We start from the raw sequence: 55,735 nt of genomic DNA, 5'->3' as shown, positions 1-55,735 counted from the left end.
TCTGCGTTCCGGTCGGTCCAATGACCACCGAGCAGCGCCCGGTAGGTGACATCCAACCGAGCCGCCTCCTCCTCCGACTGCTGCGTACATCCAGCATGCTCGACCTCGACGAAGCGCAGCCCCGCCGGAGCAAGCGCCTCCGGGTCCTTCGATACGTCGACCTCTACGCGCTGGTTGGCCGTGGACGGGTCGGCCTCCAACCGCCCGTCGTACATCGCCTCGGATATGAACCGGCACAGATCCGGGTGCATGCGGCGGGTGATCGGTAGGAACACTCCTTGGCCGGCCGGCACCGTCGCGTGTCCTTCCAGCAGGTGATCAAGCGCCGACTGACCGCTGCCGCCGGGATGCGTGCCCTTGATCGGCTGGGAGAGCTGCATCTGGTCCCCGACCAGAACGATGTTGCGGGCGGCCATGCCCATGGCCACCACGTTCGCCAAGCTCACCTGGCCTGCTTCGTCGACGAACAGGTAGTCGAACGCCTGGTCCAACTCCTCCCGCGCGAACAGCCAGGCCGTACCGGCGGCCAGCCGATGGCGGGAAAGCACCCCGCTGCCGCTTCCGCCGATCACGTCCTCGATCCAGCTTCCGGTGCCGAGCACCTGGTCCTCCCGCGACGACTTCTTCATGCCCTGGCAACGCAGCCCACGGACGACGGCCATCGTCTCCACCTCCTTCAGCAGGTTGTTAATCGCCTTGTGCGAATTGGACGCCACCCCGATGCGCTTCCCGGCGGCGAGGAGCGCGACGATCGCCTGGGCCGACGAATAGGTCTTGCCCGCGCCCGGAGGGCCCTGCACAAGCAGGTAGCTGTCGTCCAATGCCCGAAGGGCTTCGACCATCCCGGTGGTGGCGTCCATCCCCTCCGGCACGACGGCCTGGTTCGGCGGCCTGCCCATGAACCGCGGCCGATCCTGGCGCAGGATCGAGGTCACGGCGGGATACCTTGCGCCACCCCTGGCGACATCCTCCGCATATCGGTGGATCGCGCCACGAAGGATTTCATCGTCCACCAGAGCTTTAGGAATCAGCGCGCTTCCGGGCACTATGGGCGGCTTTCCGGGCCCCAGCTTCAACTCGACGATTCTGGCTTTCTCATCGAGCGACATGATTTCGCCGGCAGGGTCGAGGCTTCCGGAGCGCACCGGCTTGTCACCGACCCGCATCTTGAAGTCCTGTGCCGGGAAGGTAAACGCATGGACGGTAGACCGCTTGTCCATCCAGGGGCGTATTGTCGGATGCGGCTGGAGGCCGGCGATGCATTCCGCGTCCTCAAGCAAGGCGTCATGGTCCATGTCCCGGTGAGCGAACATGGCCCACCAGGTGGGCTTCGCTTCGCGCCGATGGAATTCCAGCAGGTCCGCGAGCAATTGCCGCCACGGTTCATCGTTGCCGGCCACCAAGGCCTCGGCCAGGCGCCGGGTGCGTTCCTCCGCTTCCTGCCGCTCCACCGTTTTCTCGGGGGTGACGGGCGTCACCGTGTGTCCGGTGAACCACGGCGTCCCCGGTGGCCGAAGCGATAGCAGCCAATCGCGGCATCCCCTCGTCGACCGGCAATCGACCTCGTTGTAGTCGGCTATCTCCCGGAGCAGCTGGTCGCCGCCGAGGCGCCGCCAGCGCTCGTAGATGACGATGCTGTCGCCGGCGGTCTTGACCTCTCCCTGGCGACCGCCGGGTAGGTAGAAGGCCTCCATGTTCTTGATGGAATAGCGGGGTTCCGACGTGCGGACGGATTCCGCGACGACCTTGTAGAGGTCCACCAGCCGGTTGCCGCGCAGGATGTCGTCCACCTCGTTCTCGCGGGTCCCGTGGTACATGGCGAGCCGCTTCAGGGCAGTCTCCTCGTACGAGGCGTAATGGTAGATATGGGCGCCGGGGTACAGCGCGATGCGGGCCGTCATGAAATCGACCGCCTGCTCGAACGCCAGCTTCTCGCCGTCACGGTCATGGCACCAAAACGGATGGAATCGGTCCACGCCGCCATCCATGGCGACGATCCCGAAAAGGTACTCCAGCCCGCCGTCGAACAGCGGGTCCCCCTCCATGTCGAAGAACATGTCGCCTTCGCTGGGTTGGGGGAGCCGGGCGAAGCCTCGGCCCGGTGCCGCCGTTAACAGTTCCAACAGTCGTTCGCCGGTCCGGCGGTAGTGCGCCTGGAGGCGGGCCTGCGCAGAGAGCTTGGCGACCGTGCCTGGCTGGATGCCGGGGATCCTGGTGCCGCTTGGCAGCGCTGCCAGCGCGCCGATGTCGTTGATGCCCGCTTCCCGCAGGGCCACGACCTGGCTGCGTCCCATGCCGGCCACGATCGAAAGGTGGTCGGCGGCCTCCCACTCGGCGTCGCAGTGGTCCGCCCACCGGCAGAAGGTGCAATGGCTGCACGGGTCGCCGCTCGACGCGGCGGGCAGGGCGTCCACGAACGCCTCGAAACGGCGCCGGGCGAAGGTGAAGTAATGCAGTACCGAATCCGTGCGGAAGGTTTCGATCACCCCGGTCCCCAGCACGACATGCATGCGCGGCGGGATGACGCCTTGCACGGCTGCCAGCATTCCGGCGTAGACGCATAGCTGCATCAGGTGTTTCGGCTTCGCCGAGCGGGCAAGCTTGGTATCGGCCACCTCGTAGGCGAAAGACCCCAGCGATGAGTCGATGCCGTCGACCTTCAGCAGGAAGTCGGAATAGCCATGCCAGCGCCCTGCAAGGAACGCCCCCTGGTAGATGACGTCGGGGCCTTCGCGCATCGCCTGCCGCGTTGCCTGGGCGCGTTCCTCCAAGGTGCCGTCCGCTGGGATCTCCACAATCGTGCGCCCTTCGTCGCGCAGGCGCTGGAGATAGGCGCGCTCGTGCTCGAAGCCCTTTTCCTGGAGCAGGACGGCCGTTTCGTCGTCCGGAGCGAACGTGGTCGGCGTGACGAGGTTGCGGGAATCCAGCACCGTCGCGTGGGAGCAGCCCATGAAGTTGACGAGATCACTCGCTGAGAAGATCGTCCTTCCCTGGTAGTTCAGCATTACCGCTCTCCCCAAACGGGCTACCTCAATCTCGACTCCATCCTACCAATCCCGCATCATGATTGCAGCAGGCGGCTGAAGATGTCGCATGTTCGGGAGGGAAGAATGTCTTACCGGAATGCTGTTGACCTGTTGATGGTCGCAGCACGTGCAGCTTCGTCCAGAGGCATCAGCCTTAATGAAATCGAGGAACTGCTTGAGCGCGACTACCGCACCGCGCAGCGGGTAATCAGGGTGCTGGGAGAGCTTTTTCCAGAACTCGAAAAGCTGAAGGACGATGAAGGGAACTGTTGGCGCTGGCGGTTGCCGAAATCAGCAGTAGCTCCATTGCTGGTCCCTACCGCCGAGGAACTCGCGGCACTCGCCCTTGCCGAAGGGGCCCTTTCCGGTGCCGGCGTCGATCAAAGACGGGCATTGAGAAGCCTTCACGGCAAGATACTGGCGTTAATCCCAAATGAACGCAGCCGGCGCATCGAAGCCGATGAGGAGGCGTTGCTGATGGCGTTAGGACATGCGGCCCGCCCAGGCCCCAGGCCTACCAGCGACGAGGCAGTTGATCTTGCAATCTTCACGGCCCTCAAGGGGGCATCCCAACTGCGCATCCGGTACCGAGGGAGGAAGGATACAGTGGCGCGGGACAGGACTGTTGCCCCGTACGGGCTGCTATTGGGTGCCCGCCGTTACCTGGTCGCGATCGATCTCGAAAAGGCCGGCGGTGAATTGCAGCATTTCCGCGTCGATGGCATCGAAGAGGCGTCGGTCCTCCGGGAGACCTTTACACGGAAGGAGGGATTCGACCTGGATGAACATGCGAAGACCTGTTTCGGCTCCTACGTGGGCAGCGACGGGGCGCACGACGTGGTGTGGAAGTTTTCCCCAGAGGCGGCACAGCAGGCCCAGGGGTTCATTTTCCATCCGACACAAACGGCTGACATCGACGCTGACGGATTTCTTATCGTAAAGTTTCGTGCGGCCGGCCTGCTGGAAATGTGCTGGCACCTCTATATGTGGGGGGACGCCGTGGAGGTGATCTCCCCTCCTGAACTTGTGGAAATGGTGGACGGTTATCGGCGTTCAGACTTCCCTGCGTTGCCCTGACACCAGCCCCAAAGAAGACGGGGGCCGAAGCGATGCTTCGGCCCCGAGGTGTCGATCAGCAGTCGGGCAGGTCGTCCAGGTTGTTGCGCGACGTGCTGTCGCGGTCGGTCCTGAGGTACTTTCCCGACTGGCCGTTCACCACCCGGATCTTCATCTCCGGCGAGTTCACCCAGTTGACCCAGTATTCGTGGGTCCCGGTCTCGATGTCGCTGATCGCGTTCGCCTTGCTGCGGGGCGACCAGGCTTCACCGGAGTTGCACAGGGAGGTGATGTCCCCCTGCGAGTTCTTGCCGGTGGCACGGACATAGCGTTTGGCCATGGTCAGCTCTCCTTGACGGTGGTCTTGGGGTGAGCCTTCCCGTAGGCGTCGGTGACGTACTGCCCCGTTATGGCGCTCCGGTAATGGCTGCCGTTGCCGCCACCCGAGCCGGCGCTTTCGCGCACCGTCGTGTGGGGGCTGGCCTTGCCGTGCTTGGCGGTGACGTACCGCCCGCTGATTGCGCTGCGGTAGCTACCGCCGCCTTTACTGCCCTTACTCATGCTCATCCTCTTGCCATGATGCGGCTCACCTTGGCCGCTGACTGCACTTTGGATGAGCCAGACGACAAATCCTGTCGTATGGACACGGGCATAAGCACTATGACCGAACTTTCTTCGCTCGAAGGCTATTTCAATCGGATTCCGACAAACTGACGCCGGCGTTACTTCGGCTTGACCCCGTTCGCCCGTCGGTAGTCCTCGACCATCTTGTCCGTCACGTCCTGGGGAAAGCACAGCGGCGCGTGGCCGCCCGGCTTGCTGTAGGCGCTGCGCTTCCCGCACCTGCTGCCGTTGGCGGCCGTGTTGTAGGGGCAGGGGCAGTTGCCGGGATAGCTGGCGATCGACTGCTGGATCAGCGCCTGCCGGACCTGCTCGTCGGTCTGGCTGAACCCTGCCGCCGGAAGCGCTGACATGGACACCAGGACCGTTATTAGGCCGGCATGGAGAATCCGTTTCATGGTCTTTCCTCCCAATGATCTTCCACAAGGGCAAGGGTACGTCTCAATACCGTGAAATGCCGGATGTCTGGTTGTGCGTCGATACGGCAACCGTGACTTGCTGCTATGGGAAATTCAACAAGCGCATTGCGTAGAAAGCCCTTGAATTCCACCATTTAAACCATTGTAACTGAATATTACTACGCCGTTTTAGTCATAATTTGCCCAACCAGAAATGCACCTGCGCGGCGCGCGTTAAAGACTTGGGCACAAGCTGTCCCGTCTAGCCTTGTGAAGAAGGTGCCGTCGCAATTTATCTGATTGAGCACAGGGGCCATATCGTAAACAGTCCGTGGCACTAAGGCCCCCTCTCCGGCCAGGATGCCGGCTGCAATGCTGTGGTTACCTCCAAGTACGAATGCGATGCGCCATGGCAGCCAAAGTTCTATAGAATGGTTGAGCGGATCGGGAGTCCAGGGGCCCCAAGCTCTGTTCGGGCCGATGCACCCTATGGCGTGAGAAAGCCGATCACGGTGCCATGGCGTCGTGAGCACGACGTCGGTGGCCAAGTTCACCGTATATCCCGATGGTTCCACCTCCAACTCTTGCCTACGGGTGATCATGGAAAGTGAAGGGTCACCAAGGTCATGGCCAAAGAAACCCCAAGGACTGATCGCGGACGGCGCCCTGTGATAATCACGGTCGACCACGCCGCACATCTGCTCCGCTTGGAGGGGGCGTAGAAGCACTTTGACCAAGGACGGCAGAGCCGTTGGGTCAAGACGTTCGATATCCTCTGCAAGCGCCTTGATGTTCAAAAATTGCCTTCTAACTGCGTCACCCCCATCGTGTGATTGTGGAAAAGTGGGTCCAGAGAAGGCTGAGGGAAAGAATTTTCCCAGAAGGTTCATTATTCCTGACATTTATTTCCGGATCTTTTTGAAACTTACATAGCAATGGAAAAATTTATATAAAATCATTATTTGCATGGACGCGGTCATTCAATGATCTTTGGTTGTATTTCAAGCATTGTTCATTCGATGCCCCAAAGGGAAATGCAGGATGCGAAACCCCACGATTTCATATCCCTGAGATACCAAGCTTGGCGAGTGTCGCATTATCCATGGTCCCGGTTGCTGCCAGCCCTTCGGCGTTTTGGAAATCCTTCAACGCCTGTCGGGTAGAAGCCCCCATCTTGCCGTCGATTGTCCCTTTGTAAAAGCCGAGACGGAACAGCTCGACCTGGACCCGCATTGCCATCGCAATGGCCTCCTGCTGAGTTGCCTTGGGCTTTGGTGCCTGTTTGGTGCCAGCGTCCGCACCGCTGCTGGTCGGTGGAGAAGTTCCGAGCGATGGCGTGACCAGTGCCTTGGAAGTGGGAGCAGGAGGAGGAGATGGCGGGGTATATGTGGGTGGATCATAGGATGGAGTAGTATATCGGCTGCCGCTGCCTGAATAGTGTGAGCTGTGACTACTATGGCTGCGGTGGCTCGAATGGCTTCGGTGCCCAACGAACAGGGCGGGGCCGTCCATACGGTTTGGCATCGCCAGCACAATCGGCTGGAGCCGAGTCAGTGACGGATGAACCTCTGGCAGCGCCCCTATTACTGGGGCAGCATCAGCGTTCGTCCAGCCTCCCGACAGCCCGGTGACCATCGTTCCTGACCATGCCAGAACCCGTTTCAAATACTCCGTAATGTTCCGCTTCATTCCGCCGCCTCCATGCGCTCGAATGGTTTGATGCCCCGGCTGCGCCAGGCGGGGCCATGCGATGCGAAGAACCCGCAGCAGCTCTGCTTCACGGCACAACCGTCGCAGGCGGGCTCATAGGTGTTCTTCCAGTCCGATATGCTCTGCCGCGCCAGCGGCCATGCCTCTTCCGGCAGCACGCAGAGCGGCACGTTGTAGATGGACGTCGGGATACCCCGGTCCTGCAGGTGCCAGGCGGCTTCCGAGAGACAATGCCCGTAATCCAGAGGGTCGACCCAGAGCAGGTTGCGGTTCACCTTGGCGTAGCCCATGGGCTCCATGCCCATGAAGGCAACGTGGCTGACGAAGGGCATGTTGCGCCAGACGAATTCCGGGAATTCGCGCAGCCGCGGCAGGGTCTGGGCATGGACCACGAAGCGGATCTCGATCACATGCCCGCGCTCGGCCAAGTTGTAGACGCCCTGGACCGTCTGCTCGAACGCGCCCTTGGCCTGGACGACGTAGTCGTGCCGCGCGGGCACGTCGGCATAGAGCGGGATTGCCCAGGTCGCGCGGCCGAGCGCGTCGCCGACCATGTCGGCCACGGTGGGGTCGGAGAAGTTCCGGCCATTGGTCAGGATGTGCAGCCCCGTCTGCGGCAGGAATGCCGCGCAGGCCCTCAGCAGTTCCGGCAGCAGTGGCCCCAGCAGCGTCGGCTCGCCGCCGGTGAAGCCGAGCTGGGCTAGGTCCGGATCGACAAGGGGGATCAGTTCAAGCAGCTCCCGGACTCGCCAGAGGTCGTCCTCGTCGCGCGGCGGCTGGCTGCACATCAGGCAGCGGCTGTTGCACTGCTCGGTCAGGAACAGCGTGTTCGCGTTGGCGCCGCGCCGGTAGAGCACCCCGACCTGGCCGTTGTCCTGCCGGACCCTGACCACGTCGCCGGTGCCGACCACCTCCGGGTGGGAAAGGGAGTGGATCTCTGGCAATACCGTGCCGCCGGCCGCGGTACCGCCGTCGGGCCGGAACAAGGCGGCGAAGCCTAGTTCCTGCAATGCCGCGAAGTCAACTTCCGGGCCGCCGGTGGGCAGGTGGACGGCGACCCGGTCGCGCGGCACCGCCGTACCCAAGGCCTCAGCAAGCCCGAGGACCTTCAGGACCGGGTGGGGCAGTGTTCCAGAAACCTTGGCGCGGGTGTGGAGCGGGAGCATCAGGCGGCCTCCCCCACGGCAGCGGCTAAGCCGCGCGCCGGCCGCCGGGTGGCCCACGAAAGGAATATCCGCATCACCTCCGGGTCCGCTTCGGCGAGGTAGCGGAACAGAATCTGGAAGAGCCCAGTGTGCTTAGTGCAGTGCGCGTTGCCAGCGCGGTGGCCCACCGGGTCGCCTTCCCGCGCCAAGTTGAAGACCGGGTCGGCACCGCAATAGGGGAGGAACGCGCAGTCCGAACAGCCCGGCAGGGATTCTGCGACTCCGGCGGCCAGGATGAGCTGCATGGCGTCTGACTGGAGGAGGTCGGCGTGGCTGTCTTGGACGTACCCGAGGCGGAACGAATGGTCCCCCATCTCCGCCAGCATCCGGCCTTCGTCGGAGGCGTAGACCCCGCCGTCGTAGTTGTATACTCGGGCACCCAGGCCGGCACCGGTGGGGGAGCGCAGGTCGACGTACCCGATCGGGAATGGCGTCAGGATGTGGGTTAGGAGGAAGCCGGCATAGGCCTCCTGGATGACGACGCCCCGGCGGTTCAGGTCGACGATGTGCGCCAGCGCCTTCTCGTAGAAGGGCAGGAATTCCTCCATGGCGTAGCCGATGCGGCCGGCGGACTTCGCCGCGAAGCCGAAGGGACTGAGAGGCCGAAGGAAGACTGACGGGAAGCCCAGCCGGACGTACTCGTCCACGACTGCCTCCGGGTGGCGCAGGCTCTCGCGGGTCAGCGTGGTCAGGGCCGACAGGCTCTGGTGCCCGAGCGTTGCGCGGACGCGGTCGATCGCGGCGACGGTGCGCGCATGGGAGTCGCGGCTGGGCAGCGGCCTGTTGGCGTCGTGCAGCGCCGCGGGGCCGTCCAGCGAGGTTGAGAGCTGGAAGTCGTGCCGGCGCATGAAGGCCAGCATCTCCTCGTCGGCCAGATGCAGAGTCGACGTCATGCTGTAGGTGACGGCCCGGCCTTCCCGGACCCTGCGCTCCTCGACCAGATCGACGACCTGCTGGATCCGCCCGAAGGCCAGCAGCGGCTCCCCGCCCTGGAACTCGACGGTGAGGGACGGCGACGGGGACTGGAACATCAGGTCGACGGCGGCAGCTGCGGTATCAGTCGACATGTCGAACCGGGCTTCGTCCCCCGACCGCCGTGATACCTGGCAGTATCGGCAGGAATGGTCACAGCGCAAGGTCACCACAAACATGTGGAGCGCGGGCCCGCCCTTGAGGAAGGACTTCCGGGTGCGGTACTTCGACGTCGACATCCGCATCGCGGCGTGGGAGTTGCTCTCAACCAGAACGTGTCGGGCCTGGAGGTCCGCGTAGGCGTTGGAACCGGGATCCAGCGTGCCAGCCACCAAGGCGCGCAGATCCTCCTCCGAGATGAAGGCGAACTCGCCGACCTCGGAGGTGACCAGCACCTTGCCTGGGACTCCGGGGATACGGGCGAAGCGGAAAGGCAGCAACCGATAGCCCGCGGGGGCCGCGAAGTCCAGGAGGGGAGCGAAAGCCTGCCGTGGAGACATCGTCGGGGCCTAGCGCAAGGCGGCTGTGCCAGCGGCTTCCGCCATCGCGGTCGCCACGAGGATGCGCCGCACATCGGCGGTGCGCGTCTCTATGTCCGCGCGCAGCGCAAAGTCGACCAGGGCGTTGGCGAAGGCGCCCTTGGTGTCGGCGGCGTCCAGCTTGCCGGTTCGGTCCCTGAAGGCCACGAGGAGGCTGCCGGGCCCATCGCCCTGGACCCAGCAATGGCATCGATCGGCGAATGCGTAACATGCCCGCAGCACCACCTCACGCGGGAACACCGACAAATCAATGGTCACCGAGAATGCCGCCTCGAACGGGATTTCCGGCTTCCCGGCTAGGCTGCCGGATAAGTGATCGCTTGGCATCGGAGCCTGCCACCTCATGGAGTAATCCAGAAGGACAGATTTGCAGATGCGGTCGTGCGTCGCAACCTATTTGGTGCGGATCATCGGTGAAATGCATTCAATGGTATGCAGATGGCTTGACCGCTGTCAGTGGTCGACGTCCCTCCCGTTGTCCCCTGCGATCCGTTCCATCGACTTTTCAAAGAGGAGCCACCCGCCCAACGACGCGCCGATGCCCAACGGCAGCATCACGGACGTCATCCAGAAGATCGACGCAAGCAGGGCGCCGATACCGCCGATCATCGCCAGGACGGACAAGATGATCAGCGCCAGCACCGTATCGGAGATATGCAACGGGCCTTTCACCGAACCTCTACGGAGACTGGGCAGTGGTCGGAGATCCGCTTCTTGTCGGCCTTCTCGGTCTCGGTATAGGTCAGCACCCTGAAACTCTCCGGCTTGATGCGTGATGCCGCGGGGCCGCCAAGCACCAACTGGTCGATGAAGTCGGGGTACTCTCCTGCCCAGCAGGCGTTGGCCTTGCCCTCGGTAGCAAGGACCAGCGGGGTAGGACCGTTGTCCAGAACTTTCCAGAGCGGATCTTCCTTGTTGAGCCGTCGGTTGAAATCGCCGGCGACGAGGAGGGAAGCGCCTTCCGTTTGGCGCTGGTCGATCCAGGCCGAGACGATCGGCATCTGTTCGCCAAGCACTGGGCATGCATCGTTCTGGCTTTTGGGGCTGAAGCAGCCGGACTTCAGGTGGACAGCGAGGGCGCGCAAGTCGCCTGACGGCAGATGAAAGAGAACGTCCACCCCCTTGCGCAGCGACCAGCGTTTGCCATCGTGGATATCCAGGGCAGCCAGGTCGGGCATGCGGGTGTAGCGGACGGTCTTCCGGATCGCCCACCCAGCTCGCTGGAAATCCGTCTCGTCGGCTAACACGATGTCGTATTCAGTCGGGTCGAACACCTTGGTAGCCGCAGTAAGCGTGTCAACCTCCTGAAGGGCCACAATGTCAGCGTCAAGTTGCTTCGCGTATGCTTTAAGTTTGGCGAAATCAGCATCGGAACGCTGGTAGATGGCTCGGTTGGGGTCCCGGTTCGGGCCGTTGATCTCCGACGCTCGGAGGGTCAGCCAACCCATGTTCCATGTGGCAATCCTGATGTCCTTCGCAGCAGCTGGGAATGTCAGCAGGGACATAGTGAGAAGGGTGATGAGGCGACGCATAGAAGGATCTCCTGACTGAGTGCCTGTAGGGCTAACGATTATTCGGCGACGCTTCAACCGCAAGCCCATGAACAGGATCGAACTGGCAAATGTTCCACTTATGTTCTATATTGCGGCGGTCATTTGGAGATAGACATGGAACACTGCCAGGACGATGTGCCGCCCCCTTTGCCACATGTACCATCCGGGGACGAGTTCGCTGGGAGCGCTTTTAGGTTGGTTGCCCTTGCGGGACAGAAGCTTCGCCGGCGGCGGCCACCGGTCGAAGCACAGCCTAAGGCTCTTCAACGGCCGATGATCTGGGACTGGGGATAAGGGGGCCTTTTCTTCAGACATCGATAAGCCGTAGCTGCACAGCCTTGACAGCTGCTGCAGTCCTGTTGCTGGCCTGCATTTTCTCCATTGCCGCCCGGACGTGGTGTTCCACCGTCTCTGTCGAGATGCCTAGGATGGCGGCGATCGCCCTTGTGGTCTTTCCCCTGGCTACCCATGACAGGACATCGCGTTCGCGGTCCGTAAGGCGAATTTCGTCGTCGGCAGCATCCTTTTCCTGGGGTTCAGAATTATGCCTCCAGACGAAGTCAGCGACGCGCTCCTGCCAATAGAGCAGGAACACATGGAGCGCATGGCGGTTCTCCATCATGATTTTGCTGAAATCCGTCGTAGATTCCCGCCAGAACAGAGCCGTAAGGGCTGATCGCGATCGGCCCAGCTGATCGACCGTGTGGCAAGGAAGCACATAGCCTTCCCGATATCCGTGATCGAACGCAGCTTCCATGGCCCGGACAGCCAAGGGCTTGGGTCCGCTTCGGCGTTCAGGAAGGACTACCTGTCCCCAGGTAAATGGCAGCCGTTGCCTCCGCGCGGCTGAAACCATTGGGTCGGCGGAAATGAAGCCATTGTCTTCGTAACACCGTCGCCAGCGTGGCGGACATGTTCCGTGGAAGTACGGTCGTGATACGCCCGCATGGCCCGTATCCAAGTAATTAAAGGATTCGAAGCCGATCCCCGCGATGACCCGCTGGAGGAGTTTGGCTAGTTCGTCAAGGGAGCGCGCCTGCTGCACCTCGCCGATCAAAGTGTCCAGGTCCAACAAAATCGCAATCCTCCCCAAAAACCGGGATACACGCACTAGAGGTATTACGTCAGAACAGAAGTGAATTCAGCCATAAATGGGCCATAAAATGCATTCACTGATTGAAGTTGACAAAAAAATCTCATCCATCAGCCACGCTGTGGTCTTCACCGCCCAAAGCCATACGGATCTTGTCTGGAGGATCCAGGAACTGAGACGCAGGATTTTCGTTGAGCACCTTGGCTGGCCGCTGTCAGTGGACGGGGATCGCGAGCGGGATCAGTTCGACCGGAAGGACACGATCTACGGTGCCGTGGTTGAGAATGCGGTTCCCGTAGCCTGTTGGCGCTTGCTGCCGACGGACAAGCCCTACCTGCTGGCGGACGTTTTTCCACACCTTACAGATGGGGAAAGCCTTCCCCATTCCAATAGCGTTTGGGAAATCTCTCGGTTCGGAGTGGATCCGGACCACCCGGCTCCCAACCTGATGACCAGAGAGCTGCTGGGACTGATGATGCGTTTCGCCGTCAGCCGCAGAATTGAAACCATAGTTGCCGTCACCGACGCCGCTTTCCAGAGAGTGCTCGCACGCAACGGGTTGACGATGTTCCGATACGCCGGATTCGAGGAGGTCGGTGGAGGGGCGCGGGGACCGATCATCGCTGGCGGACTCCATGTCGCCGAACAGACAAATCCCCGCTACCGCAAAATCCTTGCCCCGCTGAAGGAGGCTGCTTGATGCTGCGCAATCCCTTTTCAGACGTCGGGCCATTCATGGCCGATCCCCTGGATTTCATCCTTTCTCGCGGAACCTCGTCGAAGCAGCCGCTGGAGCGCTTGCGTCTGGGGTTGGCACCCGTCTACCTGCTCGTGGACCCAGCGTTTGCTCGCGAGGTGCTGACAGCGCCTGAAGACCGCTTCGCCAAGGGACGTCATGTCGAGCGGCTCAAGTCGGTGGTCGGAGAGGGTGTTCTGACGGCTACAGGAGATTTGGCCAAGAAACGGCGGCAACTTGCTCATGAGGGGTTGCGTGCGGAAATCCTAGCCGATCGCTGCGAAGCGCTTCAGGCGGTGGTTGCGGCTGCTGCATGCCGCATGGCCGCAGAGCAGGGACCTGTTCCCATTGGTCCAGCCATGGCGGCCCTTGCATTGCGCATGATCTCGGTGATCCTCTTTGGTGAGGAGACGCTGACCGACGAGGACGAAGACCGGCTGATCGCCGCCGTCTCGCTTATTGAGAACGACGTGGCAGCGGGGTTCTGGCGCGCTTTCACGCCACCGTGGGTTTCCCATAAGGAAAAAGTCAGGCTGAGGCATGCCCTCGCTGAATTGCAAGCTGTCACCGCGAAAGTGCAACATCGTTCCAAGCCGGGCAGCATCGTCTCGATTCTGGTTGAGGCTGGGCTCTCGGACCAGGAGATCAGGGACGAGTTGTTGACGCTTCTGCTTACGGGCCACGAAACCACTGGTTCAGTTGCTGCCTGGATGCTGCACGAAATGGCCCGCCGCCCCCTGATCTGTCGCGCAATAGCGGCAGAGGTCGGGGCGGCAGCAGATAGTAGTGGCACAGTCCCCTATGAAGCATGGCGCGGGATGGAGGTCACGAAGCGGGCCGTCAACGAGACTCTGCGACTTTACCCTGGAGCCTGGTGGTTCTCCCGCGAAGCGACGACAGAAACGGAGCTGGCGGGGGTAAAGCTCCGGAGGGGAGCCACGATATTGGTTGCCCCTTATCTGTTCCACCGGGATTCCAGATGGTGGGACGATGACCATAACTTGTCCGAATGGTTCGCTGATCGTGCGCCACCCTCGGTCAAGCACGCTTTCCTTCCGTTCGGCTACGGTCCGCGCGCTTGCGTTGGCATAGCGGTCTCGTTCCTGGAGCTGCAGATAATCGCCGCTACCTTCGCCTCTGCCTTCAGCATGGAAGCGACCGGGTCTGACCGCCCAAAACCGATTGCTTCTGTAACTCTGCAACCTGACCCGAATCTTGCCTTGCGGCTGATGCCATTCGACAGGCTGACTGCTGTGGCATGACGAAGTAGGCACCGGAACCGACCGCTCCCACCCGGGCACGACCGGAACCAGGCCCTCGGCGGGGTCCTCGGACGTGGGGAACAAGGGGAGGCCGCTCCGCGCAGCGAAATGCTGCGTGTCCTCTGTGGTTAGTCCGGTGCCTCACATTTCTCGAAACAAAGATTGGTTTTGCCCCGTACCGGGAATGTGGAAGCTCCCACGTGGAAACCTGTTCCACCTGCGTTCCCATCCGTGGCATATTCTGTACTACCGATGCACGGCTAGATACCGGGCGACGGTGCGCAACTGCGCGTGAAGCAAAGGCACAGCCCCTATGTCGGGCGGCCAGCTGAATAAAACACTCCACCAACACCTGGGAGTAGCTACCCGGGCGGGGGGAATAGGCTGGGCGTGCATCCTTTGCTGTACGTATCTACCGTCCCGGCGCCAGGCCGGCGGCGGACGGTTGCGCTTGTCCTTTTGCAAAGGAGGTACAAGCCTTGCCTACCAACGAGATTGACCATTTACCTACCCACCCCAGCGGCTGCCCTTGCTGCGCCGGTTCATCCGATACCAATGAGCCGCAGGCGGCCGGCTCCCCTCCCACCGTCCAATATGCGTCTGGCCTCCACCGCGTCGCCGACCTCGACCTCAACGCGCTCCTCGCGTATCGGAACGCGCAGACCTCGACCGGCGTCTTTCCCAACGGCACGGCGCGCTGGAACATCGACGCAGCTGTTGGCCAGCCCGGCGTGAACACCCTGGACCATCTGAGGAATTCCGACGCCGGCCTCGGCACGCCGGTGACCCTGCAGTATCACTTTATGTCGGCCCTGCCGTCCTACTATAAGGAGGGCGGCTACTTTGGTCCGGCCTCAAGTTTCAGGCCGTTGAGCGACGATGAAAGGAAGATCGTCGTCGAGGAACTGGCGAAGATCTCGGCCGTGACCAACATCACGTTTGTGGAATCGTCCAGCGGCGGCGGCAAGACGCTGTCCTTCGTTGTCACCGAACTGACGGCCAGCGGCCTGGGCTACAATCCTGCGTTTCAGCCTAACTATGCCGGCGGAACCATTACCAGTGTCACCGCTATTGAGCAGGCGGGTGACGTCTATTTTCGCCGGCTGGGCTTAGACAACTACGCCAAGGATGGCCTGACGGCGGCCGAGCGGGCAGGGATCGCAACTCTGGTACGGCACGAGATCGGCCATGCGCTTGGGTTGTCGCATCCGTTCGATGGCCCTGTCGTGCTACCGGACTCGGCGCAGAACAAATTTTACACGGCGATGGGCTATTCGGACGCGAATGACACAGTTTATGGCATCGACCGGTCCAGCACTGGCCAGTACACGAACCTGATTGCCGAGATCGATACGCTCGGGATGCTGGACATCCTCGCCCTGCAGAAGCTGTACGGGGCCAATCCCGACTATCGGTCCGGGAATGACATCTACACATGGGATCAGCGCATCGGTTTTCGTGAAGTCCTGTATGACGCAGGTGGCATCGACACGATCGACCTGTCCGCTTCCACCATGCGATCCTCCATCGACCTGACGCCGAACGGCATCTCGTCGATCAACGTCCGTGTTACGGATGCTGAGATCGGGATGAACCTTGCCCCTGGCCTTTTCCCGTCAGCCGCATCCTACCGCGGTGCAAACAACCTGGGCATCGTAGGGACGATCGAGAATGTCCGCGGCGGGTCCGGGGCCGACCGCATCAATGGCAATTCGGTGGCTAATGAGATTTCCGGTAGCGCCGGGGCAGACAGCATCTGGGGCGCGGCCGGCGACGACCGCCTGTTCCTGGGCACCGGCAACGACCGGGTGGTCGCCGGCAGCGGCAACGACTATGTCGACGGCGGTATTGGCATCGACGTCGCCGGCCTGTTCGGCCCGCGCTCCAGCTACAGCATTGCCCGGCAGGCGGACGGCAGCCTGAAGGTCGCGGGTCCCGAAGGTGCCGACACCTACCTGGGCACTGAATTCCTGGCCTTCAACGACGGCGGCAAGGTCGGCCTTTGGATGATTGCCGACGTCAAGCTGGGCGGCGGGTTCGATGAGACCTTCTATTTGTCCAAGAACCCCGACGTGGCGGCTGCCGTCGCCCGCGGGGCGCTGGCCACCGGCTTCGCCCATTGGCAGCAGTGGGGCCAAGCCGAGGGCCGGATCGCCATCGACGCCCGGGCCAACCCGCTCTATGACGAGGTGGGCTACCTGGCCATGAACCCCGACGTGGCGGCGGCCGTGGAAAGCGGCGCCCTGCGCAGCGGCTACGACCATTACTTGGCCTACGGCAAGGCCGAGGGCCGGGCGCTGACCCCGTTGTTCGACCGGGATTACTATCTGGCCAAGAACGCTGACGTGAAGGCTGCCGGCATGGATGCCTGGACCCATTTCATGAATTATGGCTGGCGCGAGGGCCGCGATCCGTCTGCCTACTTGGACGTCAGCGCCTACCTGGATGCCAATGCCGACCTGAAGGCCGCCGGTGTCAACCCGCTGACCCATTACTTGCAATACGGCCAGGGCGAAGGCCGTCTGTTGGTCGCCACGACGGACCTGGGCCTGGACTGGACCTATTCCGGCTGATCGGTGCGCAGCCGCGACCGCCAGCCCTCAGAAACCCCATCCCAAGGAAGCATCAGATGCCCGATTTCACCCGCACGCCGCAGGCCATTGAGCCGACCTATGATTACAAGACCACGAAGGAAGGTGACAAGATCATCATGGATGTATTCGTCAAGAAGACCAGGAGGAGGAAAATCTTCCTTTCCATGATTTTTCTGATCATTCTGCCAATCGTTGTGGCCTCAACAGCATCTCCATATTCTGGTCTTGCCTTTATTTCAACAATTATGCCTTTTGTGGGCGTGTTCTATATTATTTGGCTGCTCTTCAAGCGGGGCGGTCACATTGCAACGACCCGAATTGAGATCGATGCCCAGCGGATCTCCATCCCAAAGGTAGAGAAAATTTTCGATGTTGCGCACCTCAGGTCGATTGGATGGGGCTTGACCATGCCGCGAAGGGAAACGCCGTCGGCCGTCTACTATGGTTCCGGTGCGGCCGGGGCCTTCGCCGCCGGTACCCAAAACGCCAGCCAAATCGGTAAGGCGGACTTCGAGCGCCAGTATGGCTATTGCATCTACTTGGTTTATGGATCACGGCGCGAGGTCCTTGTGGCCGGGCTTCACGAGGACTTGGTGGAACCGATCTACGACGAGTTCGTGAAGAACCTCAAGACCTGCGGCCACTCGTTCGGCTGATTGAGGCAGGCCCCAGACATTGCAGCCGAGGGCTGCCCTTCGACCATCGCAACCCACGGCGAATGGGGGCTTTGGGCCTCCATTCGCCGCCAAGCCAATGTCAGTGGTGAACTGCTTCACCGCCCGATCCCGTTGCCGCCCATGTAACCGTTGTAGTCCCTGACCTGTCCGACCGCGTGGATAGGTCAACCGCTGCCAGGGCGCCTCTCCTGGCGCCCCCGAAAGCCAGCGCAGGGCACGGCGGATAGAGTTTTTCAACCGTTCCGGAATTCTGGGATTGACATCCTACCCTGCTCAAGCCATTATATGACTATGACAAACGTTTCCTCACATATCCCCCACCTCAACGTGAACGCCACGATGGTTCCGGCCATGTCCCTGGCGTCGGGAAAGATATGCTGCGCCGCGTAGGCGCAAGGAACACGGTCGTTTCCTGACATCCGTCCTTGTGACCTGCGCAAAGCGTAGCCGCCTTCGCACTTCTGTGCCGAAGGTCCGACGACTTTGGACAAGGCAGGTATCACCATGTCTTCGCAGCTTGACCGGCCGCCCACCACGCTGTCGGCCTTATCAAAGGCTTACCACAAGCAGATCGTTGAGCATCTCGACGCCGAGAAGGCCGCCGACGCGGTCGAACCCGACAACGCCGATCGGCCAACCCCATACGCCGCCACGGCGGCCGTCCTATTGGATCGCGCTCTTGCCAGCAAGCCGGAGGCGGCCGCCGCCATTGAACAGCCGGGGCAAGTCGTTGTCGTAAACATTGCTTCGGCGGCATGGGTGCCGGCGATTTCCCAGGCGTTTCGTGATCGCGTTAATGCATCCATTCAACGTGAAATGGAGGCCGCCGCTGCGGAACTGCGGGAGGGGCAGGACGACATTCCTGACACCGATGACGAGGGGCCTGCTGACATTTTCCAGTCGCAGCGGGTGTACGACGAGTGGCTGATCGTCGACGACCTCGGCAGGGCCTCCCTGGGCGACAACTCCGTCGAGTTTGGCATCATCAGGGCCCTCGATGACGGAAAGGGCGTTCTCGTATTGGTTCCGCCTGACGCCAAGGCCCCTGAGATCGTCCGGAACGGTGCCGATCATCAGGTTTCGATCCCCATGGTCGACGCTGCCGTTTTGGCTGACGCGGCGGCGGCTGCGTTCGGCGTTCGGCCGGATGTTTCCGTACCGGATCGGCTGTGCCGGCTTCTGACGCCTACCGACCTCCGCTTCGCTCACCGGTTCGACGAAGGTGCTGACCAGTGGATCGAACGCCTGGCGCGCTTGGCGGAGGCGAAGGTTCGAATGCCTGTCATCGACGGCCCGACCCTGGACGGGCTTAGCGGCATGGACGAGGCAGTGGAGTGGGCCCGCAACCTGATCAAGGATTTGGCCGATTATAACGCCGGGATCCTGTCCGCCGACGAGATTGACAAGGGATGCATGCTTGTCGGACCGCCTGGTACCGGCAAGAGCACCTTTGCGGCGCGCCTGGCGAGAAGCGCGGGGCTCCCACTGGTGATCGGATCCTATGGACAGTGGCAGTCGGCCGGTCATCAAGGCCAGATGCTGCGGGCAATGCGCCAAAGCTTCGAGCAGGCGCAAGCTCTCGGAGGCTGCCTGTTCCTTTTGGAAGAAGCCGATTCCTTCGGCATCCGTGACAAGATGGAAGGTCGGAACAGGGAGTACAGTATCCAGGTCGTAAACGAGGCCCTGCAGCGGATCGACGAAGCGGTTAAGCACCGCGTCATTTTCCTGGGAGTGGCGAATACGCTGAATATCGACCCGGCCTTTCTTCGGCCTGGTCGTTTCGACCGCGTTATCCCCGTATTTCCGCCGGACCAAATCGCGCTGGCGGGCATCCTGAGGGAGCATCTCGGCCACCGCCATCTTCCTGACGCTGACCTCTCCGATGTCGCGGCGGCAGGCTTGGGCGGGACTGGTGCCGAAGTCGAGTTCTGGGTGCGAAATGCCAAACGTCTCGCGCGCCGGGCAGGCCGCCAGATGATCATCGCGGACCTTCTCGCCCAGGTTTCTCCCGCGCTGGATTTGCCGATCCACCATCAGCGCAGGATCGCCATCCATGAAGCGGCCCATGCCATTGCCGGTGCCGTCGAACGGCCCGGCCAGCTGATGACCGTCACTGTCAGCCCCGGCCGCTCCGGCGCCCGGTTCCTGCCGTCCGGCATGGAAACCGGCGCGTCGATGCGGGCGATCATCCGCATGACGCTCGCCGGCCGCGCCGGCGAGGAGATCGTTTACGGCATGCCCGCGAACGGTTCCGGCGGGCCTGCCGACAGCGACCTGGCGAAGGCGACTGCCCTCACGGCCGAAATGCTTGGCAGCTACGGTTTCGGGGACGGCCTTGCCTGGAAGGGCGAGGTCCACACGCAGAACGTCGCGGCTGTGCTGCGCCAGAATCCCGGCCTCGCCGTCCAGGTCGAGGCCGAGCTTGCGGTACAGTACAAGGCGGCCCAGGACCTTCTCCACCGCCACCGTTCCGCCCTGGATGCCGTTGCCGACCTGCTGCTCGACCGCGGTACCCTGACCGGGACCGAGGTGGAGGAGATCGTCGCCTCGGTGTCCCATGACGCTGGGGCCGTGCAATGAGCACGGCCCCCACCGCCCCTCACGCCACCATCCATTCCACCGACGGTCGTCCGGCGCGCCTCATAGGCTGAGCCTTGCTCTGCCTGCCCGCCACTGTCGGGGTCTGGGTTTCCGAACGCCGTCATCTCTGACAGCGCCGCCCTCCCTTTGCCTCGATGGCCCCAATGTTCGGCCGGTTCAAACCGTGATGCGGTTGCCGGCAGCCCGATGAGGCGATCATGCGCCAGTATCTCGTTTCCCAACATCTCCATGCCAAGCGTGCCGGCCTGGATCTCTTCTCGATCAGGTCCCCCGATCAGGACAACGCTCTCCGTCCCGACCAGCCGGTCGGTGGCAAGACCGCGGACGGGGTATGGAACCCGCCGCTCCCTTCCATCGCGTCGAGGAAGCCGGCAGCCAACAGCCGCTTCTCGTGCCGTGGATCGATCCACGATCCCGTGTCGGGCAGGGCGGTCGTCTATGAAAGCGCCCTCGAACGCGACCTCGCCTACCTGCTGCTGACGGACCGGCGCATCGTCGCCGTCCACGACCAGCCGCCCGCCGTCGCCTATGTCCGGCGGGACGGCCGTACTGCGCGGCACACGTTCGACTTCCTGGTCGAGACCGTGTCCGGCGCGCGGATCGCCTACGCCGTCAAGCCGCTCGCCAAGGTCCGGTCCTCAGGGATCGAGGACACCATCGCCCTTATCCGCCGGCAAACGGGCGACGGCTTCGCCGACCGCTTCGAGATCTGCACCGAGCAGCAAGTTCCGCGGGCGAAGGTCGCCGACGCCCGTCACATCCTCAGGGCGCGGACCTGCCGGAACCGCGAGGACGTACAGGCGATGTCGCAAGTCGCCGCCGGTGTCCGGGGGACCGTGCCGATCCGCAGCCTGGTTGCGATGTCCGGCCTCCCGCCCGCCCGTGCCCTGAACGCCGTCGTCAACCTGATCGACGAGGGTGGGCTGGAACTCGCCGACGGCACGCATATCGGCGACCTGGCGATGGTCCGCCTCTGCCGTCCGGCCATGGCTGCCTGAGCAGAAAGGAAAATGATGATGCAGCATTCAGTGGTTCACTATCGGCTCACCAAGCATGACCAGGTCGTGCTGAACGGCCAGGCCTACCGGCCCGTCTCCACCAGCGATCGTGGCCACCACCTGGCCCGCGTCGAGGACAATGACGTCCGCGAGTTCCTGCCTCATGACGAAATCGCCCGTTTCGCCCAGGCCGGCACCCTCATCGTGAAGCAGGGGTTCTACCTTCCCGAAACGGCAGCGCGCCGTGCCAAGGGCCGGGACGTGGCGCTGTTCGACCTTCCCCAGGATGAACAGCGCCGGATCCTGCGCCGCAAGGCCTACTGCGAGATGTTCATGGAAATGGAGGCGAAGCGGAAGGACGTCACCCGATCGGACGTTTCGATGAAGATCGCCATTGCCGAAATCCATGCCCAGATCGTGAGGGATGAGGCAACGGCAACCCGTGCGACCAGTTCCGGCAGTCGTCCCGGCCGCCGGGCTTCATGCGAAGTTCAGGTCAATGTCTCGCTTCCTCCTACACCGTCCACCCTGCGCCGTTGGCTGCGCGATTTCCGCGACGGCGGCTTCGTCGCGGTCGCGCTCTGCTCGAACACGAAGGGGCGCGGCAACAGGACTCCGCGGAAGTCTGGCGATGCCTGGGCCCTGGTTAACCAGCATGTCGGGCGCTATGCCAGCGCGAACCGTGACAGCAAGATCATGATTTACCGCGACTATCGGATGGCCCTGGACGAGAAGAACCGGGAACGGTCGGTCGCGAACCTGGAGCCGCTCGAAAGCATCAGTTACCAGACATTCTGGAAGCATCTGAACCGGACCCTTGATCCGTTCACGGTAACAGCCGGTCGGTACGGTGCGGAAGCCGCACGCCAGAAGTTCAACATTATCTATGGCCGTGACCCTGTGGGGCGTCCCCTTGAAGTCGTGGAGATGGATGAATGGCAGGTGTCGCTCCAGGTATTGCTCTCAAAGTCCGGCATCTGGGAGTTGCTGACGGACGAACAGCGGGAGAAGATCGGCGCAATCGGCCGGGTCTGGGTGTCGGTCGCAATTGACTGCGCGACGCGCTGCATCCTGGCCATGCGCTTCACGACAGCGCCATCGTCGGCGAGCGCCATTGCCACGTTGGAGATGGTCGTCCGTGACAAGTCCGAAATCGCCGGTGCGGTCGGCTGCCGGTCACCGTGGAACATGCATGGCATTCCGGAAACGGTCAGCATGGACAATGGCCCGTCTTTCCGGGCGGAACAGGTGAAACTGGCCATCGCGGCACTTGGGGCAGGTGACCATTACCCGCCAGCGGGTGTCCCCGAACTGCGCGGTCGGATTGAACGGGTCTTCGGGACATTCCAGCGCGAGTTCGCCCGGTACTTCCAGGGCCAGACCTTTTCCAATCCCGTGGAGAAGGGGGACTACGACGCCGAACGCCATGCCAGCGTCAACTTGGAAACCCTTAACCGCACCCTCGTCCGCTATGTAGTCGATGCCTATCATAATCGCCCACATGCTGAACTGGCAGGGGCAACGCCGCTTCAGACCTGGAATCGGCTGGTCGCCCAGTTCGGGGTGCTGCCGCCTCCAGATGACGATACCCGTCGTTGCGTCTTCGGCATTCCGTGCCAGCGCCGGATCTCCAACCAGGGCGTCCGCATCCTGGGGATCCACTACCAGTCGCGGGAACTCCAGGAACTGCGTCGCAAGGCAGGTCTGGGCGAGGTGACTGTAAAAGTTGGCCGCTGGGACCTCGGAAGGGTCTCCGTCCAGACGCCGGATGGTTGGATCAGCGTTCCGCCGGCCATGGACGGCCTAGCGCTTGACGGCGTGACCTGGTGGGAATGGACCGCCGCTGCGAGGGACCTCGGGCGGCGCAACGCGGACATGGAACACCTGTCTTCGCACATCGTCGCCGATGCCATCCGGTCCATCCGGGGGCAGGCGGACGAGGCCGACGCCGCCGCCGAACTGGGAAGCGCCATCCTTGGCACCGACGAGTTGGAGCGCATCGAAAAGCGCCTGTTCACGAAATTCGACTTCAAGGCGCGGGGCGGCCGGGCCAGGGAACTCCCCGGCTTGGAGGCTGAGGGTGAGCAGCCGGGCGACACCGAAATGCGCTTTGAAACTTCGCCGCCCATTGGCCGGCCTGCCTCTTCTCCAACACCTGCCGCTGATGGAACCCATCGTGTCTATCGCCCTGCGGCTTCAAAACGATTCACGACGGAGGAATGAACATGACAAACTATACCGCATCGTCGCCCGTGAAGACCGCCTGCGGGCGTACGGCACTAGCAGCGCGGATCGTCGACAAGTATTTCAGCACCGACCGCGATGATCGCTTTCGTCAAGTCCTGCAGGACTTCATCGACGACATGTCCGTAGCGGTCGCCAGCCAGCACCCCGAGGGTCGGATGCTGGCGCTCGTTGGTGGGTCCGGCGCGGGAAAGACGTTGACGATGGAGAAGGCCATCAAGCACGTCAACGGCTTGGATGACAGCAACTTCCTGAGGCTGACGACGCCTTCCCCTTGCACGCTGAAGCAGCTTGGCCGGGTAGTCCTGGAACGGCTTGGGTACCCGTTGCAGCGGGAGCTTGCCGATCATCGCATCTGGGAAATGATCAGGTATCACTTGAAGGAACATGGCGTTCGGTTCATCTGGCTCGACGAAGCCCACCATATCCTGGGAAGGGGGAGCGATTCTGAGCTGACCAAGCTGCGTGATGTCCTGAAAAGCACGATGCAGCAGAGGGAATGGGCCGTAAGCTTGATTCTGTCCGGTCTCCCGGTGCTGTCGGCTTTCATCAGTGGCGACCGCCAGGTCGAGCGTCGCAGCCAGACCTTCCGCTTCCAGCCGTTGGCATTTCCCGACGACGTGGATCTGGTGCGGGAAATCGCCTACGAAATCGTGGCGAACCATGCCGGAATGGCCGTTCATGACGAAATCGGGACGGATGAATTCATCCACCGCCTGATCGTTGCTTCCGAATGGGGATTGGGATCGGCGATCACGCTCGTCAGGCGTGCAGTCCTGTTCGCATACTCCCAAGCCGGGGCGGATGCTGTGGTCGGCGTGGAACATTTCGCGGAGATCTATGCCGAGGAACGGGATTGTTCGGCAGACAGCAACATCTTCTTCGCGGCCGATTGGCAGGAGATCGTACCGTCCAACTCCCGCCTGGACGCCGCGCTGCCGGCCCGTCCCAAGCGCAAGCGGGGGAAGACGGCATGACTATGCTTTCCTTGACTGTACCGCTGCATCCGGACGAGACGCCGACGAGCTTCTGCTCCCGGCTGGCATTCAGGAACGGATGCGATGCCCATGGCTTCTGCCTGGACATGGGGTTCAAGTTTCTGGCCGTGGCGACGGGAGAGGAGAAGGCGCTGGCGGAGTTAGCAGCGGTTTCCGGTGCCGACCCGCACGCCTTACGTCGTAACTCCTTCACATCGCGGGAAGGACACGGTTTCCAACTCCGTGGTCAGATGGTCAACGTGGCTTCTTCTCTCCGCACCCACGTGCGTGTCTGCCCTGACTGCATCTCGGAGGATGTTGCCGCCCAGATCGATCAAAGGCGGTCTGCACCGTTCCAACGTATTTATTGGCAACTCTCCTGGTTTAGGTCATGCCCGGTCCACGGGGTCGCGCTGCTCACCCTCGGTCGTGCAAAGAAGACGAACATGATCGAGTGCGCTGATTTCGTCAGGGCCGTCGCTCCGCATGTCGGTCGAATCGTGGCTGGGGACATTGATCGGGTCGTCCGGGCACCATCGTCCATGGAGGTGTATCTGTATCGCCGGCTGAATGGGGACGGGGCTTCAACGTCGCCGTGGCTGGATTCTATCCCCATGCATAAGGCCGTCCGCCTGTGCGAAATCGTCGGTGCCGTCTCCCGCTTCGGACCTAAGGTTGCCACCAGGGATCTGGACGACGAGGTCGTAGCGGACGTAGCGTCGATTGGCTGCGATATCATGCTTGGCGGTGAGGAGTCGTTCAGGGATTTCGTTCGAAAGACCATGGCCGCCTCTTGGAAAAATTCCGGGGAATTGGGCGGAAAGCGTTTCTTCGGCTTGCTCTATGACTGGCTACGGGCGGAAAAGGACGAGGCGTCCCTTAACCTGGTCCGAGACGCAATCCGTGAGGAAGTGGCGGAATCGCTGCCCGTCAGCGAATTGCATACCGTGTTTGACACACCGATCGGGCGGCGCCGATGTTGGTCGGTAACCACCGTTGCGACTGCCTGCTACATGAAAAGTTCAAGGATGAGGCAGTATCTTTCGGCACGGGGACTGATCACCGCCGAGCATGAAACCTTGTCCAATGACAGGACCACGTTCCCGGTGGAGAAAGTCGCCCCCTTTATCGAACAGCTCCGGTCTATGGTTTCCCAGAACGACGCGATGGCATATTTGGGTATGCCCAGGTCGCGGTTCCTGGCGCTGATGCGCGAAGGATTGGTCGTCCCATTCTTTTCCCGCCTTGAAGCAGGCTTCTTTTGCAACGGCTTCCTTCAGGCGGATTTGGACAACTTCCTGAAAAGATTGTCCATGCAGGTGACGATGCCGGCGGTCGAGGATGGGATGGTCGAAATCTTCGATGCCGCCAAACGGTGCAGGGCGCCTTATGCTCATGTCATGCGGATCCTGCTGGAAGGGGGATTTTCCCGTGTCGCCCCGTGGCCGTCGGGGTCCAAATGCTCTCTGGCAGTTGATCCGACTGAAGTCCGCCAGGTATTGGCCCGGGAGGCTCCGGGCACGGAACCCTGGCCATACCTTACCGTGGAGCAGATCCGGGAACAGACGAAGTGGGGAAACGGGATTACCTGGGCGCTTATTTCCAACGGCCTGCTGCCGCACGCGGTCCTGACCAATCCGGTCACCACTCGCAAATGCGCCGTTGTTCACCGGGATGACCTGGAAAGATTCAGCCGAACATACGTCACGTTTGGGCAAGCCGCCAAGGAACTGGGAACCACATATCTCAGGCAGATACTCCGGCGAGGAGTTGTGAAGCCGGCCATAAAGTTCGGGGTGGGCGAGGTGGCGTTCTACCTCAGGGCTGACTTCCAGAGAGCGTGAAATTTTGTTTCAAGATTGCAGCCCGCCGGTAATTCGGCGGGCTTTTCTTTTGAGTTCGTTGCAAAGGTTTTTTGATACGATTTTCGCCGTGAGATGATTTCTGAGCCAGGCTTGATGTGAACAAAATCAATGACTTGTAACGGGATCAGAGTTACGGGATGCTTTATTCCACAGATCATTAGATTACGAAAAGGACCGGACGTTGTTCCGGGCCTTTTCGTTTGTCACCATCACAACCGGACGCGCACGCCGGCCAGCCATTGGCGCTCCGGGCCGATATTGGTCAGACCGTCGCTGCGACGGCCGGTTTCAACCCGTTCGCCGGTGACATTCTCCGCCGTGGCGTAGAATTCCAACTGTTGATCCACCCGCCACGCGGCATAAAGATCGCCAACAATGAAGCCGTCCAGGGTACCGAGATTGCGGCTATCCTCGAACTGTTTGCCCGCAGCCCGGACCTGGGCGCGCAGGGTCAGTTCCGGGCGCGGGGTCCATGTCACGTCAACCGTGCCGGAATGCCGGGGTGCCTGGCCCAGTTGATTGCCCCGCAACGCCGCCATCGTGCCGGGATCGGTGATCTCGCTGTCGCTGAAGAGATAGGCAGCGCCAAAACGTAAAGTCGGTGCGGCCTGCCAACCGATTTCCGCCTCCAGCCCTTGCACCTCAACGCGGGGCAGGCCCCGGCGCTGGGCCAGGCTGCCACCCGCCGGCACGAAGATCCCCAGTTCGGCATTGGTGCCGGGGCTGGTCTGGATAACCACATTATCCACGGCATTCTTCAGCCGCACATGAAACAGGGTGACGTTGGCCGTGATCCCGGCACCAGGGCTCAGACGAAGCCCGGCCTCCACCCCGCGCATTCGTTCCGGCTGCAAACCGGGGTTGGCCTCCGTTATGTCATTGCCGACCCGGAACGGACGATAAAGCTCGTTCAGGGTGGGCAGGCGGAAGCCGGTATAGGCGGCCACCCGCAGGCCCAGCAGGTCGCTGGCCTGCCAGTCGATGCCGGCGCGGCCATTGGCGACGGTGCCATCGCGCTTGGCATAGCGGTCATTGCGCAACAAGGTACCGCTGGCAATGTCGCTTTCAATCCGGCGGCCATCGCTGTTGCGCCAGGCATCCAGCCGGCCGCCGGCGGAAACGGTCAGGCCCTGAATGCCGGTCCAGGCATGTTCGAAAAACAGGCCGGCGACGGACTGGCTGCCGCCAGCATCCCGCATTCTGGTGTAGCGGCCGGCGCTATAGGTCATCAGTTCGCGGGTCTTGCCCTCCGTCTGGCGGATATCGGCGCCGATATCCGTCTGGTGTCCGTCCGCCGGGGAAAAGGCGACCTGCAGAATGCCGCCCTTGGCCGTGGCGGGTACATCATACTGATCCAGCGAGGGGGTTTCCGCCGTGCGGGCCCCATTCACCCCGGAAAAGGTGCTGGCGAAGGACCAGTCCCGCCAATAAGCCACGGCCTCCCAATCGATCTTTTCCCCCGTGCCGACCAGCCGCAGGCTGGCCTCCGTCGCGTCGGTTGAATTGTTGGTGTAGGGGGTGCCATTGCCCCGGCTTTCCTTGAAACCGGATAGTTTCGCTGTCGCCGTGACGCTGCCCAGTTGGGTGGACAAGGTGCCATCCACGGCATAGGCGTCACTGTTGGCCTTGATGTCGATGGCGCCGCGCCGCGACGGCTCCACCAGATTGACGCCATCGGTACGAAAGGCGCTGCCGGACAGGCCAAGATGCCAGCCATCGGCCGAGCCCCCGACGGACGATTGCCCCATCCAGGTGCTGTTGCTGCCACCGGCCAGTTCCAGATCCAACCCGTCACGCTGTTTTGTTTCAATCCGGATGGTGCCGGCCAGGGCGGCATTGCCCCAGGGGCCGGCCCCCCCGCCACGGGTCAGCACCACATTGTCGACCGCAGCGGTCGGCAGGCGGGACCAATAGACCCAGCCGCCGAACGGGTCATTCACCGGCACACCATCCACCAGCACCAGGGTGCGCCCGGCCCCGTTGGGGCCGATGCCGCGCAGGCTGACGCCCTGGGCCGTCGGGTTGGCGGTGCGCGAGCCGGAACGGCGGAACAGGCTGAAACCCGGCACCGCCCGCAGGGCCTCGTCCAGCCTGCGTTGGGGGGCGGTGGCCAGGGTGGCGGCATCAATCACGGTCGGCCCATAGGCCCGCTCATAGGCGGGCACCCCCTCCCGCCGCCCGGTGACGACGATCTCTGCCACTTGATTGGTATCGGCTGCCAGGGCCGGGGGGACCATGGCAAGGCTGATGATACCAAGGGAGACAAGATGCCTGGGGGACAGGGCGGTGGAATGGCTGTGTTTCATCGCTTGGGGCTTCTCCGGCTTTGGCCGTTCTTCGGCAATTCATTGATCTATAAGGGTCGGGGCGAACCCTTGGGCAAGGTTTATCTGCCCGATGATCTGGCTGATCCGGTCCTGCGGCCGTCGCCCGCGCTCCCCGGTCGGGCGCAGTTCCCGCACTGCACCGGCAGGGTTTCCGCCCAGCACCAGGATGCGGTCGGCCAGAAAGGCCGCCTCCTCCAGATCATGGGTGACCAGCAGAATGCCCAGGCCCGGCCGTTCCCGCATCTGCTGCAACAGCAGGGCCCGCAGCCGGCTGGCCAGCGGTGCATCCAGCGACACCAACGGTTCATCCAGCAGAAGCAGGTCGCTGCCGGTGGCCAGTGTGCGGGCCAGTGCGGCCCGGCGCTGCATCCCCAGGCTGACTTGTGACGGGTACTGCCCATGGCTTTCCGGCGGCAGTTCAACCTGCGCCAGCCAATGCCGGGCCTGGCGCTTGTTCCGCTGGGCGGCTGGCAGGGCCAAATCGACATTGGCCGTCAGGCTGCGCCATGGCAGCAGGCAGGGTTCCTGGAAATGCACAGCCGGATGGATGCCGGGGGCGAGACGGCGTTCCCCCTGAAAATCACCATCCAGCCCGGCTGCCAGCATCAGCGCCGTGCTTTTACCGCAGCCGCTGGGCCCCACCAGGGCCACCAGTTCGCCGGCGGCCACGCTCAGCGACAGCCCGGCCAGCACCGGCGTGCCGGCAAAGCGTTTTTCCTGGATGGACAGGTGCAACAGGGGGGCGGCGTCAGTCATGATCCCCCCGCCAGCGACAGGCCCGCCGTTCCAGCGGGGCCAGCACCGCCATTTCCAGCAATTGCGCCACCATGACAAAGGCCAGCGCATAGGCCAGCAGGCTGGCTACGTCGAATAGCTGGAAGGCCAAATGAATCTTGAAGCCAACCCCATTGCCCCGGCCCAGCAATTCCACCACCAGCACGATTTTCCACACCAAAGACAGGCCATTGCGGGCAGCAGCGAACAGATAGGGCTGCAGGTGCGGCAGCAGCAGATGGCGCAGCCGGTCCCACCGGCTGAACCGATAGGCCGTTGCCATGCGGGCCAGGGCCGGGTCCAGGGCCCGCGCGCCGGCCCGCACCTGCACCACCACATTGGGGATCTTGTTCACGGCGACGGCGCCGATGGCCGCCGCCTCCGTCAAGCCGAACCACAGATAGGCCAGCACGATCACCACCAGGGCCGGCATATTCAGCGCCAGGGTAAGCCAGGGGCCCATCAGGCTGTCCAGCAAGGCCGACCGCCCCATGGCAATTCCGATGGCGGTGCCGATGGACATGGCCAGGATGAAGGCAGCGGCCACCCGCGCCAGGGTGATGCCCAGATGCAGCCAGAGCTGGCCGGACGCAGCCTCCCGCAGCAGCACACTGCCCACCAGGGCGGGACCGGGCAGGGTGGGGCCGGCCACCGCCCAGGCCGCCCCCTGCCAGACGATCAGGATCACCAGGATGGAAAGGGCCGTCCGCAACAAAGCCTCACCCCCAGGAGATCGGCCAGAAGGTGCCATCCGGGATGGTGGCCGCATCGCCCACCAGTTCCCGCCCGCCCAGCTGTGCCAGCAGGGCAAACAGCCGGGCGGCATCCGCCCGCTCCGCCTCTGTCCAGCGCTGGGGGATGCCCTGGCGGAAACGGTCGCGCAGCAGGCGGGCGGTGGCATCATCCTCAGCGGCCAGCGGGGGGCGCAGCGACGTCCAGGCCGCATCATCCCGGGCCAGGATCGCCTTGGCTTGGCGGGAGATTTGCGCAAAGGCCGTCAGGCTTTCCCGGTTGCGAGAAGCCCAGTCATCACGGAAGACATAGCCCAGGGCCGGCACCTCCCGGCGCAGGCCCAGATCATGCGCCAGCTCTGCCACGCTGGCCAGTTGGCGCTGCCCCGCCGCCTCCAGCCTTGCCGCGTAGTGCCAATAGGTCAGCACCGCATCCAGCCGTCCGGCCTGCAATTCATGGGAAAGCAGCGGCGGGGCGGCGAACAGGGGCGTGACGCTGGTTGCCAGATCAAGACCATAGCGTTGGGCCGCCTGGGCCCGCAGCAGCAGCCAGCCCTTATCCACCGGCCCACCGGCAATACCCAGGCGACGGCCGGCCAGATCGGCGGTGCTGCGGATGGGGCTGTCGGCCGGGACGATGATGGAACCGACCGAACAGGAATAGGGGATGAAGGAAAGGCCAATACCGGCCGCCCGCTGCCGCGCCACCCAAAGCCAGTCGGCGGCGATCACATCCACGGCCCCGCCCAGCAGGGCCACCTGTGCCGCCTGGGTGCCGGCCAGTTCCTGCACCGACAGGGTCAGCCCGGCTGTGCGATCCAGCCCATGGGCCTGTGCCGTGGCCATTTCCCACTGCACCGTGCCAAAGGGCAGCAGACCCAGCCGCAGCGCCGCCGCCGCCCCTTGAACGGGCAGGCTGGCAAGGGCCGCGGCCCCGGCCATGAAGGCCCGGCGGCTGACGATGGGCAACATCGCTTCCTCCCCGGAAGTATTTATCATTGCCCCCATGCTACGGCCCCGGTCAGGCTGGCCATATTAGACCAAGGAAGCATGTGCCAGCCCACTATGCCCTGGGGACAGGTGATCATGCCCTTTCCGGCGCTGTGGCGTATGGTTTCAGGGGCGCTTCTGCTGAAAATACTCTCCCCCCAAAGTTCAATAAACCAACGTCCAATATCAAGCCGGTTCGATGCTTCCTAAAGTGTCGCCGTGAAACCTTTTCAATCTCACCGTTTTTGTTCCACCCGCTGCGAATATTTGCAGCGGCACAGGGGATAACTTGCCCGAGAGACGGGCCAATCATCAAAAGGGGAGGTAAAAATGCACCTGCGCAAGGTTCTGCGGCTGGGGGCGTGCGGCCTGGCTTTGGGTTTCGGGCTCAGCGGCCCCGCCATGGCCGACACGACGGAGGAATTGCTGAAACAGTTGAAGGCCAAAGGTATTCTCAGCGAGCAGGAATATCAGGCCCTGTCCGCCCGCCGCGCGGAGGAGGAGAAAGCAAAGCCGGCCCCGGTTGCCGCATCCGCCACCCCGACCGATCCCGGCCGCCTGCTGCAGGCCAGTGACAGCGGCGTCGGTTTCAAGGTCGGGGCGGTGAATGTGCAGATTTCCGGCTCCGTCAACGGCTTCTATGTCAAGGACAATGCCGACAGCCCCGGTCCGGGCAAGAATGTCGTGGGCGGGCTGGCCAGTGTGGGCGGCAATGATACCAGCGCCATCCGCAATGGTCTGCTGCCCGGCTTCCTGAAATTCGATGTCACCACCCGGCAGGGCGGATGGGATGTCGGGGCACATTTCGGCATGTATCCCGGCATCAACAGTGTCAATTGGGGCGGCGGTGCCAATTCCGCCGGCCAGCCGACGGCGCTGACCACTTCCGGCATTGATTTCCGCCAGACCTATCTGACCTTCGCCCGCGCCGGCTTTGGTGAGGTGAAGGTGGGGCGTGATATCGGCCTGTTCGGCTCCGACGCCATCCTGTCCGATATCACCCTGCTGGGGGTGGGGACGGCGGCCGGCAATGCCGCCCCCTCCAACACGTCGCTGGGGCGCATCGGGCTTGGCTATATCTATACGGATTTCCAGCCGCAGATCACCTATACGACGCCCGATTTCGCCGGCTTCAAACTCTCAGCCGGCATCTTCCAGCCGCTGGCCACCGCGGGGGAGAGCGAGTTGAATGACACGCCCGGCTTCCAGGCCAAGGCGACCTATGATGTGAAAAGCGGCACTGTCAGCGGCCGGCTCTGGGCGGGCGTGCTGAGCCAGGATCATGACCCGGCCACCCCCGGCGGGCCGGATTACAAGGGGACCGCCTTCGATGTCGGCGGCAAGCTGGGCATCGGCGATGCCGGTCTGCTGGGCTATTATTATACCGGCAAGGGGGTCGGCACGACGGGGCTGTTCATTCTCTCGGCCGATGCCAAGGGCAACCGGCGCGACAGCGACGGCTTCTATGTCCAGGGCACCTACAAGATCGACAAGGTGACGCTGGCCGCCTCCTATGGTGAAAGCCGTCTCGATCTGGCCAAGGGGGAGGTGAACCCGACCCTGTTGTCGGTAAACAGATCCTGGGTGGCGGCCGCCCATTATGCCCTGACCGATTGGGTGACGCTGGTCGGCGAATATATCAACACCACGGCTGAGGCCCATGGCGGCAACAAGGCCAAGTCCGACACCATCGCCATCGGTGCGATCCTGTTCTTCTGATCCTCCCGGGTGGGGGCGGCGGGCGATCCGCCGCTTCCCGCGCGACACTGCGACCGCCCGGCAGCACACCGGGCGGTCTTTTTTATCAGCCCTCGCCAGCGCCGGCCTTACGCGGCATCAGGCCGCGTGCCGGGTTATAGGCCCAGAAGGAGAGCAGCAGGAAAACCAGTGTCGCCCCGGCGACCCAGGCTGCTGCCGCCGGCTCCAGCCGGCCATAAAGCGCAAAGCGGATCAGTTCCACCGCATGGGTGAAGGGGTTGCAGCGTGCAAGCTGATAGAGCCATTCGCTGCCCTCCCGCATCTTCCACAGGGGATAGAGTGCTGAGGACAGAAAGAAAGCCGGAAAGATGACGAAATTCATCACCCCGGCAAAATTCTCCAATTGCCGGATGGTGCTGGAGAGCAACATGCCAACCGCGCCCAGCATCAGACCGGCCAGCAACAGGGCGGGGATCACCGTCAGATATCCGGGGGCAGGGGCCGTCAGCCCCGCCAGGGCGGCAATGGCCAGAAAGGCCGCCACCTGAACCAGCCCCACCACCGCCCCGGCCAGCAGCTTGGCCAGCAGCAGAAATTCCCGGGGCAGGGGGGAAGTCAGCAGCAGCCGCATACTGCCCATCTCCCGGTCATAGACCATGGAGAGGCTGCTTTGCATCCCGTTGAACAGCAGCACCATGGCAGCCAGCCCCGGAAGCACATAGATTTCATAGGTGATATAGGTGTCATAGGGCGGCTGCACCGAAATGCCCAGCGCCGCACGGAAGCCAGCGGCAAAGATGAACAGCCAGACCAGCGGCCGCACCAGGGCGGACACGAACCGTTCCCGCTGATGCAGAAAACGCAGCATTTCCCGCCAGATAATGGCGCGCAGCGCCCGCAGATAGGCCATCATGCCGCCGCCCCCTCTGTCGTCAGCGCCTGGAAGGCACCGGCCAGATCGCTGGCCCCGCTGACGGCCAGCAGGTCTGGCACGCTCCCCCGTGCCCGCACGGCACCCCGGTGCAGCAGCACCACATCATCACCCGGCGCCACCTCATCAAACAGATGCGTGGCCCATAGCACGCTGACACCTTCCTCCTGACAAAGCCGGTGTACATGCGCCACCAGATCGCGGCGGGACGGGGCATCCAGCCCGACGGTGGGTTCATCCAGGATCAGCAGGGGCGGCCGGTGCAGCAGGGCGCGGGCCAGTTCCACCCGCCGGCGATGCCCGCCATTCAGCAGCCGCACCTTGTCGCAGGCCCGCGGCGACAGGACGAAGCGGTCCAGCAGCGCGGCGATGCGGGAGGCCGTCTCTCGCCCGCCGAGGCCGCGCAGGCCCGCCGCATAGGTAAGATTCTGGCGCACTGTCAGGTCCAGATCCAGGGTCGGCTGCTGGAACACCACACCCATAGCCGCCAACCCGGCGCGCGGGTTGCGCCGCAGATCATGGCCGCAGACCCGGATATCCCCCTGATCGGGGGTGAAAAGCCGTGTCAGCAACCCCATCAGGGTGGATTTGCCCGCCCCATTGGCCCCCAGCAGGGCGGTGAAGCGGCCAGGTGCTACGGCAAAATTAACATCCCGCAGGGCAAACCCGTCCTTGCCATAGGCAAAGCGCAGGCCGGTGACGGAGAGCGCCGCCGTCACGGCACCACCGCCGCGCCCCAGGGATAGCGCCCGACCGGGATGGATTTCACCACCTTCAACGCCTCCACATCAATGACGGAAACATCGTTGGAGACGCCATTGGTGGTGAACAGCGTCTTGCCATCCGGCGAAAGCGCCATGTGCCAGACCCGGCGGCCGACCAGCAGATAATCCTTCACCTGAAAGCTGGCCGTATCCACCACCGCCACATGGTTGGCCGGCCCCAACGCCACAAAGGCCAGCCTTCCATCCCGGGACAGCTTGATACCGACCGGCTGCAGCTTGTCCGCCTGCACGCCCTTGATGGCAAAGCCGATGGTCTGGCGCACCTGCCGGCTGGCGACATCAATCACCTTCACCGTGCCGCCAATTTCCGCCGACACCCAAAGCTGTTTGCCATCGGCGGAAAATTCGGCATGGCGGGGCCGGGCATCCACCTGGGTATTATCCACCAGTTGCCGGGTGGCGGTGTCGATCCAATGCACCATGTTGGTGGTCTCTGACGTATTGACCGCCCATTTGCCGTCGGGGCTGACGGCCATCCCCTCCGGCTCCACCCCGACATCGATCTGATAGGCGACGGCGCGGCTGGGCACATCCACCACGGTGACGACATTGTCATCTTCATTGGCGATGAACAGATGGCTGCCGTCGGGGGCTAGGGCGAACTGTTCGGGATCGTCCCCCGACGGCAGGTCATGCAGCAGCTTGCCCGTGGCAATATCCAGCACCTGAACCGTGTCATCATCACTGGCGCAGATGTAAAGCTGCTTGCCATCGGCGGACAGCGTGATGCCGCGCGGCCGCGCCCCCACCTTGATGGTGCCGGTCACCGTCAAGCTGGAAGTGTCGATCAAGGTCAGGCTGTTATCGCGCTCGTTGGAGACATAAAGCGTGCCGGCATGGGCCGGCGCTGCCATGGCCACACCCAGGAAAACGGGCAATACCCATCGACGCATCATCTTTCCTCCCCCGGACAGGCTTTTCCAGCCATTGACCGGCAAGCCTATCGGGCCGCCATGCGCGGGGCCATTAGACCATGGCAGCATGTCCCCGAAAGCCCGTGGAAAGCGCTTTGGCACCAAAGTCCAATTAGGTGCGCAGGGGGAAACGGTTACCCTTCCAACCATTGCAAGGCTGCTTCGCCAGCCCGTCACCGACCATTCTTCCCTGAGGAAATCACCATGCCGTCGCCCGCCCGCCTCGCCGCCGGCCTGATCGCCGCTGCCCTGCTGTCCGCCAGTTTTTCCCTGCCCGTGCTGGCGCATGGGGATGTCACCCCGCAACCGGTGAACACCGATGGGCTGGAGAAGCTGGGGCCGGACTGGCGGCCCAGCAACCCCTATCGCGGGAACAAGCGGGCCATTGAGATCGGGGCGTCGGCCTATAACCAGAATTGCGCCCGCTGCCACGGGCTGGGCGCCATTTCCGGCGGCATCGCCCCCGATCTGCGCTTTCTGGAGACGGGGGATACCGGCGATGAATGGTTCTCCGAACGTTTCCGCAAAGGCGCATCGCGCGATGGCAAGGTCTATATGCCCGCCTTTGGGGAGGTACTAGGCCAGGAGGCCGGTTGGGCCATTCGCGCCTGGCTGGAAACGGTTCCGCAATGAACAGGCGTCATCTGCTGACGCTGATCACAACCCTGCCGCTTGCGGCAGGGTTTTCGCGTTCCAGCCCGGCCGCCCCGCTGGACAAGGTGATGGCCAAGGGCGTGCTGCGCATCGCCGTCTATCGGGACAATCCCCCCTGGTCCTGGCGGGCAGAGGGCAGGCTGGTTGGCATTGACGTGGATATCGGCCGGGCCCTGGCGGAAAAGCTGGGCCTGAAGGCGGAATTCATGGAACTGACGGCCGACGAGAATATGGATGATGATCTGCGCAACGCCGTCTGGAAGGGCTCCATCCTGGGCGAACCGGTGGCGGATATCATGATGCATGTTCCCCATGACCGGGAATTCGGCCTGCGCAACGATATGGCGGTGCTGACCGCCCCCTATCACCGGGAAAGTTTCGCGCTGGCCTGCAATCCGGCGCGCACCGAATGCCGGGGAAATCTGGTGGAGATGGCGGGCAGCGCGGTTGCCGTGGAGACGGACAGTGTGCCGGATTTCTATCTGACCGGGGCGTTTGGCGGCCGGCTGCGCGGGGATGTGGTTCACCACCTGACACCCGCTGCAGCCCTGGCCGACCTGACAGAGGGCAATGCGGGTGCGGCGATGGCGACTCTGGCCCAGGTGGAACAGGGATTGGCCGGCAAGGCCAAGGGCCTGGTCATCCGGCGCGGGCCGTTCCCCGGCCTGTTGAAACAGGCTTGGGAGATCGGCCTGGCGGTGAAAACCGACAGCCGCGACCTGGGCTATCGGCTGGAAGATATAATGGCCGGCCTGCTGGCCGACGGTCGCATTGCCGGCATCTTTGCCACCCATGGCATCAGCCATGTGCCGCCTGGGGTATAAAGGCGCTATTGTACCCCGAACTCCAGCCCCGGCGGGATCAACCCGCCGGGGCTGGATGAATCTGGTTACTGCAAGTTCACAAACGCACCGCCATCCACCAGGATGGCCGCACCGGTGACGTAGCGCGCCATGTCGGAGGCCAGGAAGACCACGGCACCGCCAATATCCTCCGGCTGGCCCAGGCGGCCCAGCGGAATGCGGCCTTCCATATATTTGCGCTTGGCCTCATCAGCCAGATCATCGCGGTTGATGTCGGTGATGATGGTACCGGGCAGCACGGAATTGCAGCGGATGCCATAGGGGCCGAGCGCGATGGCGCAGCTCTGCATCAGCGAATGCACACCCGCCTTTGTGGGCGTGTAATGGGTCTGCATCCCGCCGCCGACCAGGGCGGAGATGGAGGAGATGGCGACGATGGCACCGCCCTTGCCCTGATCCTTCATCCGGTTGGCTGCCGCCTGAGTCATGTAGAAGGCGCCGTTCAGATTCACCTTGATGGTGCGGTCCACCACCTCCGCCGGCATGTCCAGGAAGCTGTGGAAGGGGCAGATGCCGGCGTTGGACACGAACACATCCACGCTGCCAAAGGCATCCACCGCCGCCTTGGCAAAGTCGGTGGCGGCGGCCGGATCGGCCACGTCGCCCTTCACGGCGATGGCGCGGCGGCCCAGTGCCTCAATCTCCGCCACCACCGCATCGGCGGCATCCGGGCTGCTGGCGTAATTGATCGCCACATTGGCCCCGTGGCGGGCGCATTCCACCGCCACCGCCGCGCCAATCCCGCGCGAGGCGCCCGTTACCAGCACCGTCTTGCCTTCAAGCAGCATCATTTCCTCCGATTGTGAGTCCCATATTGCGGACATAACTCTCATAAAGCAAAATAGACAGCAAGGGGGAGCTTTACCTACCCAAGTTTCTATCAAGCCACCCCACGCATCGACATCATTGACAGGGCAAGTCCCATTTTATAGAACAGTATCCCATAAATGAGAACGGGCGATGATCGCCCCTCCAGGGAGTGGACAGCATCATGGGCTTTCCCCTTATCCGCGATGTTCGTGCCTATGTGGTGCGGGGTGGCGGTGCCGATTATCATGACCAGGGCGACGGCCATTGGATCGACGACCATATTGCCACGCCGATGAGCCGGTATCCGGAATACCGCCAAAGCCGGCAGAGCTTCGGCATTAATGTGCTGGGCACGCTGGTGGTGGAGATCGAGGCGGCCGACGGCACGGTCGGTTTTGCCGTCACCACCGGGGGTGAGCCCGCCTGCTATCTGGTGGAAAAGCACTTCTCCCGCTTCCTGATCGGGCGTTCGCCGGTGGAAGTGGAGAAGATCTGGGACCAGATGTATTTCGGTTCCCAGTATTATGGCCGCAAGGGTCTGGTGGTGAACGCCATTTCCGGCGTCGACCTGGCCCTGTGGGACCTGCTGGGCAAGCTGCGGCAGGAGCCGGTCTACCACCTGCTGGGCGGTGCCGTGCGCGATGAGCTGACCTTCTACGCCACCGGTGCCCGGCCCGATCTGGCCAAGGAAATGGGCTTCATCGGTGGCAAGATGCCGCTGCATCACGGCCCGGCCGAAGGGGAAGAGGGCCTGCGCAAGAATATCGAGGAACTGGCCACCATGCGGGAGCGGGTGGGGCCGGATTTCTGGCTGATGTTCGATTGCTGGATGGCACTGGACCTGAATTACGCCACCAAGCTGGCCCACAAGGCGCAGGAATACGGCCTGAAATGGATCGAAGAGGCGTTGTCGCCCGACGATTACTGGGGCTATGCCGCGCTGAAGAAGGCAGCCCCGCCGGGCATGTTGGTGACCACGGGTGAGCATGAGGCCACCCGCTGGGGCTTCCGGATGCTGATGGAGATGGATTGCTGCGACATCATCCAACCCGATGTTGGCTGGTGCGGTGGCGTGACGGAGCTGACCAAGATTGCCAACATGGCTGACAGCCGGGGCATCATGGTCATTCCGCACGGCAGCTCGGTCTATTCCTATCACTTCGTCATCACCCGGCATAACAGCCCGTTCGCCGAATTCCTGATGATGGCGCCCAAGGCCGACAAGGTGGTGCCGATGTTCCACCCGCAGCTGCTGGGTGAGCCGGTGCCGGTGAATGGCAAGCTGAAACTGTCCGACAAGCCCGGGTTTGGTGTGGAGCTGAACCGCGAGGTCGCCCTGCACCGGCCCTATGTGGGGGCGGGGAAGTAACAGACGCCTGGGGGGCTGTGTCGACTACGTTTTCGTTTTTGGCGCCACTCCCACTTTCTCACCGTCACCCCGGCGCAGGCCGGGGTCCAGGGTCACAAGCGCTTTGCTCTACGAAACTGGACCCCGGCCTGCGCCGGGGTGACGGGAGAAGGGGAAGGACGGACGGTGCCTCACCGGATGTTCGACGCAGCGCCTGCCCCCCATCCATTTCCGATCACGAAAGAAAAAACCCATGAAACTGCTGCGTTACGGCCCCAAGGGGCAGGAAAAGCCCGGTCTGCTGGATACGTCCGGCACCATCCGCGACCTGTCCGGCCATATTGCCGATATCACGCCCGACACGCTGACGCCCGCCGGTCTGGCGCAGATTGCCGCCATCGACCCGGCCAGCCTGCCGGCGGTGGAAGGTTCGCCGCGTTACGGCGTTCCGATCAATGGCGTGCGCAAATTCATCGCCGTGGGGCTGAATTTCGCGGACCATGCGGCCGAATCCAACCTGCCGGTGCCGTCCGAACCGGTTCTGTTCACCAAGGCCATTTCCTGCCTGACCGGCCCCAATGATCCGGTGATGATCCCCAAGGATTCGGTGAAGACCGACTGGGAAGTGGAACTGGGCATCGTTATCGGCAGCCGCGCCCGCTATGTCAGCGAAGAAGTGGCGCTGGATCATGTCGCTGGCTATGTGCTGATCAACGACGTCTCCGAACGCGCCTTCCAGATCGAGCGTGGTGGCACCTGGGACAAGGGCAAGGGCTGTGACACGTTCGGCCCGGTCGGCCCCTGGGTGGTGACCTCGGACGAGGTGGGTGATCCGCAGGATCTGGATATGTGGCTGGAAGTGAATGGCCACCGCTATCAGAACGGCAATAGCCGCACGATGATTTTCACCTGCCGCCAGCTGGTCTCCTATATCAGCCAGTTCATCACCCTGGAACCGGGTGACCTGATCACCACCGGCACCCCGCCGGGCGTGGGCATGGGGCTGAAGCCGGAACCGAAATTCCTGAAGGCTGGTGACGTCATCCGCCTGGGCATTTCCAAGCTGGGCGAACAGCGCCAGGACGTGGTGGCCTGGACCCAGGAAGGTGTGGCATGAGCAGCACCATCTATGCCAACCGCTACCAGGGACAGGTCGCCATCGTCACCGGGGGGGCGTCGGGCGTGGGCCGCGATGTGGCGGCCCGGCTGACGCAGGAAGGGGCCCAGGTGGTGATCTGGGACATGAACCTGGATGTGCTGGCCGCTGCCAAGGCGGCCACGGGTGCCGTGGATGCCGTGCAGCTGGACGTGACGGATGCCGATGCCGTGCAGGCGGCGGCCGATGCCGTGGCGGCCAAGCTGGGCCGGCTGGATGTGCTGGTGGCCAGTGCGGGCATCACCGGGGCCACGGTGCCGGTGCAGGAATTCCCCCTGGACAGCTGGCGCCGGGTGATCGACATCAACCTGAACGGCCTGTTCTATTGCTGCCGCGCGGTGATTCCGCACATGCTGAAGAACGATTACGGCCGCATCGTCAATGTCTCCTCCGTCGCTGGCAAGGAAGGCAACCCGAACGCGTCCGCTTACTCGGCCTCCAAGGCCGGCGTGATCGGTTTCACCAAGTCGCTGGGCAAGGAACTGGCCAAGACCGGCATCCGCGTCAACGCCCTGACCCCGGCCACCTTCAAAAGCCCGATCCTGGAACAGCTGCCGCAGAGCCAGATTGACTATATGCTCTCCAAAATCCCCGCCGGTCGGTTGGGGGAGGTGCATGAGGTGGCGGCCATGATTTGCTGGATGGCCAGCCAGGAATGCAGCTTTACCACCGCGTCCACCTTCGACATTTCCGGCGGACGTACAACCTATTGAAAATATTCTGGGGGCGGTGCGAACAGCACCGCCCCTTTTTTTGCATTCATGACAACCCGACAAGAAGCAAGAGCCGCGACACACACGGCCTGACGGGAGGATGGTACCAATGCCCAATCCATTGATTGGTTTGCTTTTCCATTGGCTGGGCGGCCTGGCGTCCGCCAGCTTTTACGTTCCCTATAAAAGCATCAACCGCTGGTCCTGGGAGATTTTCTGGATCGTTGGCGGCCTGTTCTCCTGGGCCATCGCGCCCTGGATCGTTGCTGGCCTGCGTACCAACGACCTATTCGGTGTGCTGGGGGCAACGCCGACTGACACGCTGTTCTGGTGCTGGTTCTGGGGCCTGCTCTGGGGTTTCGGCGGTCTGACCTTCGGCCTGACCATGCGCTATCTTGGCCTGTCCCTGGGCATGGCCGTGGTGCTGGGTCTGACAACGGTGATCGGCACGCTGGGGCCGCCGATTTTCGATGGTTCCCTGCTGCATCTGGCCCAGACGGCCAGCGGCGGGGCCACCCTGTCCGGCATCCTGGTGACACTGGTGGGTATTGTGCTGGTGGCCAAGGCCGGCAAATCCAAGGAGGCGGAAGGGGCCGGCGGGCAGGGCGGCGGCGTGGCCGAATTCGACCTGCGTAAGGGGCTGGCCGTCGCTGTCTTCTCCGGTGTCATGTCCAGCTGCTTTGCCTTTGGCCTAGCTGCCGGCCAGCCGATCCGTGACCTGACGCTGGCCGCTGGCACCGACGTGTTGTGGCAGGGGCTGCCGGTGCTGTGTGTGGTGCTGGTGGGTGGCCTCACCACCAATGCCCTTTGGTGCGGTTGGCTGATCTTCCGCAATGGCAGCCTCGGTGAACTGGTCGGCCGTGTGCGCGATGGCGGGGCACGCCCGCCGTTGCTGCGTAACTATCTGCTGGCGGCCTTTGGTGGCACGCTCTGGTATCTGCAGTTTTTCTTCTACACCATGGGTGAAAGCCAGATGGGGGCCTATGGCTTCTCTTCCTGGACGCTGCATATGGCCAGCATCATCCTGTTCTCCACCCTGTGGGGCTTCGCGTTGAAGGAATGGGCAGGCACCTCCCGCCGGACCCGCAGCTTTGTCTGGGCGGGTATCGGCGCCCTGGTGGGCTCCACCATCATCATCGGCATCGGCAATGCCCTGGCCGGTGGGGCCGGGGCAGGGCATTGACCACCCGACGCCGGTGAGGGTTGAGGTTCAGGGGGCCGCCGTCTCCGGCAGGCCCCCAATCTCCTTCACCGCCTGCTCCAGAATGGCCTTTACCCTGGCCGTCTCCGCCGTTGTCCATTGGTCCGCGTGGAAGGCCAGGGCCGCTTTCAGCTTTTCCATGCTTTGCATTACCGGCTCTGGCACCGTGCGCTTGACCATGGCGCGGGCGGCGAACTGCATCCGTGACTGCGCCAGTTCCACCGCATCGGCATTTTCAGCCAGCCATTGCCGTCCCTCTGGCGTGACCGCCAGCGGGCGGCGGGCGCCATCGCCCTCCACCGGGGCGATGTGGCCCAATTCTTCCGCCATGGTCAGGATCGGATAGACCGAACCGGGGCTGGGGCTGTAAGTCCCGTGAAAGATGGCCTCGATCGCCTTGATCAGCTCATAACCATGGCGCGGTTGCTCGGCCAGCAGGGCGAGCAGCACCAGCCGCAGGTCACCGGGACCGAAAACCCGGCCACCGCCGCCGCGCCCGTGCCGGCCATGCCCAAGCCCGCTGCCATCCGGGTGATGGTCACCCCGTTCCCCTTGGCGGCCATGGCCGCGCCCCCGCATTCCGTCGCGCATGATCCCAAATTCCAACGTTAAGTGACCGGATGGTCTGTCCCTGAATCACTCTTGACGTTACAAACGATATATCGTTTGATCGTTACGTACATAAATTCCGGAAAGATCATATCATGGAAAATGCGAACGGGGATGAACGGACCCCACGCCGGGTGCGTCACGAATTGCGCTTCCGCCAATTGCTGGTTTCCGCCGTCACCGACCTCACCCCCTCCATGCGCCGCATCACCCTGACGGGGCCGGAGTTGGAGGGATTCTACAGCCCCGGCTTTGACGATCATGTGAAGCTGTTCTTTCCCCGACCGGGTGAACCGGTGACGGTGCGGCCGCCGGCGCCCGATACAATGGCGGGGGAGGAAAAGCCGATCATGCGGGATTTCACCCCGCGCCATTACGATGCCGCCACCAACCAACTGACCATTGATTTCGCCTTGCATGAAAGCGGCCCCGCCTCCGATTGGGCGCGTACTGCGCAGCCGGGCGATCCGCTCAGCATTGGCGGACCCCGCGGATCGATGCTGATTCCGCTGGCCTTCGACTGGCATCTGTTGGTGGGGGATGAAACGGCGCTGCCGGCGATTGCCCGGCGGCTGGAAGAATTGCCCGCTGGCGCCCGCGCCATCGTCGTGGCCGCCGTGGCGGGACCGGAAGATCAATTGCCCCTGAGCAGTGCCGCCGACGTCACCCTGCACTGGGTCCATCGCCCGCTGCAAAATGGTGACGATGCCGCCCCGGTCCTGACAGCCCTGGCCGGGCTGGATTTTTCGCCGGGCGCATGGTTCGGCTGGATTGCTGCCGAGGCTGGTGTCAGCCGTGCCGTGCGGGCCTGGCTGGAAACCGAACGCGCCGCGAACCCCGCCTGGTTGAAGGCCGCTGGCTATTGGGTGAAGTAAGGCCCACCCGCCTTACTCACCAGCGCCTGTCCGCCGGCGCAGATTCCCCACCGTTTGCGGCGATACGCCCACCCGCCGGGCGATTTCCCGATCCGACAGGCTGGCGGTTTCCGGGTCCGTCAACATCCGCACCACCTCTTCGCGCCGCTCCGATGCGGTGCGGAAATGGCTGGGTTTGCCCTTATCCTCATCATTCTGTTCCACGGCCCCTTCCAGCCGGGCCAGATGGCGCAAATCCTCCAGCAAGGCTGCTTCCATCCAGCTGCCACGGCCGGCACGGGCCCGCCAATATTCAGCACGCGCCAGGGCATCCTGCGCCGTCTGCGCGCGCAGGCCATGTTCTACCAGCCGGCGAATGACAATCGCACGGGCATGGGCAGGCAGGTCCAGATGGGTCTGACCGTCATTGCCTTCCGCCCGATGCGGCACCAGTGCTGCCAGTTCCCGGTCCCGCCGTTCCCAATATTCCAGCTCCGCCAGGGCACCGGCAATGGTGGTGGGCAATGAATAGGCCGTTTCCACGGCGCGGCGGATATCGGGGGGCATATGCCGGGGCAGGCTGGCCGTGGTCCAGCCATCCAGGCTGCGGGTCCAGCGGTCCAACGGCGCTTCCTGTGGCCGGGCCCAGCGGGCCACAGCCGCGCGCAACAGCTTCTCCCGGCTGCAGGGGGCCAGCGCCGCCTCCCGGCTGCCATAGCGGGCGATGACCTGCGCCGGCTCCAGCTGTGCCTCCCCCTGTCGGGGCGGTGGCGGTGGGGGGGGAGCATGACGCGGTGGATGCGCCCGCGCCGGGGCGGGGGTTGATGCCGGCGTTGCCGGAATGGGCGGTACAGGTGCCAGACCGGAAACCAGATCAACCAGCCGCTTGCCCTCTCGGGCCAGCATCCGGCGCGCGGTTTCAATCGCGGTGGCCGCTTCCCCGGCATTGGCGCTGTCGGCCAATGCCAGAACCTTGGCCAGTTTCGCCACGTCCAACATCATGTCTCCGTCCATTTTGGACAAAGATAGCGATTGTCAGCCAAATGTCCAGTTTGGACATTTTCACCGCAGCCAGGGGTGAAGAATGAAGCAAAAGATCAGGTTGGCTGTTCGGCAATTGCTGGTCTTGCCCCATTGGTGGTAGCAATAGGTTAGCGGGAAAGCCCGGCCGGACGGGAAAGGTGCCCCCAGCGTACCTGACTGTTCTGACCCTCAAGAGGAAGAGCGCGTATCTTGAACGAAATGGGCATCATCCGGGGCTTGTCGGAAGAAGAATACACGGCCCTGTTCGACCGAATCGCTGCGTCCTCTCAGGGTGTTGCCTTCCTGCGTGAACATGCCCGACGTGCGGGTGAGACGGGGCAGGCGCAGCTTGAAGTCGCCTTGCGCGAAATGCGCGCACTCTACAGCCAGCAGGCCAGCCTTTATCAGACCGCCGGCCGCGCGGAGGCGCTGCGCGGGGAACTGATGGAGATGGCGGCGTCCATCGAACAGGCCCGCCGGGAGATCGCGGCCCTGCGCCCGAAAGAGACGGGAAACAACCGACTCGACATCGCCACCAATGAACTGGACGCCATCGTCTCCACCACGGAACGGGCCTCCATCGAAATTCTGCAATCGGCTGAACGGCTGATGGAAGTGGCTGGCCGCCTGAAGCGCGGCGGCGCTGATCCTGACCTTTGCGCCGATATCGAAAATGAAGTCACCAATATTTTCACCGCCTGTTCCTTCCAGGATCTGACGGGCCAGCGCACCAGCAAGGTGGTGAATGCGCTGCGCTATGTGGAACAGCGCGTCAATGCCATGATCGCCATCTGGAATATCGAAGGGGTGAAACCAACCACCCCGGAGGAGCCGGAGGATAAGCGGCCCGATGCCCATCTGCTGGGCGGGCCGCGATCCGATGGGGTGGACCAGAATGAGGTGGATGCGCTGATGTCCGGTTTTGCCACACCGGCACCAGCGGCAAAACCGCCCTCGTCACCAGCACCCGCAAGTGCTGTTGACGAACCGCCCAATCCGTTGGACCAATCTGAAATCGACAATCTGTTCGACTGAATCACGGAGACTTTCGATGGATTACGCCGTCCAGACCGCTGCCGACGGGTTACGCGTCACCCTCGCGGGCCGCATGACGCTGGTGGATCACGAGAAGTTCCGCGCTGTGGTGGAATCAATCGAGCGGATGCAGGGCGAACGCTGCGTTTTCGACCTCAGCGGGTTGGAATTCGTGGATAGTTCCGGCCTTGGCATGTTCCTGATCGCCCGTGACGTGGCTCTGCCGAAGAATGTGGAGATTGAGCTGTTCGGGGCACAGGAATCGGTGCGCCGCATTTTGCAGATCGCCAAATTCCAGACGCTTTTCCGCGTCACGCCTTGACCGGACGGGGAGCCGCCAGCCGTGACCGCGCTGCCGCCAACCCCACCAGCAGGCTCTGGCCGGCCGCCAGAAAGCGCCATCAATATTGGTGGTGATCTGGCGCCGGCGATGTTGCGGCGTATCGCGGTTCTGCATGGATTCGGCGTTGCCCCGCCGGGCGCGCCCTGCACCATCATGATGACCTTGCGCGCCACGGATCGGGAGCTGCAGGCGTGCCTTGCTGGGGGCGCGCGGGGGTATGTGGAGGTGGAGAGCGATCTGGGTTTGCCGGCGCCCGCCCTGCGTGGCTTGGCCGCCCCGGATCGTCTGCATGTTTCGGTGACGACGGCCAGCTGTTTCAGCATGGCCATGCCCCCCATCCTGGGGGGAGAAATGATTGCGCGCGGCTGGCTGCGTCCGGATCGGGTGCATGATCTGGAGCTGTGCCTGCACGAAGCGGTCAGCAATGCCGTGGTGCATGGCAATCTGGGTATCCGCAACGGCCCCGGCGGCGACCGGGAGGCGTTTGACCGCTTCCACCGCGAAATTCACAGCCGCATGGCCATGCGGGACTATGCCCGCCGCCGCGTCTCCATTGATATCAGCAATGAGGCTGATCAGGCAGTGGTTGCCGTCAGTGACGAAGGGGAGGGATATCAGGCGGCAAGTCCGGATGTGGCACCGGATGCCAAATCGGGCCGGGGCTTGCGTCTCCTGCGCGAGCTGGCCGACGCGGTGGATGTCACCGCCGGCGGTTCCCGTATCAGCATGATGTTCAAACGATGAGCGGTGGAGCAGACAGCGAAAAGGGCGCCTTCCCCGGCGCCCCCCGGCGGATTGCCTTTGGCGATTTCCGAGTGCTGATTGTCGATGACAGCCGGTTCAACCGGGAAATCCTCTCGCGCTTCATGCATTGGGTGGGCATTGGCGGCGTGGATTTCGCCACCAATGGCCAGGAAGGGCTGCAGCAGCTGGCAGCCCGTCACTATGATCTGGTGCTGCTGGACATTGACATGCCGGTGATGGATGGGCTGGCCATGTGCCGGCAGGTTCGCACCAATCCGGCCTGGGCTGATCTGCCCGTTTTGATGCAGACATCCTCCCGCTCCGACCCGGCGGGGGTGAAGTGTTTTGAGGCCGGGGCATCGGATATTCTGGCCAAGCCGATCAATCCGGGTGAATGCATGGCCCGGGTGCGGCTGCATCTGGAAAAGCAGTTCTTCTTCCGCAACCTGTCTGATTTCCATCGCCGGCTGCAAAGCGACCTGAAGCTGGCCCGCAACATGCAACTGTCGCTGATCCCGGATCAGCGGGCGATTACGGCGGCCGGGCTGCGCCATGGCCTGTCCATCGAAGGGCGGTTTGAGCCGTCGGACGAATTGGGCGGTGATTTCTGGACAATGTTTGATCTGGATGAAAACCGGCTGGGCATTCTGGCCGCCGATTTCTCCGGCCATGGTATTTCGGCTGCCATCAACACATTTCGTTTTCACACCCTGATCGAACGTATCCCCCCGCACGGGTACGAACCGGCGGCTTGGCTGACCATGCTGAACCGGCCGCTGAAGGATCTGCTGCCGGTGGGGCAGTTTGCCACCTGCTTCTATGGCATCATCGACCGGGCCGCCGGCACGCTGCGTTACGCGGCGGCCGGCGCGCCAAGTCCGCTGCTTTATTGCGCGGGCAAGAGCACCCTGCTGGATGCCAGCGGCCTAATGCTGGGCGTTTCCAACAATCCACTGCTGACGGCCGATGAGGTGGCGTTCCCCCAGGGGACCAGCCTGCTGGTCTATTCCGACGCGGTGACGGAGGCAGAGGATCGCAACGGCCATCTGCTGGGGGAAGAGGGGCTGTTGCGGCTGGTCGATCAAACCTTCGGGACCGATGAAAAGCGGCTTGCACCTTTTCTTGCCGCCTTCGACACTGTGGTGCAGCGGCCTTTGGCCGATGATTTGACCGCCATCTGCATCAGCAGGCTGTAAGCCATGTCGGGAACCGGATTTTTCAGCGCCATTGCCGCCCTGGTGAAGCCGAACCGCCGTCGCTATGACCGGCGGCCGGTTTACGCCCCCATCCATCTGCATGTCGGGTCGGATCGGTTCGACTGCCGCATCAGCGATGTTTCTGCCTCTGGTGCCCTGCTGACCGGCGCCCCTTCCTTGCCCATCGGCACGCTGCTGGTGCTGGAGGTGCCAGCGGTAGGCATGCAGGCTGATGCCCGCGTGGTGCGGCAATCTGCCCAGGGGATGGGGGTGGCCTTCACCAAGGAAGGGGTGGGGGCGATCATTGCCGGCTGGCTGCGGGGGCAAAGCCCGGCGGACCCCGCCTGACGGGGGCGGGGAATGGCGGCCCTGCGCCGGGTCTTCTTGCCGGGTGCCCATCATCTGACAATATGCTACCTCTTCGCACGCCGGTGACGGGCATGGCCGTTGCCTGGATATGTGTCCGCTGATGGAAATTGCCTGCCTTGGCCACCCCGCCCCTGTCCAAAAATATTGTGGCGCTGCCCGCCGATAATAAGCGCAGCCAGCCCACTTTCACGCTGGTGCGCCGCCTGATGCGCACCTATCTTGGGCCGTACAAGCTGCGGCTGGCCCTGGCCCTGGTGCTGATGGTGGCGGAGGCGGCTGGCACCGGCACCATCGCCCAGGGGCTGCAGCCGCTTCTGGATAAGGTTTTCCAGCCGGATAATCATGGCTATCTGCTGCCCTTCGCCGCGTTGATCTTCATAGCCTTTGTCGTGCGCGGCGGCGCCTCCTATGGCCATTCGGTCATGGTCAACCATGTCGGCCAGCGGGTGGTGGCGCGTATTCAGGGGCAGGTTTACAGCCACCTGATCCGGTCCGATCTGGCCTATCTGCATGGCCGCGCCTCCGGCGAGTTGATTTCGCATCTGGTCAATGATGTGAACCAGATGCGCATGGCGGTGTCGGAATGCCTGACCGGTATTGTCAATAATGCGCTGACCCTGATCGTGCTGATCGCGGTGATGTTTGAAAAGGACTGGCTGCTGGGCCTGATCGCCTTCACCGTTTTCCCCTTTTCCGGGCTGTTCCTGTCGCGGCTGGGCAAGCGGCTGCGCCGCATCGCCGCCCGCCAGCAGGCAGAGCTGGGCAATTTCTCCGCCGTGTTGAGCCAGACCTTCCAGGGCGCCCGGCACGTGAAGGCCTATGGCATGGAGGCATATGAGGAAAAGCGGGTCGGCGTGACCATCGACCGCTTGCGCAAGCTGACGGCCAAAAGCTACCGCACCGCCGCTTCCACCATGCCGATCAATGAGGTGTTCAGCGGCGTGGCCGTGGTGGGCATCATCCTGTATGGCGGTTACACCATCGGCACCGGTGACAGCACGGCGGGCCAGCTGGTGGCCTTCATCGGTGCCTTCATGCTGGCCTTCCAGCCGATGAAGGCACTGACCAAGCTGAATGCCCAGTTGCAGATGGGTTTGGCGGCAGCGGAACGGGTGCTGGCGGTGCTGGATGCCAAGCCGGCCATCGTGGATCGGCCTGATGCCAAAACCCTGCCGGTGGCCATGCAGGGCATCCGGCTGGATCAGGTGCGCTTCGGCTATGGTGAGGATACGGTCGCGCTGAACGGTATCGATATTGAAATTCCGCCCGGCCGCACCGTGGCCCTGGTGGGGGCCTCTGGGTCCGGCAAGACCACCGTGTTGAACCTGATCCCGCGTTTTTATGATGTGGATGCCGGCCGGGTGCTGGTGGGCGATCAGGATATACGCGATGTGACGCTGGCCAGCCTGCGGGCCAATATCGCCCTGGTCAGCCAGGAAACCGCCCTGTTCGATGATACGATCCGCGCCAATATCGCCTATGGCCGCCCCGGCGCGTCGGAGGCGGAGGTGGAACAGGCCGCCCGCGATGCGGCGGCGCATGATTTCATCCTGCAACTGCCCCAGGGCTATGACACGATTGTGGGTGAACAGGGGCTGAAACTGTCCGGCGGGCAACGCCAGCGGATTGCCATTGCCCGTGCCATGCTGAAGAACGCGCCCATCCTGCTGCTGGATGAGGCGACATCGGCCCTGGACAGTGAATCGGAACGCGCCATCCAGGAAGCTTTGCGCCGGCTGCAGGCCGGGCGCACCACCATGGTCATCGCCCACCGGCTGTCCACCATCATTGATGCCGATTGCATCTATGTGATGGATAAGGGCCGGGTGGTGGAGCAGGGCACGCATGAACAGTTGCTGGCAACGGGCGGTGCCTATGCCCGTTACTACGCGCTGCAGGCGGGGCTGGAGGGCTGATGTTCTGGCTGCTGGCGATCCTGGCGCTGTTCTATCTCGCCATTGTCGCTGGGCTGACCGTGCAGCAGGAAAAACTGATCTTCCGGCCCCATCGCGGCCGGGTTTCCCCGCCGGATTGGGGGTTGGCTGATTTCCGGGTGGTACAGGCGGCCACTGCCGACGGTCTGGCGTTGGATTGCTGGTATCGGGCGGCCGATGGGCTGACCAAGCCGACCATTGCGCTGTTTCCCGGTAATGCCGGCCATCCCGGTCTGCGGGCCGACAAGGCGCGGGCGCTGGCCGATGCCGGCTATGGCGTGCTGATCGCCGGATATCGCGGCTATGCCGGCAATGACGGGGAGCCGTCGGAAAAGGGCTTGCTGGCCGATGGGCGCGCCGCGCTGGATTTCCTGGTCGGGCAGGGGGTGTCGGGCCGGAAGCTGGTGATCTGGGGGGAAAGCCTGGGCACCGGCATCGCCGTGCCCCTGGCGGCGGAACGCGGGCTGGCCGCCCTGATTCTGGAGGCCCCCTTCACCAGCCTGTCCGATGTTGCGGCCCAGCGATACCCGTTCGTTCCGGTGCGCGCCTTGCTGCGACACCGCTTCAACAGCGCGTCTTTCATGGCGGAGGTGCGCGCACCGGTGCTAATCCTGCATGGCCGCGCCGACCGGACCATTCCGGTGGCATTGGGGGAGGCGCTGGAGGCATTGGCGACAGCACCCGTCACCGCCTGGCGCCCGGCGGCGGGCGCCCATACCGACCTGATGGCCCATGGCGCTATGGCGCAGGTGCTGGCCTTTCTGGGGGGCGAGGCGGGAAAGCCCTCACCGCTGGAGATGGAACAGGTCCGCAGCGGCGGGCGCGCGCTTATCGTTCGCCCGTGAGCGCGATCAGGTCGGCCAGTGCGTCCGGTGTATCCACATCGCGCAGCACGCCGTCATTGTCCATCGGCACGTCGCAGATGGCGGCGGCGTGGCGCAGCAGCAGGTCACGCGCGCCTTTATCGCCGGTAAGTCCCTGCATTTCCGGCAGATAGGTACTGTTCCACAGGATCGGGTTGCCCCGCTGCCCGCCATGGCTGGGCACACAGATGCCGCGCCCATCGGCGGGGGAGAAGGCGGCGATCAGCCGGTCAATCTCCCCCGCCGTCACCAGCGGCATGTCGCCCAGCAGCACCATCACCCCATCCAGATCGGCCGGCAGGGCAGCCAACCCGGCCTTCAGGCTGGCGCTCATCCCCGCCGCATGGTCGGCGGCATGGGTGATGTGGAGCGGCAGCCCGTCCAGCAGCGCCCGCACCGCCGCATCATCATGACCGGTTACCAGCGTCAGGCCGCAGAGCTGAGAGGCGGTCGCCGCCTCCACCACATGGCGCAACAGGGGCTTGCCCTGGAAGGGCAGCAGCAGCTTGTTGTCCTGGCCCATGCGTCGGCTGCTGCCGGCGGCCAGGATCAGCCCCTGGATGCGCGGCTGCCGGGCACCGACGGCGCGGGGAGCGGGTCGTTCAGCCACCTCTGCCAGCAGGCCACCCACCCCCATGCCCATCAGATCATCCGGTGTTACATCCAGCCCGGCCCCCAACCGCCAGAGCAGCCAATCCACCCCGTTCAGTTTGGGGGAACGGGCGCAGCCCGGCAGGCCCAGCACAGGCTTGCCCTGCCGTTCCCCCAGCATCAGCAGATTGCCGGGATCAACCGGCATTCCCAGATGGCGTACCGTGCCGCCCGCCTGTTCCAGCGCCAGCGGAATGACATCACGCCGGTCGGTAATGGCCGAGGCACCCACGATCAACAGCAGATCGGCCCCCTTCGCCGCCAGCACGGTGGCCAGGGCCGTTTCGTTATGCGCCACCCGCTGTTCCCAGGCCAGGGTGGCGCCAATGCCGGCCAGCCGCTGCGCCAGCACGGTGCGCGTCTTGTCCAGAATGCTGGGCTTGACGCCGGGCAGCAGCGTCTGCACCAGCCCCACCGACAGGCCAGCCCAGGGGGAAAGCCGGATGGGCGGTTGGGCCAGAACCTGTTCCACCTGCGAAATGATGGTTTCAGAGACGGCGAAGGGGATGATCTTCACCGTCGCCACCATCTGCCCCGCCACCACTGGCGTGAAGGGGGGCAGGGTGGCGATGGTCACCCCTTCATCAACCCGGTTTGTCCGGTCAATCACCGCCCGATCCAGCACCAGTAAACCATCAGTGGCGGCGAACAGGTTGACCCGGCCGGTATAGGCCGCCCCTTGCGTCAGACCGGCGCCCGCCAGCGCAGCGCCCACGCGCGTGGCGGCCCGGTCTTCCGCCACATCATCGGGATCCAATTGGGCGACAATGATTGTTTCGATACCGGATGCAATGATCCGATCCCGGTCTGCCACCGTCAGCACATGGCCCTTGCGCAGGCGTTGATCAGGCAATGACAGCGCATGGGCCAGGATATGGCCAGCCGCCATAAGGGTCGGTACGGAACCGAAACGCATCCGCCTTATTCCTTCGCCGCCTTCTGGCGCGGGCCGCGCCGCTGCAGCACCATGTCCGCCAGAATGGAAAGGGCGATTTCCTGCGGGCTGACCGCCCCGATATCCAGCCCCACCGGCCCCCGGATACGGGCAAAATCCGCCTCCGCCACCCCATCGGCCAACAGCCGTTCGCGGCGGCTGGCATGGCTTTTCCGGCTGCCCAGGGCACCGATATAGAAGGCGGGCGTTGCCAGGGCGGCCTTCAGGGCCGGATCGTCGAACTTGGCATCATGGCTGAGCGTCACGATGGCGCTGCTGGCATCGGGCCGCAGGGCCGTCAGCGCCTCATCCGGCCATTCCCGCACCAGAACCGTGTCGGGGAAACGTTCCGGCGTGGCAAAGGCGGCCCGTGGGTCGATCACCACCACCTGATATCCCGCCAGCCGCGCCGCCGGGGCCAGGGCCTGGGCCAGATGCACCGCGCCGATGATGAACAGCCGCAGCGGCGGGGCAAAGATATTGATGAAGAAACGGCCCTCATAGAATTCCACCATGCCGCTGCGGTCATGGCGGATGGCCTCCAGCACCTGGGGCAGGAATTCATCCTCCAACCCCACATCGCCCTGCTGCCGGCCATCGCTGCCCACCAGGGTCTGAAACCCGGTGCCCATATCGGTGACCAGGGCCACCGGCTGACCAGCCTGCTGGGCCCGGCGCAGTGCCTCAAACACACGGCGCTTCATGCGATCGGCTCCAGATAGATGTCCAGCTTGCCGCCACAGGCCAGGCCCACTTCCCAGGCCAAGTCATTGCTGATGCCAAAGGAGATCAGGCGCGGCTCCCCCTCCTGCATCACCTTTTCCGCCTGCAGCGCCACCGCCCCTTCGATGCAGCCGCCGGAAACCGATCCGGCCATGGCCCCGCCCCCGGCAATGGCCATCAGGCTGCCGACCGGGCGGGGGGCGGAACCCCAGGTGCCGATAACGGTGGCCAGCGCCACCGGTTTGCCCGCGGCCAGCCAGTCGGCGGCCTGCTGCAAGATAAGGGCGTTATCCGCCGCCAGCGTACTCATGATGCAGCCTCCGACCCTTTCGGGGGAAATGTGAGTGCCACAGATGGGGATTTTATCGGAAAGGTCCAGCGGCTCAACCCAGGCGCCGGCCCTGGCTGCCGGCCAACTCCTGAATCAATTGCCATGCCACGCGGCCCGACCGGTTGCCGCGTGTGACCGACCATTCCACGGCGGCGGCGTGCAATTCCTCCACCGGGATACTCAGCCCATAGGCAGCGGCATAGCCCTCGATCATGGCGAAGAACGTATCCTGGTCGCAGGAATGGAAGCCCAGCCACAGGCCGAACCGGTCGGACAGGCTGATCTTCTCCTCCACCGCCTCGGCCGGGTTGATGGCCGTCGAGCGTTCATTCTCGATCATGTCGCGCGGCATCAGATGGCGGCGGTTGGAGGTGGCGTAGAGCAGCACATTTTCCGGCCGTCCCTCGATCCCGCCTTCCAGCATGGCCTTCAGGGATTTGTACTGGCCGTCATCGGTGCCGAATGAAAGGTCATCGCAGAACAGCAGGAAGCGGCGGTCGCTGGCGCGCAGCACATCCAGCAGCTTGGGCAGGGTGGGGATATCTTCACGGTGGATTTCCACCAGCACCAGCCCACCCGGCGCATCGCGGTTGATACGGGCATGGATGGATTTCACCAGGGAGCTTTTGCCCATGCCGCGCGCCCCCCACAGCAGGGCATTGTTGGCCGGCAGGCCACGGGCGAAGCGTTGGGTATTTTCCAGCAATTGCTGGCGCTGCCGGTCGATGCCCTGCAACAGCTCCAGCTCCACGAAGGACACCTTTTCCACCGGCACCAGGGCCAGTTCCGCCGCGCGCCAGACAAAGGCGTCGGCCGCCGCCAGATCGGCGCGCGGCGTGGCGGGCGGGGCCAGCCGGTCCAGCGCGTCGGCAATGCGGGACAGGATCGGCAGCAACGGATGGGTGGTGTCGGTCATGGTCATGCGTCTGTCGCGGTTTTCAGGCAGGATAGGGGCTTGCGGGCGGCAAGCGCCCACCCCAATTGTGCGGGGCCGGAACGGTAGCATGTGGAAGCGGCCATCAAACCCGGTTCAGCCGCATGGCTGGGGTGAGTTTCGGTTGCAACCCGCCCGTCCCCTTGTATAGTCCCCGCGTCTGGCGTTTCGCCTGAAAAGATCCGTCCTTTGAGGAGCAGTTGATGTTCATTTCCACGGCCTATGCCCAGGCTGCCGCCGCCCCGACCGATGGGGGCGGGATGCAACAGTTGATGTCGCTGGCGCCGCTGGTGCTGATTTTCGTCGTCTTCTATTTCCTGCTGATCCGTCCGCAGCAGAAGAAGATGAAGGAACATAAGTCGATGCTGGACGCCCTGCGCCGCGGCGACAAGGTTGTCACCGGCGGCGGCATTGTCGGCACCGTCATTAAGGTGGGTACCGATGATGATGTGACGGTGGAAATCGCCGAGGGCGTGCGCGTTCGCGTCATGCGCGGCACCATCACCAGCGTGCTGAGCAAGACCGAGCCGGTGAAGGGCGACGATAAGTAATATCATCGCCTTTTCTGCCCGATAGGCCCGCGCAGCCCTTGGGAACAGGGGTAACGCGGGCCTTGTTATATCCGGACATACACAGCCGAGGTATCTGATGGATGTGACCCCGATCATCCCCGCCGACCGTCAGGTGATCGACACCTATGGCCCCGGCATGTTCCGCGTTTCCAACCGGCTGTATCAGGAACCGGTGATCGTACAGCCGGACGTCACCCACCCCTGGGACGTGGCCGGATTCGCCGGACTGACGCTGGAAAGTTTCGCCCTGATCACCCAGGCCGACCCGAAGGTGGAGGTGCTGCTGCTGGGCTGTGGGGCGAAGATGCAGTTACTGCCATCGGCCCTGCGCAAGGCGCTGCGGGAGGCAGGCGTGGTGGTGGATGTGATGGACAGCCCCGCCGCCTGCCGCACCTATAATGTGCTGCTGGCCGAGGGGCGGCGGGTGGCGGCGGCCCTGCTGCCGGTTTAAGAGTACGTCTGGGATTTTTGTTTATTGTCAGACTCTTAAATTCTCACGTTGTTATGGTCTGTTGACATTCATCGCATCACCAGCACGGTTGCGGTAAGGTTTATCATTGCGGCGTAGCTGCAATCTGTTTTGTCGTAGCGGGTGGCG

General features: G+C 63.4%; 53 protein-coding genes and 1 pseudogene (1 of these 54 cut by a window edge). 27 read left to right on the top strand and 27 right to left on the bottom strand.

The window, feature by feature from the left end:
- Positions 1-3,005: the 5' portion of a TM0106 family RecB-like putative nuclease gene (locus CHB97_RS19315; RefSeq protein WP_089289643.1), read on the bottom strand. The gene continues 346 nt to the left of window position 1, outside the view; 3,005 of the gene's 3,351 nt are visible here — the first part of the coding sequence; its start codon is at positions 3,003-3,005; the stop codon falls past the left edge of the window.
- A 105-nt stretch (positions 3,006-3,110) separates the two neighbouring features.
- Between CHB97_RS19315 and CHB97_RS19310 the strand changes: the two genes are divergently transcribed.
- Positions 3,111-4,103: a YafY family protein gene (locus CHB97_RS19310; protein WP_089289642.1), complete on the top strand. Its 993-nt coding sequence runs from the start codon at positions 3,111-3,113 to the stop codon at positions 4,101-4,103.
- A gap of 55 nt (positions 4,104-4,158) precedes the next feature.
- Here CHB97_RS19310 and CHB97_RS19305 read toward each other — a convergent pair whose 3' ends face one another.
- From CHB97_RS19305 to CHB97_RS19255, 11 genes are all read right to left on the bottom strand, one after another.
- On the bottom strand, positions 4,159-4,422 hold the full coding sequence (locus CHB97_RS19305) for a DUF3892 domain-containing protein (RefSeq protein ID WP_089289641.1): 264 nt from the start codon (positions 4,420-4,422) through the stop codon (positions 4,159-4,161).
- Positions 4,423-4,424: 2 nt separating this feature from the next.
- Positions 4,425-4,643, bottom strand: coding sequence for a hypothetical protein (locus CHB97_RS19300; RefSeq protein WP_089289729.1), 219 nt, complete (start codon positions 4,641-4,643; stop codon positions 4,425-4,427).
- Between the two features lie 161 nt (positions 4,644-4,804).
- A complete protein-coding gene (locus CHB97_RS19295) occupies positions 4,805-5,101 on the bottom strand; it encodes a hypothetical protein (protein ID WP_089289640.1) in 297 nt (98 codons plus the stop codon).
- A gap of 179 nt (positions 5,102-5,280) precedes the next feature.
- Positions 5,281-5,991, bottom strand: coding sequence for a DUF6710 family protein (locus CHB97_RS27110; protein ID WP_371333128.1), 711 nt, complete (start codon positions 5,989-5,991; stop codon positions 5,281-5,283).
- Between the two features lie 169 nt (positions 5,992-6,160).
- Positions 6,161-6,736 (bottom strand): His-Xaa-Ser repeat protein HxsA, encoded by a 576-nt coding sequence (gene hxsA, locus CHB97_RS19285; protein WP_256387133.1) that lies wholly within the window; start codon positions 6,734-6,736, stop codon positions 6,161-6,163.
- 50 nt (positions 6,737-6,786) lie between these two features.
- Positions 6,787-7,977 carry a His-Xaa-Ser system radical SAM maturase HxsC gene (gene hxsC / locus CHB97_RS19280; protein ID WP_089289728.1) on the bottom strand — a complete coding sequence of 397 codons (1,191 nt, stop codon included), beginning with the start codon at positions 7,975-7,977 and terminating at the stop codon, positions 6,787-6,789.
- Positions 7,977-9,488: a His-Xaa-Ser system radical SAM maturase HxsB gene (gene hxsB, locus CHB97_RS19275; RefSeq protein WP_089289637.1), complete on the bottom strand. Its 1,512-nt coding sequence runs from the start codon at positions 9,486-9,488 to the stop codon at positions 7,977-7,979. The genes hxsC and hxsB overlap by 1 nt, the downstream gene beginning before the upstream one ends.
- Positions 9,489-9,497: 9 nt before the next feature.
- Positions 9,498-9,854, bottom strand: coding sequence for a His-Xaa-Ser system protein HxsD (gene hxsD, locus CHB97_RS19270; protein WP_160106032.1), 357 nt, complete (start codon positions 9,852-9,854; stop codon positions 9,498-9,500).
- A gap of 126 nt (positions 9,855-9,980) precedes the next feature.
- A complete protein-coding gene (locus CHB97_RS19265; RefSeq protein WP_089289635.1) occupies positions 9,981-10,187 on the bottom strand; it encodes a hypothetical protein in 207 nt (68 codons plus the stop codon).
- 8 nt (positions 10,188-10,195) lie between these two features.
- On the bottom strand, positions 10,196-11,059 hold the full coding sequence (locus CHB97_RS19260) for an endonuclease/exonuclease/phosphatase family protein (RefSeq protein ID WP_089289634.1): 864 nt from the start codon (positions 11,057-11,059) through the stop codon (positions 10,196-10,198).
- Positions 11,060-11,387: 328 nt separating this feature from the next.
- Positions 11,388-12,152, bottom strand: coding sequence for a LuxR family transcriptional regulator (locus tag CHB97_RS19255; protein WP_143271032.1), 765 nt, complete (start codon positions 12,150-12,152; stop codon positions 11,388-11,390).
- 91 nt (positions 12,153-12,243) lie between these two features.
- On the opposite strand from CHB97_RS19255, the gene CHB97_RS19250 reads away from it, so the two are divergent.
- The 9 genes from CHB97_RS19250 to CHB97_RS19205 all read left to right on the top strand — a co-directional run bounded on the left by CHB97_RS19250 (position 12,244) and on the right by CHB97_RS19205 (position 26,106).
- Positions 12,244-12,873 carry an acyl-homoserine-lactone synthase gene (locus CHB97_RS19250; RefSeq protein ID WP_160106030.1) on the top strand — a complete coding sequence of 210 codons (630 nt, stop codon included), beginning with the start codon at positions 12,244-12,246 and terminating at the stop codon, positions 12,871-12,873.
- Positions 12,873-14,171, top strand: a complete 1,299-nt coding sequence (locus CHB97_RS19245; protein ID WP_089289631.1) for a cytochrome P450 — start codon at positions 12,873-12,875, stop codon at positions 14,169-14,171. Before CHB97_RS19250 ends, CHB97_RS19245 begins: the two co-directional genes overlap by 1 nt.
- Before the next feature lie 479 nt (positions 14,172-14,650).
- Positions 14,651-16,744 (top strand): M10 family metallopeptidase, encoded by a 2,094-nt coding sequence (locus tag CHB97_RS26500; RefSeq protein ID WP_160106028.1) that lies wholly within the window; start codon positions 14,651-14,653, stop codon positions 16,742-16,744.
- Positions 16,745-16,800: 56 nt separating this feature from the next.
- Positions 16,801-17,421: a hypothetical protein gene (locus tag CHB97_RS19230; RefSeq protein WP_089289628.1), complete on the top strand. Its 621-nt coding sequence runs from the start codon at positions 16,801-16,803 to the stop codon at positions 17,419-17,421.
- A 525-nt stretch (positions 17,422-17,946) separates the two neighbouring features.
- Positions 17,947-20,022 carry an AAA family ATPase gene (locus CHB97_RS19225; protein WP_089289627.1) on the top strand — a complete coding sequence of 692 codons (2,076 nt, stop codon included), beginning with the start codon at positions 17,947-17,949 and terminating at the stop codon, positions 20,020-20,022.
- 218 nt (positions 20,023-20,240) lie between these two features.
- Positions 20,241-21,041, top strand: a complete 801-nt coding sequence (locus CHB97_RS19220; RefSeq protein WP_089289626.1) for a hypothetical protein — start codon at positions 20,241-20,243, stop codon at positions 21,039-21,041.
- A gap of 12 nt (positions 21,042-21,053) precedes the next feature.
- Positions 21,054-23,264, top strand: coding sequence for a Mu transposase C-terminal domain-containing protein (locus CHB97_RS19215; protein WP_089289625.1), 2,211 nt, complete (start codon positions 21,054-21,056; stop codon positions 23,262-23,264).
- Positions 23,265-23,266: 2 nt separating this feature from the next.
- Positions 23,267-24,262 carry an ATP-binding protein gene (locus tag CHB97_RS19210; RefSeq protein ID WP_160106026.1) on the top strand — a complete coding sequence of 332 codons (996 nt, stop codon included), beginning with the start codon at positions 23,267-23,269 and terminating at the stop codon, positions 24,260-24,262.
- A complete protein-coding gene (locus tag CHB97_RS19205) occupies positions 24,259-26,106 on the top strand; it encodes a TniQ family protein (protein WP_160106024.1) in 1,848 nt (615 codons plus the stop codon). Before CHB97_RS19210 ends, CHB97_RS19205 begins: the two co-directional genes overlap by 4 nt.
- A 230-nt stretch (positions 26,107-26,336) precedes the next feature.
- Here the strand turns inward: CHB97_RS19205 and CHB97_RS19200 are convergent, their stop codons facing one another.
- Genes CHB97_RS19200 through CHB97_RS19185 form a run of 4 tightly spaced genes read right to left on the bottom strand, consistent with a single transcriptional unit; the run spans position 26,337 to position 30,931 of the window.
- Positions 26,337-28,433, bottom strand: a complete 2,097-nt coding sequence (locus CHB97_RS19200; protein WP_089289622.1) for a TonB-dependent receptor — start codon at positions 28,431-28,433, stop codon at positions 26,337-26,339.
- 39 nt (positions 28,434-28,472) lie between these two features.
- Positions 28,473-29,210 (bottom strand): ABC transporter ATP-binding protein, encoded by a 738-nt coding sequence (locus CHB97_RS19195; RefSeq protein WP_089289621.1) that lies wholly within the window; start codon positions 29,208-29,210, stop codon positions 28,473-28,475.
- Positions 29,203-29,940 carry an ABC transporter permease gene (locus CHB97_RS19190; protein WP_244559614.1) on the bottom strand — a complete coding sequence of 246 codons (738 nt, stop codon included), beginning with the start codon at positions 29,938-29,940 and terminating at the stop codon, positions 29,203-29,205. The genes CHB97_RS19195 and CHB97_RS19190 overlap by 8 nt, the downstream gene beginning before the upstream one ends.
- Positions 29,941-29,947: 7 nt before the next feature.
- The gene (locus CHB97_RS19185) at positions 29,948-30,931 is read right to left on the bottom strand and encodes an ABC transporter substrate-binding protein (RefSeq protein ID WP_200820026.1); all 984 of its coding nucleotides are present in this window, start codon (positions 30,929-30,931) and stop codon (positions 29,948-29,950) included.
- A gap of 348 nt (positions 30,932-31,279) precedes the next feature.
- Here CHB97_RS19185 and CHB97_RS19180 point away from each other — a divergent pair, with 348 nt between their 5' ends.
- Positions 31,280-32,668: a porin gene (locus CHB97_RS19180; RefSeq protein ID WP_200820025.1), complete on the top strand. Its 1,389-nt coding sequence runs from the start codon at positions 31,280-31,282 to the stop codon at positions 32,666-32,668.
- An 85-nt stretch (positions 32,669-32,753) separates the two neighbouring features.
- Here the strand turns inward: CHB97_RS19180 and CHB97_RS19175 are convergent, their stop codons facing one another.
- From CHB97_RS19175 to CHB97_RS19165, 3 genes are read right to left on the bottom strand one after another with little or no spacing between them, the layout of a single operon-like run.
- Positions 32,754-33,560, bottom strand: coding sequence for an ABC transporter permease (locus CHB97_RS19175; RefSeq protein ID WP_089289619.1), 807 nt, complete (start codon positions 33,558-33,560; stop codon positions 32,754-32,756).
- Entirely contained in the window at positions 33,557-34,297 is a 741-nt protein-coding gene (locus CHB97_RS19170) for an ABC transporter ATP-binding protein (protein WP_200820024.1), read from the bottom strand. The genes CHB97_RS19175 and CHB97_RS19170 overlap by 4 nt, the downstream gene beginning before the upstream one ends.
- Positions 34,294-35,259 carry a YVTN family beta-propeller repeat protein gene (locus CHB97_RS19165; protein ID WP_200820023.1) on the bottom strand — a complete coding sequence of 322 codons (966 nt, stop codon included), beginning with the start codon at positions 35,257-35,259 and terminating at the stop codon, positions 34,294-34,296. Before CHB97_RS19165 ends, CHB97_RS19170 begins: the two co-directional genes overlap by 4 nt.
- A gap of 222 nt (positions 35,260-35,481) precedes the next feature.
- Here CHB97_RS19165 and pedF point away from each other — a divergent pair, with 222 nt between their 5' ends.
- Both pedF and CHB97_RS19155 read left to right on the top strand, forming a co-directional pair.
- On the top strand, positions 35,482-35,910 hold the full coding sequence (gene pedF, locus CHB97_RS19160) for a cytochrome c-550 PedF (RefSeq protein WP_089289617.1): 429 nt from the start codon (positions 35,482-35,484) through the stop codon (positions 35,908-35,910).
- A complete protein-coding gene (locus CHB97_RS19155; protein ID WP_089289616.1) occupies positions 35,907-36,755 on the top strand; it encodes an ABC transporter substrate-binding protein in 849 nt (282 codons plus the stop codon). The genes pedF and CHB97_RS19155 overlap by 4 nt, the downstream gene beginning before the upstream one ends.
- 65 nt (positions 36,756-36,820) lie before the next feature.
- On the opposite strand, the gene CHB97_RS19150 is transcribed toward CHB97_RS19155, so the two are convergent.
- The gene (locus CHB97_RS19150) at positions 36,821-37,585 is read right to left on the bottom strand and encodes an SDR family NAD(P)-dependent oxidoreductase (protein WP_305764486.1); all 765 of its coding nucleotides are present in this window, start codon (positions 37,583-37,585) and stop codon (positions 36,821-36,823) included.
- Positions 37,586-37,785: 200 nt separating this feature from the next.
- Between CHB97_RS19150 and rhmD the strand changes: the two genes are divergently transcribed.
- From rhmD to rhaT, 4 genes are all read left to right on the top strand, one after another.
- On the top strand, positions 37,786-38,973 hold the full coding sequence (rhmD, locus tag CHB97_RS19145; RefSeq protein ID WP_089289614.1) for an L-rhamnonate dehydratase: 1,188 nt from the start codon (positions 37,786-37,788) through the stop codon (positions 38,971-38,973).
- A 232-nt stretch (positions 38,974-39,205) separates the two neighbouring features.
- Positions 39,206-40,069, top strand: a complete 864-nt coding sequence (locus CHB97_RS19140; RefSeq protein WP_089289613.1) for a fumarylacetoacetate hydrolase family protein — start codon at positions 39,206-39,208, stop codon at positions 40,067-40,069.
- Positions 40,066-40,821: an SDR family NAD(P)-dependent oxidoreductase gene (locus CHB97_RS19135; RefSeq protein ID WP_089289612.1), complete on the top strand. Its 756-nt coding sequence runs from the start codon at positions 40,066-40,068 to the stop codon at positions 40,819-40,821. Before CHB97_RS19140 ends, CHB97_RS19135 begins: the two co-directional genes overlap by 4 nt.
- Positions 40,822-40,930: 109 nt before the next feature.
- Positions 40,931-42,004: an L-rhamnose/proton symporter RhaT gene (rhaT, locus tag CHB97_RS19130; protein WP_089289611.1), complete on the top strand. Its 1,074-nt coding sequence runs from the start codon at positions 40,931-40,933 to the stop codon at positions 42,002-42,004.
- Between the two features lie 27 nt (positions 42,005-42,031).
- Here the strand turns inward: rhaT and CHB97_RS19125 are convergent, their stop codons facing one another.
- Entirely contained in the window at positions 42,032-42,613 is a 582-nt protein-coding gene (locus CHB97_RS19125) for a PadR family transcriptional regulator (protein WP_089289610.1), read from the bottom strand.
- Between the two features lie 113 nt (positions 42,614-42,726).
- Here CHB97_RS19125 and CHB97_RS19120 point away from each other — a divergent pair, with 113 nt between their 5' ends.
- On the top strand, positions 42,727-43,506 hold the full coding sequence (locus CHB97_RS19120; RefSeq protein ID WP_089289609.1) for a siderophore-interacting protein: 780 nt from the start codon (positions 42,727-42,729) through the stop codon (positions 43,504-43,506).
- A 12-nt stretch (positions 43,507-43,518) separates the two neighbouring features.
- Here the strand turns inward: CHB97_RS19120 and CHB97_RS19115 are convergent, their stop codons facing one another.
- Positions 43,519-44,487 (bottom strand): response regulator transcription factor, encoded by a 969-nt coding sequence (locus tag CHB97_RS19115; RefSeq protein ID WP_089289608.1) that lies wholly within the window; start codon positions 44,485-44,487, stop codon positions 43,519-43,521.
- 231 nt (positions 44,488-44,718) lie between these two features.
- Here CHB97_RS19115 and CHB97_RS19110 point away from each other — a divergent pair, with 231 nt between their 5' ends.
- The 7 genes from CHB97_RS19110 to CHB97_RS19080 all read left to right on the top strand — a co-directional run bounded on the left by CHB97_RS19110 (position 44,719) and on the right by CHB97_RS19080 (position 50,974).
- A complete protein-coding gene (locus CHB97_RS19110; RefSeq protein WP_160106022.1) occupies positions 44,719-45,543 on the top strand; it encodes a hypothetical protein in 825 nt (274 codons plus the stop codon).
- 16 nt (positions 45,544-45,559) lie between these two features.
- Positions 45,560-45,865, top strand: a complete 306-nt coding sequence (locus CHB97_RS19105) for an STAS domain-containing protein (protein WP_089289606.1) — start codon at positions 45,560-45,562, stop codon at positions 45,863-45,865.
- Positions 45,866-45,886: 21 nt separating this feature from the next.
- The gene (locus tag CHB97_RS19100) at positions 45,887-46,630 is read left to right on the top strand and encodes an ATP-binding protein (RefSeq protein WP_089289605.1); all 744 of its coding nucleotides are present in this window, start codon (positions 45,887-45,889) and stop codon (positions 46,628-46,630) included.
- Complete coding sequence (locus CHB97_RS19095) at positions 46,627-47,826, top strand: PP2C family protein-serine/threonine phosphatase (protein WP_089289604.1); 1,200 nt, start codon at positions 46,627-46,629, stop codon at positions 47,824-47,826. The genes CHB97_RS19100 and CHB97_RS19095 overlap by 4 nt, the downstream gene beginning before the upstream one ends.
- A 3-nt stretch (positions 47,827-47,829) precedes the next feature.
- Entirely contained in the window at positions 47,830-48,174 is a 345-nt protein-coding gene (locus CHB97_RS19090) for a PilZ domain-containing protein (RefSeq protein WP_089289603.1), read from the top strand.
- Between the two features lie 137 nt (positions 48,175-48,311).
- A complete protein-coding gene (locus CHB97_RS19085; RefSeq protein ID WP_244559613.1) occupies positions 48,312-50,111 on the top strand; it encodes an ABC transporter ATP-binding protein in 1,800 nt (599 codons plus the stop codon).
- Positions 50,111-50,974 (top strand): alpha/beta hydrolase, encoded by an 864-nt coding sequence (locus tag CHB97_RS19080; RefSeq protein WP_089289602.1) that lies wholly within the window; start codon positions 50,111-50,113, stop codon positions 50,972-50,974. The genes CHB97_RS19085 and CHB97_RS19080 overlap by 1 nt, the downstream gene beginning before the upstream one ends.
- On the opposite strand, the gene CHB97_RS19075 is transcribed toward CHB97_RS19080, so the two are convergent.
- The 4 genes from CHB97_RS19075 to CHB97_RS19060 all read right to left on the bottom strand — a co-directional run bounded on the left by CHB97_RS19075 (position 50,958) and on the right by CHB97_RS19060 (position 54,547).
- On the bottom strand, positions 50,958-52,559 hold the full coding sequence (locus CHB97_RS19075) for an NTP transferase domain-containing protein (RefSeq protein WP_089289601.1): 1,602 nt from the start codon (positions 52,557-52,559) through the stop codon (positions 50,958-50,960). The genes CHB97_RS19080 and CHB97_RS19075 overlap by 17 nt on opposite strands.
- Positions 52,560-52,564: 5 nt before the next feature.
- Positions 52,565-53,281 carry an XdhC family protein gene (locus CHB97_RS19070; protein WP_089289600.1) on the bottom strand — a complete coding sequence of 239 codons (717 nt, stop codon included), beginning with the start codon at positions 53,279-53,281 and terminating at the stop codon, positions 52,565-52,567.
- Complete coding sequence (locus tag CHB97_RS19065) at positions 53,278-53,610, bottom strand: XdhC family protein (RefSeq protein ID WP_089289599.1); 333 nt, start codon at positions 53,608-53,610, stop codon at positions 53,278-53,280. Before CHB97_RS19065 ends, CHB97_RS19070 begins: the two co-directional genes overlap by 4 nt.
- A gap of 73 nt (positions 53,611-53,683) precedes the next feature.
- Positions 53,684-54,547: an ATP-binding protein gene (locus CHB97_RS19060; RefSeq protein ID WP_089289723.1), complete on the bottom strand. Its 864-nt coding sequence runs from the start codon at positions 54,545-54,547 to the stop codon at positions 53,684-53,686.
- A 221-nt stretch (positions 54,548-54,768) separates the two neighbouring features.
- On the opposite strand from CHB97_RS19060, the gene yajC reads away from it, so the two are divergent.
- Both yajC and CHB97_RS19050 read left to right on the top strand, forming a co-directional pair.
- On the top strand, positions 54,769-55,116 hold the full coding sequence (gene yajC, locus CHB97_RS19055) for a preprotein translocase subunit YajC (RefSeq protein WP_089289598.1): 348 nt from the start codon (positions 54,769-54,771) through the stop codon (positions 55,114-55,116).
- A gap of 97 nt (positions 55,117-55,213) precedes the next feature.
- Complete coding sequence (locus CHB97_RS19050; RefSeq protein WP_244559612.1) at positions 55,214-55,588, top strand: Mth938-like domain-containing protein; 375 nt, start codon at positions 55,214-55,216, stop codon at positions 55,586-55,588.
- Positions 55,589-55,656: 68 nt separating this feature from the next.
- On the opposite strand, the pseudogene CHB97_RS26085 reads toward CHB97_RS19050, so the two are convergent.
- Positions 55,657-55,735 (bottom strand): annotated as a pseudogene (locus tag CHB97_RS26085) (IS5/IS1182 family transposase); the annotation flags it as partial.

The sequence above is a fragment of the Azospirillum sp. RU38E genome (genome assembly GCF_900188385.1).
Lineage (GTDB): Bacteria > Pseudomonadota > Alphaproteobacteria > Azospirillales > Azospirillaceae > Niveispirillum.
The sequence above is the reverse complement of the archived record's forward strand: the minus strand, read 5'-3'. Positions and strand labels throughout refer to the sequence as shown.

Excerpts from the sequence above, each read along its gene's own strand:
- CHB97_RS19310 (WP_089289642.1), top strand. The coding sequence starts at position 3,111 with ATGTCTTACCGGAATGCTGTTGACCTGTTGATGGTCGCAGCACGTGCA.
- CHB97_RS19305 (WP_089289641.1), bottom strand. The coding sequence starts at position 4,422 with ATGGCCAAACGCTATGTCCGTGCCACCGGCAAGAACTCGCAGGGGGAC.
- CHB97_RS19300 (WP_089289729.1), bottom strand. The coding sequence starts at position 4,643 with ATGAGTAAGGGCAGTAAAGGCGGCGGTAGCTACCGCAGCGCAATCAGC.
- CHB97_RS19295 (WP_089289640.1), bottom strand. The coding sequence starts at position 5,101 with ATGAAACGGATTCTCCATGCCGGCCTAATAACGGTCCTGGTGTCCATG.
- CHB97_RS27110 (WP_371333128.1), bottom strand. The coding sequence starts at position 5,991 with ATGAACCTTCTGGGAAAATTCTTTCCCTCAGCCTTCTCTGGACCCACT.
- hxsA (WP_256387133.1), bottom strand. The coding sequence starts at position 6,736 with ATGGTCACCGGGCTGTCGGGAGGCTGGACGAACGCTGATGCTGCCCCA.
- hxsC (WP_089289728.1), bottom strand. The coding sequence starts at position 7,977 with ATGCTCCCGCTCCACACCCGCGCCAAGGTTTCTGGAACACTGCCCCAC.
- hxsB (WP_089289637.1), bottom strand. The coding sequence starts at position 9,488 with ATGTCTCCACGGCAGGCTTTCGCTCCCCTCCTGGACTTCGCGGCCCCC.
- hxsD (WP_160106032.1), bottom strand. The coding sequence starts at position 9,854 with ATGCCAAGCGATCACTTATCCGGCAGCCTAGCCGGGAAGCCGGAAATC.
- CHB97_RS19260 (WP_089289634.1), bottom strand. The coding sequence starts at position 11,059 with ATGCGTCGCCTCATCACCCTTCTCACTATGTCCCTGCTGACATTCCCA.
- CHB97_RS19250 (WP_160106030.1), top strand. The coding sequence starts at position 12,244 with ATGCATTCACTGATTGAAGTTGACAAAAAAATCTCATCCATCAGCCAC.
- CHB97_RS19245 (WP_089289631.1), top strand. The coding sequence starts at position 12,873 with ATGCTGCGCAATCCCTTTTCAGACGTCGGGCCATTCATGGCCGATCCC.
- CHB97_RS19230 (WP_089289628.1), top strand. The coding sequence starts at position 16,801 with ATGCCCGATTTCACCCGCACGCCGCAGGCCATTGAGCCGACCTATGAT.
- CHB97_RS19225 (WP_089289627.1), top strand. The coding sequence starts at position 17,947 with ATGTCTTCGCAGCTTGACCGGCCGCCCACCACGCTGTCGGCCTTATCA.
- CHB97_RS19220 (WP_089289626.1), top strand. The coding sequence starts at position 20,241 with ATGCGCCAGTATCTCGTTTCCCAACATCTCCATGCCAAGCGTGCCGGC.
- CHB97_RS19215 (WP_089289625.1), top strand. The coding sequence starts at position 21,054 with ATGATGATGCAGCATTCAGTGGTTCACTATCGGCTCACCAAGCATGAC.
- CHB97_RS19210 (WP_160106026.1), top strand. The coding sequence starts at position 23,267 with ATGACAAACTATACCGCATCGTCGCCCGTGAAGACCGCCTGCGGGCGT.
- CHB97_RS19205 (WP_160106024.1), top strand. The coding sequence starts at position 24,259 with ATGACTATGCTTTCCTTGACTGTACCGCTGCATCCGGACGAGACGCCG.
- CHB97_RS19200 (WP_089289622.1), bottom strand. The coding sequence starts at position 28,433 with ATGAAACACAGCCATTCCACCGCCCTGTCCCCCAGGCATCTTGTCTCC.
- CHB97_RS19195 (WP_089289621.1), bottom strand. The coding sequence starts at position 29,210 with ATGACTGACGCCGCCCCCCTGTTGCACCTGTCCATCCAGGAAAAACGC.
- CHB97_RS19185 (WP_200820026.1), bottom strand. The coding sequence starts at position 30,931 with ATGTTGCCCATCGTCAGCCGCCGGGCCTTCATGGCCGGGGCCGCGGCC.
- CHB97_RS19180 (WP_200820025.1), top strand. The coding sequence starts at position 31,280 with ATGCACCTGCGCAAGGTTCTGCGGCTGGGGGCGTGCGGCCTGGCTTTG.
- CHB97_RS19175 (WP_089289619.1), bottom strand. The coding sequence starts at position 33,560 with ATGATGGCCTATCTGCGGGCGCTGCGCGCCATTATCTGGCGGGAAATG.
- CHB97_RS19165 (WP_200820023.1), bottom strand. The coding sequence starts at position 35,259 with ATGATGCGTCGATGGGTATTGCCCGTTTTCCTGGGTGTGGCCATGGCA.
- pedF (WP_089289617.1), top strand. The coding sequence starts at position 35,482 with ATGCCGTCGCCCGCCCGCCTCGCCGCCGGCCTGATCGCCGCTGCCCTG.
- CHB97_RS19155 (WP_089289616.1), top strand. The coding sequence starts at position 35,907 with ATGAACAGGCGTCATCTGCTGACGCTGATCACAACCCTGCCGCTTGCG.
- CHB97_RS19150 (WP_305764486.1), bottom strand. The coding sequence starts at position 37,585 with ATGATGCTGCTTGAAGGCAAGACGGTGCTGGTAACGGGCGCCTCGCGC.
- rhmD (WP_089289614.1), top strand. The coding sequence starts at position 37,786 with ATGGGCTTTCCCCTTATCCGCGATGTTCGTGCCTATGTGGTGCGGGGT.
- CHB97_RS19140 (WP_089289613.1), top strand. The coding sequence starts at position 39,206 with ATGAAACTGCTGCGTTACGGCCCCAAGGGGCAGGAAAAGCCCGGTCTG.
- CHB97_RS19135 (WP_089289612.1), top strand. The coding sequence starts at position 40,066 with ATGAGCAGCACCATCTATGCCAACCGCTACCAGGGACAGGTCGCCATC.
- rhaT (WP_089289611.1), top strand. The coding sequence starts at position 40,931 with ATGCCCAATCCATTGATTGGTTTGCTTTTCCATTGGCTGGGCGGCCTG.
- CHB97_RS19125 (WP_089289610.1), bottom strand. The coding sequence starts at position 42,613 with ATGCGCGACGGAATGCGGGGGCGCGGCCATGGCCGCCAAGGGGAACGG.
- CHB97_RS19120 (WP_089289609.1), top strand. The coding sequence starts at position 42,727 with ATGGAAAATGCGAACGGGGATGAACGGACCCCACGCCGGGTGCGTCAC.
- CHB97_RS19115 (WP_089289608.1), bottom strand. The coding sequence starts at position 44,487 with ATGATGTTGGACGTGGCGAAACTGGCCAAGGTTCTGGCATTGGCCGAC.
- CHB97_RS19105 (WP_089289606.1), top strand. The coding sequence starts at position 45,560 with ATGGATTACGCCGTCCAGACCGCTGCCGACGGGTTACGCGTCACCCTC.
- CHB97_RS19095 (WP_089289604.1), top strand. The coding sequence starts at position 46,627 with ATGAGCGGTGGAGCAGACAGCGAAAAGGGCGCCTTCCCCGGCGCCCCC.
- CHB97_RS19090 (WP_089289603.1), top strand. The coding sequence starts at position 47,830 with ATGTCGGGAACCGGATTTTTCAGCGCCATTGCCGCCCTGGTGAAGCCG.
- CHB97_RS19080 (WP_089289602.1), top strand. The coding sequence starts at position 50,111 with ATGTTCTGGCTGCTGGCGATCCTGGCGCTGTTCTATCTCGCCATTGTC.
- CHB97_RS19075 (WP_089289601.1), bottom strand. The coding sequence starts at position 52,559 with ATGCGTTTCGGTTCCGTACCGACCCTTATGGCGGCTGGCCATATCCTG.
- CHB97_RS19070 (WP_089289600.1), bottom strand. The coding sequence starts at position 53,281 with ATGAAGCGCCGTGTGTTTGAGGCACTGCGCCGGGCCCAGCAGGCTGGT.
- CHB97_RS19065 (WP_089289599.1), bottom strand. The coding sequence starts at position 53,610 with ATGAGTACGCTGGCGGCGGATAACGCCCTTATCTTGCAGCAGGCCGCC.
- CHB97_RS19060 (WP_089289723.1), bottom strand. The coding sequence starts at position 54,547 with ATGACCGACACCACCCATCCGTTGCTGCCGATCCTGTCCCGCATTGCC.
- yajC (WP_089289598.1), top strand. The coding sequence starts at position 54,769 with ATGTTCATTTCCACGGCCTATGCCCAGGCTGCCGCCGCCCCGACCGAT.
- CHB97_RS19050 (WP_244559612.1), top strand. The coding sequence starts at position 55,214 with ATGGATGTGACCCCGATCATCCCCGCCGACCGTCAGGTGATCGACACC.